This window comes from Halostella salina (assembly GCF_003675855.1).
Lineage (GTDB): Archaea > Halobacteriota > Halobacteria > Halobacteriales > Natronoarchaeaceae > Halostella > Halostella salina.
This window is the reverse complement of record NZ_RCIH01000007.1, coordinates 1-55,556: the sequence shown is the minus strand read 5'-3', so window position 1 is coordinate 55,556 and position 55,556 is coordinate 1. Positions and strand designations below refer to the sequence as shown.

The following is a 55,556-nucleotide window of genomic DNA, read 5'->3' as shown; positions in this document are numbered from 1 at the left end:
GAGCCTCGTGATGTACAGCCGCTTCGACGGGTCGGGCAACGCCCTGCTTGAGGGCGGAACGCTGGCCTTCGAGAACACGGCCGAGTGGATCACGCTCGGCTCGTACTCGCTGAACTGGCACGTCGGGCTGGACGGCATCAGCATGCCGCTGGTCGTCCTGACGACGGTGCTGACGACGCTTGCCATCGTCTCCGCGTGGACGCCCATCGACGAACGCCAGTCGCAGTTCTACGGCCTCGTGCTGTTCATGGAGGCGGGCCTGCTCGGCGTGTTCGCCGCGCTGGACTTCTTCGTCTGGTTCGTCTTCTGGGAGGCCGTGCTGGTCCCGCTGTACCTGCTCATCGGCGTCTGGGGCGGCCCGCGCCGCAAGTACGCGGCGATCAAGGTGTTCGTCTACACCAACGTCGCCAGCCTGGCGATGTTCATCGGCTTCGTCGCCCTCGTCTTCAACCTGCCAGTCGACACGTTCGACCTGCCGACGGTCGCCCAGTCGCTCAACGCGGGCGAGCTGACCGCACCGGCCTGGACGAGCGTGAGCACGCTCAAGAACGCCGCGTTCCTCGTGATGTTCGCCGGGTTCGCGGTGAAGGTGCCCGTCGTCCCGTTCCACACGTGGCTGCCGGACGCCCACGTCGAAGCCCCGACGCCGGTGTCGGTGCTGCTCGCCGGCGTCCTGCTGAAGATGGGGACGTACGCGCTGCTCCGGTTCAACTTCACGATGCTGTCCGACGTGGCCTCGGCCAACGCCGAACTCATCGCCATCTTCGCCGTCGTGAGCGTCATCTACGGCGCGCTACTGGCGCTGGCCCAGCAGGACCTCAAACGCATCGTCGCGTACTCCTCCGTCTCCTCGATGGGGTACGTGCTGCTGGGACTGGTCGCGTACACGACGTACGGCGTCGGCGGCGCGACGTTCCAGATGATCTCCCACGGGCTCATCTCCGGGCTGATGTTCATGGCGGTCGGCGTCATCTACAACACGACCCACACCCGGATGGTGACGGACATGTCCGGGCTGGCCGACCGGATGCCGGTGACGGTCGGCATCCTCATCGGCGGCGCGTTCGGCTACATGGGCCTGCCGCTGATGTCCGGTTTCGCCGCCGAGTTCTTCGTGTTCCTCGGCGCGTTCCGCTCGGAGACGCTGTCCGGCGCGCCGGTGTTCACCGCGGTGGCGATGTTCGGCATCGTCATCGTCGCCGGCTACCTGCTGTTCGCGATGCAGCGGACGCTGTTCGGGCCGTTCCGGCTCGACACCGACTACGAAGTGACGCGTGCGCCGCTGCACGACGTTGCGCCGCTGTTCGCCCTGCTCCTGCTGGTCATCGCGCTCGGCGTCGCGCCGGATCTCTTCTTCGAGATGATCCGGGACGCCGTCAATGAGATGCCCCTCGTCGAAGCGGGCATCGGAGGTGGTAACTGATGGCTGCGTACGAACTCCCAACGTGGGCCGCGCTCGCGCCGGCGCTGATCCTGGCCGCGACGTCGCTGGTCCTGCTCGTCGTCGACAGCATCGACCCCGACTCGTCGAACCGCCCCCTGCTCGCCGGCACCGCGACCGCCGGCAGCCTGCTCGCGCTCGCTGTCACGGGCTGGTATCTCGTCGCCGGCGTCGGCGACCCCAGCGGTCGCGGCGTCATCGAACTGTTCGGCGGCCAGCTGGTCGTCGACCGGATGAGCCTGCTGTTCACGTTCATCTTCACGAGCGTCACGTCGATGGTCACCGTCGCGAGCTACGACTACCTGCGTGACCACAGCTACCAGGCCGAGTACTACTCGCTGATCATGCTCGCGGCGACCGGCATGGCGACCATGGCCAGCGCCGCGAGCCTGGCGACGGTGTTCGTCAGCTTCGAGCTGCTCTCGCTGTCGTCGTACGCGCTGGTCGCGTTCCTGAAGGAGAACCGCGGCAGCGTCGAGGCGGGCCTGAAGTACTTCCTCATCGGCGCGCTCTCCTCGGCGGTGTTCGTGTACGGCATCAGCCTCGTGTACGCCGCCACCGGCTCGCTCGAACTGACCGCCGTCGCCGAGGCCGCCGCCGGCACCGAACTCGTCGGCGTGCTCGGGCTGGGCGTCCTGATGGTGCTCGCCGGGGTCGCGTTCAAGACCGCCAGCGTGCCGTTCCACTTCTGGGCACCCGAGGCGTACGAGGGCGCGCCCGCGCCGATCAGCGCGTTCCTCTCCTCGGCGTCGAAGGCGGCCGGCTTCGTCGTCGCGTTCCGCGTGTTCATCGTCGCGTTCCCCGTCGAGTCGTTCCTCAGCCTGGGCGTCGACTGGGTGTTCGCGGTCCAGATCCTCGCGGTCGTCACGATGACGCTCGGTAACTTCGCGGCGGCGACCCAGGACGAGGTCAAGCGCATGCTCGCGTACTCCTCGGTCGGGCACGCCGGCTACGCGCTCATCGGGCTGGCGGCGATCACCGGGCCGAACAGCGAACTCGTGCTCGGAGCCGGGATGATGCATCTGGTCGTCTACGGCTTCATGAACACCGGCGCGTTCCTGTTCGTGGCGCTGGCCGAGTACTGGGACGTGGGCCGCACGTTCGAGGACTACAACGGCCTGGCCTCCCGCGCGCCCGTCGCCTCGCTGGCGATGACGGTGTTCATGTTCAGCCTCGCCGGCCTGCCGCCCTTCGGCGGCTTCGCCAGCAAGTACATCCTGTTCATGGGCGCGGTCAACGCCGGCTTCTGGTGGCTGGCGGCGGTCGGCGCGATAAACAGCGCGCTGTCGCTGTACTACTACTCGCGGGTCGTCAAGGCGCTCTGGATCGAGGACCCCGGCGACGACGTGGCGAGCATCGGGCTGCGGAGCCAGCCGGTCGGCCTGTACGCGGCCATCGTGGTCGCGGCGGTCATGACGTTCGCGCTGCTGCCGGCGTTCGGTCCGGTCTCCTCGACCGCGGTCGACGCGGCGACGATCCTGCTGCCCTGAGACGGCCGCAGTTTCTTTTCCCGGCGTGTCGCCGGCGGAACTCCGACGTTCGAACTCGTGGTGACAACCCGTCCGTAGCGCTACGGTTTTACCGCCGGAGCCGAGAATGGGCGTATGGTATCCCGGCTACTGCTGGGGTGTGGGACCGTCGGCCGGCGGATCGTCGAGGCGACGGCGGACCGCGGGGACGACCTGACCGTCGTCTGTGCCGACCGTGACCGCGTCCGGGCGCTCCGGGAGGAGGGCGTCCCGGCGTATCACGCGGAGCCGACCGACGGAGCGGCCGTCTTGGAGGCCGTTTCCGAGGCGGACACCGTCGTGATCGCCGGCAAGGACCCACAGGCGAACGCCGAAGCGGCCGAACTGGCGAAGGAACAGTACCCCGACGCGTTCCGGCTGGCGTACGTCGGCGTCGACGCGACGGATGCCCAGCGGGAACGGATCGAGGCGGCCGTCGACTCCGTCGTCGACCCGGGTGCGGTGACGGCCGACCACGTCGTCGACCTCGTCGCCAGCGAGGCGGGGGTCCAGTCGCGTCGGCTCCGGCGAACGCTCCGGCGGATCGACGGCACGCTCGCGGTCGTCATGCACGACAACCCGGACCCGGACGCGATCGCAAGCGCGGTCGCGCTGTCGCGCATCGCGGCCGCGGTCGGCGTCGAGACGGTGGTCTGTTACTACGGCGAGATCAGCCATCAGGAGAACCGGGCGCTGGTGAACCTGCTGGAACTCGACCTCCGACAGCTTGGTCCCGGCGACGACATCAGCGTGTTCGGCGGCGTCGCGCTGGTCGACCACTCCCGGCCCGGCGTCAACGACCAGCTCCCCGAGGACACGCCGGTCGACGTGGTGATCGACCACCACCCGCCGCGGGCACCGGTCGAGGCGAAGTTCGTCGACCTGCGGAGCGACGTGGGCGCGACGAGCACGCTGCTGACCGGCTACCTCCGGCAGTTCGGGGTGGAGATCGACCGGACGGTCGCGACGGCGCTCTTGTACGGGATCCGGATCGACACGGCGGATTTCAGCAGGGAGGTGTCGTCCGCGGACTTCGAGGCCGCGGCGTCGCTGACCCCCCACGCCGACGCGGGCGTGCTGGAACGGGTCGAGTCGCCGAGCGTCGGGTCGGAGACGTTCGAGACGGTCGCCGCCGCGATCCGGAACCGGGAGGTCGAGGAGGGGGTGCTCTGCTCCTGCGTCGGCGAGGTAGCCGAGCGGGACGCGCTCGCGCAGGCGGCCGACAGGCTGCTCGACATGACCGGCATCCACACCACCGTCGTCTACGGCTACCTCGACGGCGTCATCTACCTCTCGGCCCGCGCTCGCGGCTCGGAGATGGACCTCGGGGCGACGCTGCGGTCGGCGTTCGACCGGATCGGGAGCGCCGGCGGCCACGCAGACATGGCCGGCGCGCAGATCCCGCTCGGGGTCATCGGCGAGGTAGAGGGCGACGAGCGACTGGACGCGGTCGTCCGCGACGTGGTCACCGACCGCTTTTTCGACGCGGTGCGCGAACGCCGGCTCGACCGGGAGAGTCCGTTCGGTGCCGGCGTCGACACCGAGTTCACCTTCTCCCGCGACGGCGGCACGGGCGCGTCCGACGACCAGGTCCGCTGACGCGGCGGGCCACACGAGAGCGCGACTCAGGGGGTTTTTCAGCCGTGCCGGCCTGTACACGGCCATGAGCGACACCGAGGGAAAGGCCCGGGTTCGGGAGTACATGACCCGCGACGTGGCGACCGTCTCGCCGGACGACACCGTCGGGACCGTCTCCGAGCGGATCGCGGCGAGCGAGGAGCACTCCGGGTTCCCGGTGACGGACCGCCGGCGCGTCGAGGGGTTCATCACCGCCCGTGACCTCCTGCTGGCGGGCGACGACGAGCCGATATTCACGGTGATGACGGACGACCTCATCGTGGCCCACCCGGAGATGAAGGTGACCGACGCCGCCCGCGTCATCCTGCGGTCGGGGATCCAGAAGCTCCCGGTCGTCGACGACGCCGGCAACCTCGTCGGCATCATCAGCAACGCCGACGTGATCCGCAGCCACATCGAGCGGGCGACCCCGGAGAAGGTCGGGAAGCTCCGGCGGACGCTGGAGAACATCCACGATATCGAGCTCCACGAGGAGCGCGACGAGGTTCCGCTGGCCGACCTCGTCCCGACGCAGGGGCGGGTGTACGCCGACGAACTGGAGGGCCGGCGGTACGAACTGGAGCGCGGGCTGGCCGAACCCCTCGTCGTCATCGACAACGCCGGGACGCTGCTGCTGGCCGACGGCCACCACCGCGTGCTGGCGGCCGACCGGCTCGACATCGACGAGATGGACGCCTACGTCATCGTCGTCGAGGACGACGTGACGCTGGGGATGGAACGCACCGCCGACGAGGAGGGCCTGGAGACGCTGTCGGACGTGGAAGTCGTCGACTACGCCCGGCACCCGCTCGTGGAGACGACCGAGCGCCTGCAGTGAGACGCAAGCGCTGTCAGGGCTCGTCGACCGAGACGACTGCTGTCGACTCGTCGAGGAGGACCGTCAGCCGGTCGCCGTCCAGTTCCACGTCGACCCGGACGCGGACGGGGTCCTCGCTCACGACCTCGCCGTTCTCACCCGTCAGGAACCCCATGTCGAGGTAGCTCTGGTCGCGGATGTCGACGCCCCGCTCGTAGTGGAACGAGACGACTGCCGGGTGGTCGACCACGCAGGCCGCGGCCGGGACCCGGAACACCATCCCGCAGTCCTCGCACGCCAGCCGAGCGAGGACCTGTTCCGACTCCTCACCGTCGGGTGGTTCGGCCGGCATCGTCGCCGTCACGGTCCCCCAGCAGTGGACGCAGGCACCGCGTCGTGCCCGCTCGGTGTCGCGTCGCGCCTTCATGTCGGCCAGGGCCAGCAGTTCCGTCGGCTCGCGGTCCGCCACCGCGCCGCCGGGGAGGCTGTTGCCGAAGATCACGCCGTGTTCGGGACAGGTCAGCAGGAGCGTTCCGTGGCGGTACGCAACCTCGATCTCGGCTCCACAGCCGGGACACGACCGGTCGGTGCTCGTCCGAAAGCGCCGCCGTTCGGTGTACGTCCCCGCCCGGATCGCGCCCGCAACCTCCATGCCGGCGGTCGTCAGCACGTACTCGCCGTCGTCGTCCACCACGAAGGTGTCGAGAAGCTGGTCCAGATGGTAGTTGAACCGACCGGCGTCGCGCACGCCGACCGCTTTCCGGAGTTCACTGAACGACAGCCCGGACCACGCCCAGTTCTCCCGGCGATGGGCGGCGAGCGTCTCGACGATGGCAAGCCGTGTCCCGTCGCCGAGCGCGTCGAACGCGTCGGCCGGGTCGATCCTGGTCGATGCGTCCGTCGGCGGGTCGGTCTCGACGGCGTCGTCCTCCGGGTTCGGTCCGTCTGTCGCGTCGTCCGCCATGCTGGCGTGGTCGGTCGCCCCGCACATTTCGGTTCCGGCCACAGTTGTCAGAACAGTAACTGAATGACCGTTCTGGAAACGGTTAATTGCCTCCCCGAACCAGTGGGAGCCATGCCGAGCGAAGCTCTCCAGGGAACCGACAACCGCGCCGCCGACAGCGACGGCGCGGATAGCTACGCGGACGAGTCGACGGACGCCGCCCTCTCGGTGCGGGACCTGACGAAGGTGTACGGCGACGGCGACGCCGCCGTGCGGGCCGTTGACGGGATCAGTTTCGATGTGGAACCGGGCACCGCCGTCGGTATCCTCGGGCCGAACGGCGCGGGGAAGACGACGGCGATCAAGTCGATGCTCGGGCTGATCGAGCCGACCGACGGCACCGTTCAGCTCTCGGGCCACGACGTGGGGTCGAACCGCCGGGCCGCGTACCGCACCGCCGGCGCGATGCTGGAGGGCGCGCGCAACGTGTACTGGCGGCTCACCGTCCGGGAGAACCTCCGGTTTTTCGCCGCGCTCGGCGGCCGTGAGCCGGCCGCACTCGCGGAGCGCCACGACGCCCTGCTGGAGCAGTTCGGGCTCGCGGACAAGGCCGACGAGCCGGTTCGGGACCTCTCGCGCGGGATGAAACAGAAGACGTCGCTCGCGGCCACGCTCGCCCGGGGCGGCGACGTGGTGTTTCTCGACGAGCCGACGCTCGGGCTGGACGTGGAGAGTTCGGTCGAGCTCCGGCGGGAGCTGCGCCGGCTGGTCGACCGCGAGGGGACGACGGTCGTCCTCTCCAGCCACGACATGGACGTGGTGCAGGCGGTCTGTGACCGCGTGATCATCATGAACGAGGGCGGGATCGTCGCGGACGACACCGTCGAGAACCTGCTCGACCTCTTCCGGACGCGCGCCTACGAGGTCACCGTCGCGGAGCCGCTCTCGGAGGCGCTCCGGACGGAACTGCGCGACCGCTACGGCGGCGAGGCGTTCGAGCGCGTGGGCGAGCGCGAGCGGTTCTCCGCCCAGGTGACCGGCGACGAGTTCTACGCGCTCGTCGACACGCTCCGTGACGCCGGCCACACCGTCGCGTCGTGGGACGCGGTCGAGCCGGATCTGGAGGACGTGTTCCTGCGCGTCACCGGCGACGACGGGGCCGCCGCGAACGGAGGTGACGGCTCGTGAGCACACCGTCGGTGAGCGGTCCGACCGCGGGCCGGCTTACGCTCCTCCGTGCCGTCCTCGTCAAGAAGGCGCTCCTGCTCGTGCGTTACCCGGTGAACACGCTCTCGCAGATCGTTTCGGTGTACCTCTTCTTCGCGGTCATCTTCTTCGGCGGGCGCGCAGCGGCGTCCAGCGTCGGCGGCGTCGGGAGCCTGTCGTCGACGCTGGACGGGCTCGTCGTCGGCTGGTTCCTCTGGACGATGTCGCTGACGGCGTACTTCGGGCTGGCGATGAACGTGACGCGGGAGTCCCAGTGGGGGACGCTCGAACAGCTGTACATGTCGCCGTACGGCTTCGGAACGGTGATGGGTGCGAAGGTGGTCGCGAACGTCCTCGAGAGCCTCGTCTGGGGCGGGATCGTGCTCGCGCTGATGCTGCTGACGACGGACCGGACGCTCGCGGTCGACCTGCTGACCGTCGTGCCGATCAGCGTGTTCGCCGTCGCCTCCGTCGTCGGCATCGGCTTCGTCTTCGCCGGGCTGGCGATGGTGTACAAACGGGTCGAGAACGTCACCCAGCTGATGCAGTTCGTGCTGATCGCCCTCATCGCCGCACCGGTCTCCGAGGTCGGCGCGGTTCGCTTCCTGCCGCTGTCCCAGGGGAGCGCGATGCTCCAGTCGGCGATGCGGGACGGCGTTCACATCTGGGAGTTCTCGGCGACGAACCTCGCCGTCCTCGTCGGGACGGGCGTCGGCTACGCCGCGATCGGCTACGCCGTCTTCGCGTACTGCACGGGGGTCGCCCGCCGCCGCGGCGTGATGGGGGATTACTGATAGTGTTTGCTCTCGCCAAGTACCGGTGGTCGCCCGCGGGTGCCGGCGACCACGGTGAGCAGTGAGAGCAAACACTATGAGGTCGCGCCGTTCGGCCGCCGAACCCGGATCATTAATGGGCACGCCGGCAATATTTTCGTTCATGTACGACGATGACGATCTCGCGGCCATCCGGGAGGGCAAGGAGCGGTGGGAGGCGGAGACGCTCGACCCGACGCTGGAGCGCCACGGCGAGCGCAGCGACCGCTTCGCGACGGTGTCGAACATGGAGGTCGACCGCCTCTACACGCCCGACGACGTGGCTGACATCGACTACGAGGAGGATATCGGCTTCCCCGGCGAGCCGCCGTTTACCCGCGGTCCCTACCCGACGATGTACCGCGGCCGGACGTGGACGATGCGGCAGTTCGCCGGCTTCGGCACCGCCGAGGAGACCAACGAGCGGTTCCACTACCTCACCGACGAGGGCCAGACCGGGCTCTCGACGGCGTTCGACATGCCGACGCTGATGGGAAAGGACTCGGACGACCCCCTCTCGGACGGCGAGGTCGGCAAGGAGGGCGTCGCCGTCGACACGCTCCGGGACATGGAGATCCTGTTCGACGGGATCGACCTGGGCGAGGTGTCGACCTCCTTCACGATCAACCCCTCCGCGCCCGTCATCTACGCGATGTACGTCGCGCTGGCCGACCAGCAGGGCGTCCCCCGCGAGAAGATACGGGGCACCCTCCAGAACGACATGCTGAAGGAGTTCATCGCACAGAAGGAGTGGGTGATCCCGCCGGAGCCGAGCCTCGACATCGTCACCGACACCATCGAGTTCGCCGTCGAGGAGACGCCGAAGTTCAAGCCGATCTCCGTCTCGGGCTACCACATCCGCGAGGCCGGGTCGACCGCCGTCCAGGAACTCGCCTTTACCCTCGCCGACGGCTTCGCGTACGTCGAGGACTGTCTGGACCGCGGGCTGGACGTCGACGAATTCGCCCCACAGCTGTCCTTCTTCTTCAACTCGCACAACTCCCTCTTCGAGGAGGTGGCGAAGTTCCGCGCCGCCCGGCGCATCTACGCCCGCGTCATGAAGGAGTGGTACGGCGCGGAGGCCGACGCCTCCCGACAGCTCAAGTTCCACACCCAGACCGCCGGCCAGTCGCTGACGGCCCAGCAGCCGCTGAACAACGTCGTCCGCGTCACCATTCAGGCGCTGGCCGGCGTGCTCGGCGGGACCCAGAGCCTCCACACCAACAGCTTCGACGAGGCGCTCGCCCTCCCCAGCGAGGAGGCCGTCCGCGTCGCCCTGCGCACCCAGCAGATCATCGCCGAGGAGAGCGGCGCGGCCGACATCGTCGACCCCCTGGGCGGGAGCTTCGCCGTCGAGAGCCTCACCGACGACGTGGAGGAGGAGGCGATGGCGTACATCGAGGAGATCAGGGAGATGGGCGACGGCTCCGTCCGCGACGGCGTGCTGGAGGGGATCTCCTCGGGCTACTTCCACCGGGAGATCCAGGACGCCTCCTACGAGTACCAGGAGCGCGTCGAGGCCGGCGAGGAGACCGTCGTCGGCGTCAACGAGTACGAGATCGAGGAGGACACCCGCCCCGACATCCTCAAGGTCGACGAGGAGGTTCAGGAGCGCCAGCGCGAGCGCCTCGCCGACGTGAAGGCGGAGCGCGACGACGAGGCCGTTGAGGCCGCGCTCGCCGCCATCGACGACGCCATCGCCGCCGGCGAGAACGTGATGCCGCCGATGGTCCGGGCGGTGAAGGCGTACGCGACGATGGGGGAGATCATGGACGTGTTCGAGGCCCGCCACGGCTCCTACCGGGAGACCGTCGGAATGGCCTGACGGGACAGCTACTCCCACGCGCTCAGGACGCCGGGAGTCGCGGCGCGCCGGTCCCACGGGGTGCGGGTGGCGTGTCACCCGAGTTCCCAGTCCCCGGGAACGTCAATAACTTCTATTATGGTTTCGCCCGTCGTGCGAACCGCCATGGAAAAGCCACTGCTGGTTACGGACTTCCTCGACCGCGCGCGCCGCCACTACGGGGAACAGGACGCCGTCGTCGCGACGACCGGGGAGCGGTACAGCTACGACGAACTGGGCGAGCGAGCCGACGGGTTCGCCGCCTTCCTGCAGGACCGGGGCGTCGAGAAGGGCGACCGCGTGGCGGTGCTGGACCCGAACACGCACTACCACCTCGAAGCCGCCTTCGGGAGCATGCAGGTCGGTGCGGTCCACACGCCGCTGAACTACCGGCTGGTGCCGGACGACTTCGAGTACATCCTCACGGACGCGGGCGTCGACGTCGTCTACGCCGACCACGAGTACGCCGACCGGATCGAGGCCGTCCGGGACGACGTACCCACGGAGACGTTCGTCACCAACGACGCGGACGCCGTCGACGGCGACTGGGCGGCGTTCGACGACGTGGTCGAGTCGGCCGGCACCGACTACGACCGCCCGGCGATGAGCGAGGACGACGACATCACCATCAACTACACCTCCGGGACGACCGGTGATCCGAAAGGCGTCGTCCGGACCCACCGGACCGAGACGCTGCACGCCTACCTCGTGAGCGTCCATCAGGAGCTCAGGGACGACGACGTCTACCTCTGGACCCTGCCGATGTTCCACGTCAACGGCTGGGGACACATCTACGCCGTCACCGGGATGGGTGCGACGCACGTCTGCACCCGCGGCGTCGACGCCGGGGAGATATTCGACACCGTCGTCGCCGAGGACGTGTCCTACCTCTGTGGCGCGCCGACCGTGCTGAACATGCTCTGTGACTACTACGACCAGCGGGACGGCGACGTCGCGACCACCGGCGACTGCGACGTCCGGATCGCGACCGCCGGCAGCGCCCCGCCGGAGGCGACCATCCGCACGGTCGAGGACGAGTTCGGCTGGCGGCTGAAACACGTCTACGGCGCGACCGAGACCGGGCCGCTCATCACCACCTCCGACGCCCGCCGGCTGTTCGACGCGGACAGCGACGCCCGGTTCAAGGTGAAAAAGCGGCAGGGGCTGGGCTATCTCGGCACGGATGTCCGCGTCGTCGACGAGGACGGCGATGACGTTCCCCGGGACGACGCGACCATCGGCGAGGTCGTCGTGCGTGGCAATCAGGTGATGGACCGCTACTGGAACAAGCCCGAGGCGACCGAGGAAGCGTTCACGGACCGGATCGAGGGGTACTACCACACCGGCGACCTGGCGACCGTCGACGACAACGGCATGGTGGCCATCAAGGACCGGAAGAAGGACATCATCATCTCGGGCGGGGAGAACATCTCCAGCATCGAACTCGAGGACACCCTCTACGACCACGACGCGGTGCAGCAGGTCGCGGTCATCCCCGCCCCCAGCGAGCAGTGGGGCGAGACGCCCAAGGCGTTCGTCGTCCCGTCGAACGACGACCCCGACGACCCGCCGGTCTCGCCGGACGAACTCAGGGAGTTCTGCGAGTCACGGCTCGCGGGGTACAAGGTCGTCCGCCGGTTCGAGTTCGTCGAGGAACTCCCGACGACCGCGACCGGAAAGGTCCAGAAGTACGAACTCCGGGAGTCGGAGTGGGACGACGAGGACGGGATGGTCGGGCAGGGTTAGGCGTCGGGATACCGGTTCGAGACGGCCGACATCAGGAGGATGAGCGCGCCGAGGACGAGCGCGATGTTTATCGCCCCGTACAGCGCGAAGTTCAGCGGGTTGATCTCGAAGACGAACGGACCGAACCCGGCGGTCTCGGGGGCGTTTGCCTTTGCCGGCAGCACCAGCCCAACCATCGCGCCGAAGACGGCGGCGAGCGCGACGATGGCGGTGTAGATGCCGATCACCATCCGCTTTCCGCCGATCCGCTCATCCAGCAGCGTCGACATGGTCCCGGCTAGGGGCGGGAACGGTTAGGCTTTTGCGCTCTCCGGTCCTACCGCGAGTATGAGCGAGAAGGAACTGCTGGGGCTCGTCCTCGGGGGTATCGTCGTGTTGATGTTCGTGATGGGCATCGTCCTCGTGATGGGGTGAGGACGGAAGCCGTCCCGCGACGTCGTATCGACCGAACGAAAAGCGCCGTCGAACTGACCGCCTACGTCTCGTCGTCCGCGGTACGGCCGTCGTCGACCGACTCCGTCCCGCCGTCCGGCAGCGCCTCCTCCTCGTCGCCGCCGTCCGTGAGGGCGGTGTCGAGCTGGCGGTCGAACCAGGTCCACTCGCGGGTGTGGACGCCGCTCTCCTTGAGGTTCCACGGGTCACCGTCCTCGACTTTCGGCCCGTCGATCCACGAGCTCACCATGTTCCAGACGAAGATGATCTGCCCGATGAGCAGGATGAACGCGCCGACGGTGGCGAGCTGGTGCAGGATGGTGATCATCTCGATGGGGCCGACCGTGATCCCGGAGTAGGTGGCGTACCGGCGCGTGAAGCCGGCGTAGCCCAGCAGGATCATGGCGAAGAACGTCAGGTTGGTGCCGATCATCGAGAGCCAGAAGTGCCACTTGCCGAGCGTGCGCTGGTACATCCGGCCGGTGTACATCGGGTACCAGTAGTAGAGGCCGGCGAAGCCGGCGAAGGAGATGGCACCCATCACGATGTAGTGGAAGTGCCCGACGACGTAGTACGTGTCGTGGAGCACCAGGTCGACCGGGATGGCCGCGAGGAACACCCCGGTGACGCCGCCGATGATGAAGTTCGAGATGAAGCCGATACAGAACAGCATCGGCGTGGTCAGCTTGATGCTGCCGTTCCACATCGTCGTGATCCAGTTGAACGTCTTGACCGCGCTCGGGATGGCGATGGCCAGCGACACCGCCATGAAGCTAGCCCGCAGCCGCGGGTCGATGCCCGTCGTGAACATGTGGTGCGCCCAGACGCCGAAGGAGAGCACCCCGATGGCGAGCGTGGAGTAGACGACGAACTTGAAGCCGAACAGCTTCCGGCCCGCGAAGCGCGGGAGGACGTAGCTGACGATGCCCATCGGCGGGAGGACGAGGATGTACACCTCCGGATGGCCGAAGAACCAGAACAGGTGTTGCCAGAGGATCGTCCCACCACCTTCCACGGCGAAGAACATCGTGTCGAAGTTCCGGTCGAGCAGGAGCATCACGATGGCGCTGCCCAGGAGGGGGAACGCGAAGAGGATGAGGCCGGACTGGGTGAGGATCGTCCACGAGAAGATGTCGAGGTTCGACCAGCCGACCTCCTCGCCGCGCTCGGTGAAGATGGTCGCGATGAAGTTGATCGCGCCCATCGTCGCCGAGACGCCCGTCAGGTGGAGACCGAGCAGCATCAGGTCGACGGTGGGGTTGGTCTGCTCGACCGACAGCGGCGGATACATCGTCCAGGAGGTCGCGGCGGCGTTCGACACCGCGTCGGTGAACGGCGCGATGAAGAAGCCGCCCCAGATGAGCAGTGCGCCGGGCGGGAGCAGCCAGAACGCGATGGCGTTGATCCGCGGGAACGCCATGTCGTCCGCGTCGATGAGCAGCGGCACGAGGTAGTTCGCGAAGGCCGCGATGATCGGCGTCCCGAACAGGAACAGCATCGTGATCCCGTGGCTCGTCAGCAGGGCGTTGTACACCTGCGTGTTGCCCAACAGGGCGATGCTCTCCGTCGACAGTTCGGCCCGCATGAGGACGGCGGCGAGCCCGCCCCAGACGAACGCGATCAGCGCGTACGTTCCGTACAGGATGCCGATGTCCTTGTGGTCGACCGTCGTAAGCCAGCGGATGAGCCCGCCGGGTTTCTCGTGATGTCCGTATCCCGTCTCCTCGCCGACGGCACCGCCGCCCGCGAGCGGCGTGTACGAGCGCCAGTTCTCGAGGCGCGTGATCCAGACGGCGACCCCCAGAAGCAAGGCCCCCATCAGCACCGTCAGCGCTAACTGCCCTTCGATTGCCATAGGCGTTGCTCGGGATTGCAGGATAAAGAAAGGTTCGGGTCGACTTTCGGTGGGCGATTCACACCCTTCCTAAACGGCGTTTGCCCCGTACGTGTTCGGGCGGGATCGCCGGTCGGTCCCGGCCGGTCGCTCACTCCGCGTTCGCGTCCTCGGCCGCGTCCTCGCGGGCCATCTCGTCCTCGGAGATGAGCTTGCCGGACCAGTACGTCAGCAGCGTGAGCAACACCATCATCGACCCGACGATGGCGAACTGCAGCGTCGAGTAGACCACGTCCCAGCCGAAGGGGTTCGCGAAGGTGAACGCCCCGATGAAAAACAGCATGATCCCGAGGGGGATCACGTTCACCGTGAGGTCGAGCAGGGTCTCCCGGTCGAAAACCTTCTCTGACATGTTGGCGGCTAGTTCGTGGCCGGACGGAAATAGGTTGTCGGTTCGCCCCCGGTCCGGGGCGGGTCGGTCGGCGTTACACCCGCGGTTCGGCGTTCGCCGTCGTCCAGTACTTGCCGAGGACGGCACCGGCGAGCGCCAGCACGCCGGCCACGGCGATCGCGAGGCCGCGCAGGCCGATGCTCCCCGGCGTGCGCATGCTCTCCGTCACGCTGTTGACGGCGATCGCGCCGCCGCTGTACAGGAACAGCCCGACGCCGATGGCGACGAGCGCGACCGCGAACCCGGACAGGAGCGGCCACGGGCTCTCGACGTAGCCCGCCTCCCGGAGGATGCCGACGACGCTCCCGACGAACATGAGCAGGCCGCCGACCGCGAGCGGAACCAGCGGCCAGACGATCCCGACCTCCGCGATGGCGAGGCCGAAGGCGATGAGCACCGGCCACGGGCTGGACATCCGATACTGGTCGCTGAGACCCGGCTCCTCGTCCATGTCCTCGCCTAGGGACGGACCGTATAGAAACCCAACGGAACCGCCCGCGGCCCGATCCCTTTAGCCCGTCGGTCGCCTACCTCGTGGTATGACAGGCGTACGCGTGGCCGGCGTCGGGCTGACCGAGTTCGGGGAGTCGCCGGAGCGAACGGGCCGGGAGCTGTTCGGGACTGCGGCCGACAGGGCGTTCGGGGACGCGGGCGTCCCCCGCGACGACGTCGAGTCGCTCCGGTACGGCAACTTCATGGGCGAACTCTCCGAGCGGCAGGGCCACCAGGGACCGCTGATGGCGGAGACCGCGGGCGTCCGCGCCCCGGCGACCCGGTACGAGAGCGCCTGCGCGTCCTCCGCTGCTGCGCTCCGCTCGGCGGTCCGGGACGTGCGACACGGCGAGGAGGACGTGGTCCTCGTCGGCGGGGCCGAGCGGATGACCAACCTCGGGACGGCCGGCGCGACGGAGGCGCTGGCCATCGCCGCCGACGAGCTGTGGGAGGTCCGGGCCGGGATGACGTTCCCGGGGGCGTACGCGCTGATGGCGCAGGCGTACTTCGCGGCGTACGGCGGCGACCGCGAGGACCTGGCCGCTATCGCGGTGAAGAACCACGAGCACGCGCTCGACAACGAGCTCGCGCAGTACCAGCGGTCGATCACGGTCGACGACGTGCTCGACGCGCCGCCGGTCGCCGAGCCGCTCGGCCTGTACGACTCCTGCCCGATCAGCGACGGCGCGAGCGCGCTGGTGCTGGTCAGCGAGGAGTACGCCGCCGAGCACGGCGTGGACGCGCCGGTCGCAGTCACCGGCTCGGGACAGGGCGGCGACGGGATGGCGCTGCAGGACCGCGAACATCTCGCACGGACGCCCGCCGCCGACGAGGCGGCCGCGGCGGCGTACGACGACGCCGGCGTCGGGCCGGACGACGTCGACTTCGCGGAGGTCCACGACTGCTTCACCATCGCCGAGGCGCTGGCCCTGGAGTCGCTCGACCTCTACGAGGTGGGCGAGGCGATCGGTGCGGCCCGGCGCGGCGAGACGACCCGCGACGGCGACCTGCCGGTCAACCTCTCCGGCGGGCTGAAGGCGAAGGGCCACCCCGTCGGCGCGACGGGCGTCTCGCAGGTCGCCGAGGCGACCCAGCTGCTCCGCGGCGACCACGTCAACAGCGACGCCGTCGCGGACGCCGAGGTCGGCGTCGCGCACAACGCCGGCGGGACGGTCGCGAGCTGTATCGTCCACATTTTGGAGGTCGCAGCATGACCGACAATCCGACCGGCGCGCGGGACGCGGGCTACGACGACTTCCTCGACGCGGTCGAGACCGGGGAGCCCTACTACCTGGCGTGCCCGGAGGGCCACGGCTGGCTCCCGCCGCGGACGGTGTGTCCCGACTGCGGGAGCGCCGACCTCTCGGAGGAGTCGCTGCCCGGGGCCGGCGAGGTGGAGACGTACACCGTCGCCCACGTCGCGGCACCGTCGTTCGCCGACGACGCCCCGTACGTCACTGCGATCACGCGCTTCGGGCCGGTCCGGGTGACCGGCCTGCTCCGCGGCGTCGCCCCCGACGACGTGGAGCGGGGGCTGGCCGTCGAACTCGCGGTCGGGGCGTCGGAGACGACGGGGCGGCGGCTACTCGCCCTCGACCCGCGGTAGGTCGGGCGCGACGGCGTCGACGAACTCGTCGGGGTGTTCGGCGTGGGGGAGCAGGCGGGCGTAGTCGACGACGACCAGCCGCGCGTCCGCCTCGTCGGCGAGGGCGCGGCCGTCGGACAGCGGCGTGATGTCGCTCTCGCGGCCCCAGACGAGCGTGACCGGAACGTCGAGGTCGGCGATCGCTTCGTCGAGGTCCAGGTCGGGGTCGAGGAAGCCGCTGATGAAGGAGGCCGGGGCGTACCGCGCACCGGGCTGGTGGGCGCTCTGCCACTGGTAGTCGGCCTTCTCGGGGTCCCGGTTGTCGGTGTCGTAGTAGCCGTGGTCGGCGCTGAAGTACTGGATGGAGGGCCGGCTGGCGATCAGGTTGAACAGCGCGGTGCCGACCAGCGGCGACCGCAGGAGGGTCCGCAGCCACACCCGGCGGCCGGGCATCGACGAGTCGGACGGGCAGATCAGCACGAGCCGCTCGAAGCCGACCGTCTCGGCGGCCGCGACGGCGTACGACCCCGTCAGCGACGAGGCGACGCAGACCGCGTCGTCGGTCAGGTCCCGCGCGAAATCGGTCACGAACGACTCGTACAGCGACGCCGAGTACAGCAGCGGCGGCCGGTCCGACCGCCCGAAGCCGGGCAGATCCGGCGCGATGACGTGGTACGACTCCGCGAGCCGTTCGAACACCGGCGCGAACTCCATGCTCGTGCCGGCGGCGTTGACGCCGTGGAGGAGCAGCAGGTCGGGGTCCTCGGGGTCGCCCGCCTCCGTGTAGGCGACGTCTAGCCCCCGCCAGCGGTAGGTTCCCTCGTCGCCGGGGAGCGGCGGGTCGAGCGGCTCGGCACGCCGCGCGAGCGCCCTGTTCGCCAGCGCCGTCGCGCCGAGGCCGCCCACCGCGGCGGCCGCGGCCTTCCGAAGTTTCATACGCCGGACTACGGCGGCCAGTAACTTAAGCCGACCCGTCGCGGTCGTCCAGATACGCCTCGAACGGCTCGATCACGTCGTCGGCGATGGCGTACGGGTCCGTCTCGCCCGCGCGGACGGCCGCGACGAGCGACTCGACCCCGCCGCGTCGGTCGAGTTCGCGCTCGACAAGCCGGCTCGCGTCCTCCCGGAGGAGCAGCCGGATCTCCTCGGCGATTCGGCTGCGGGCTTTCTCGTCCAGCCGGCCGCTCTCGACCATGTGGCTGCGGTGGGCCGCGAGCGCGTCGATCAGCTCGTCGACCCCCTCGCCGCTCGTGGCGACCGTTTCGACGACGGTGGGCGTCCAGTCGTCAGCCTCCCCCTGGTCGGCTGCCTTCGCTTCGGCCGCCCCGCCACCGCCGTCGCCGAGGGCGTGCTCGTCGGGACCGTGGTGGCCGACCGCGGCCGGGCCGGCGTCGCCGGCGAGCTGGATCATCTCCTTCAGCTCCTGTACGGTGCGGTCCGCGCCGTCCATGTCTGCCTTGTTGACGACGAACACGTCGCCGATCTCCAGGATGCCGGCCTTCAGCGTCTGGACCTCGTCGCCGCTGCCCGGCGGGACGAGCACGGCGACGGTGTCGGCGGTGCGGACGATGTCGATCTCGTTCTGTCCGGCCCCGACCGTCTCGACGATGATCCGGTCCTTGCCGAACGCGTCGAGCGCCTTCACCGCGTCCGCGGTGGCGGTGGAGATGCCCCCGAGGTTTCCCCGGGCGCTCATCGACCGGAAGAACACGTCCATGTCGCCGACGTTCGAGGCCATGCGGATGCGGTCGCCCAGCACGGCCCCGCCGGTGTACGGCGACGACGGGTCGACCGCGATGACGCCGACGGTGTCGCCACGCTCCCGGTAGGTCTCGGTCAGTTTGTCGACCAGCGTCGACTTGCCCGCGCCGGGGCTGCCGGTGACGCCGATCACCTCGGCGTCGCCGGTGTGCTCGTACAGCGCGGAGACGAGTTCGCGGTACCCCGGCTCGCGGTTCTCGATGGTCGTGATCGTCCGGGCGAGCGCGCGCTGTTTGCCCGCCAGTAGCCCGTCGACGAGCGACGCAACGTCCGCGCTCATCGCTCGCGGGCGTTCTCGCGGACGAACTCGATGGTCTCCTCCATCTTGGTGCCGGGGCCGAACACCTCGGCGACCCCGAGCTCCTTCAGGTGGTCCTCGTCCTCGTCGGGGATCACGCCGCCGACGAGCACCAGCGTGTCCTCGAACGCGTCGTACTCCTTCAGCCCGTCTATCACCTTCGGGACCAGCGTGTTGTGTGCGCCCGACAGGATCGAGATGCCGAGCACGTCGACGTCTTCCTGCACGGCGGCCTGTACGATCTCGTCAGGAGCCTTGTGCAGTCCCGAGTAGATCACCTCGAAGCCGGCGTCCCTGAACGCCCGTGCGATGACGTGTGCGCCGCGGTCGTGTCCGTCCAGCCCGACCTTGGCGACGAGACATCGGATGGACCGCTGGGTCTGGCTCATGCCTCATGGTTCGACGGCCGATAGTTTGACTCTAACGGAAGTTCCTGAGGGACGGCGCTGCCGTTCGTCCCCTGTCGGACCGGTCGGCAGGTTAGTTTCACCGCTAGAACCGGTGGTATTCACTGGTTTTCGAACCGTGTTAACAACTAACGTTAATATCGATCGAACTGTCTTTCGACGCGAAGGCGAAACGAACGTCGAACTATCAGGTGTCACGAACCACGGAGGAATAGTTCTCATGCAAGAAGCTGGAGACCCCAGGCACACGACGGCAGTCGTACGCGACCTGCAGCGGTCCGAAGACGGCTCGGCCACCGAGGACCGCGACGCGCTGTTCGACGCGCTCTCGCACCGGTACCGCCGGTTCGCGATCGACGCGCTCGATTCGTGTGACGGGTCGCTGGCGCTCGCCGACCTCGCGGCCGAAGTCGCCGAGCGCGACGCGGAGAGCGACGCGAGCGTACCCGACCACGTCCGCCGGGTCGAGGTCGAACTGTACCACGTTCACGTCCCGAAGCTCGCGGCTATCGGGGTCGTCCGGTTCGACCGCGACCGGAACGTCGTCGGGCTGACAGGCCGGTCCCAGTAACCCGGCCCAGGTCGGTCAGTCGGTTCGGGGGATCGCGGCCGCGCCGACGGCGAAGGCGACGACGGCGAGCGCCGCAAGCACCGCCACGTCCACGACCGGCGAGGTTCCGGCGTACGTCACGGCCCGGACGCCTCGTGAGAAGTACGTCAGCGGCAGGAGGTCGACCAGCGGCAGGACGAATTCGGGCAGCAGGTCGTCGGTGACGAACGTCTCCGCGAGGAACAGCATCGGCAGGGCGATGGTGTTGCTCGCGGCGATCACGCCGTCCTGCGAGTCGGCGACCCGGCCGAGCGCCGCGCCGATCCCGCAGAACAGCGTCACGCCGAGCGCGACCAGCGGGACGAGCCACGGCGACGGCGTGACCGCCGCGTCGGTGACGGCGACGATGATCCCGAGCAGGAGCAGGCTCGCCGCGCCGATGATCGCGACGTTGACGGCCGTGTGGGCCGCCAGCCACTCCGCCCGCGTCAGCGGCGTCGTGGCGAGCTTCTCGAACCGGTTCCCCTCGCGGTGCCGGGCGACCGTGCTGCCGACCCGCGACAGCGGCGTGAACAGGACGACGACCGCGAGGTAGCCCGGCACGTAGTAGCCCGGCGGCTCGGTGAACAGCCCAGTCCCGGTCGGGTCGGTCCGCACCAGCGCGCCGAAGATCAGGATCAGGATCACCGGGAAGAAGAAGGTGAAAAACACCGCCGTCCGCCGCCGGACGAACGACCGCCACGCGGCACCCGCCTCGGCTCGCACACGGGCGACCCGGCTCATCGAGCATCACCTCCCGCGACGGGGCTAGCCGGCGGGCGCACGGCCTCGCGGTCGCCGGTCAGTTCGAGGTACACGTCTTCCAGGTCCGGCTGGGTCCACGTCAGTTCGCCGTAGTCCACGCCGGCGGCCGAAAGCGCGTCGACGACGCCGCCGATCGCCTCCGCTTCGACGCCGTGGACGACCAGTTCGCCGTCGCGTGCCGTCGTCGGTGCGTCGAGGTCCACCGCGTCCGGGTCGGCGTCGGTCCGCACGACCAGCCGGCGCTCGCCGCCGTGTTCGGCCACGAGGTCGTCGGGCGTGCCGACCGCGACGAGGTCGCCGTCCGCGAGGAAGCCGACGCGGTCCGCGACGCGCTCGGCCTCCGCCATGTCGTGCGTCGTGAGGAAGACGGTCGCGCCGCCCGCCGCGAGGTCGGCGATCCGCGACTGGACCGTCCGCCGGCCGGCCGGGTCGATCCCGGTCGTCGGCTCGTCGAGAAAGAGGGCGTCGGGGTCGTTGACGAGCGCGATGCCGAGGCAGGTCCGCCGCTGCTGGCCGCCCGAGAGGTTCTCGTAGCGCACGTCCGCCGAGTCAGCGACGCCGACCGTCGCGAGCACGTCGTCGGGGTCGCGGGCGTCGTCGTATAGGCCGGCGTAGTACGCGACCAGTTCCCGGGCCGAGAGGCGGGCCGGCGGGGAGAAGGACTGGGGCAACACACCCAGACGCGACCTGTTGACCGCCGCGGGGCGCTCGCCGAGCACTCTCGCCTCCCCGCCGGTCGGCTCCGTCGTCCCGGTCAGCGCCCGGACGAGGGTGGTCTTCCCCGCGCCGTTCGGCCCGACGAGCGCGAACACTTCCCCCTCCGCGACCGACAGCGAGACGCCGTCCAGAGCGACGGTCTCGCCGTACCGCTTCTCCAGGCCGTCGGCGACGAGCACGTCCATATCGGGAGCAATGACGGCCCGGAGGTAAGCGGTTCGATCGCCGCCGCGGCGCGGACCGTGCGGTCGCCGTGGGGGGCCCCGGCTCGGTACACGTATACCCGATCAACGATAGACATATTTCCGGTACGTTCGGGTAGGTATTCTGGTCGATCAGGGTCGAACGTTCGCAAATATCGGAGATACAGTACGCGCAATAGAAACCTCAGAGCCATCGATTTTGGCAGTAGAAAATCCTCGTAGTACTATTTCAACCAGAATTTTTAAGTTAGGTCATGAAGATCCGTTGGGTATGTCAACCCCGAACAAGGGAGACGGGACTGACAGTTCGACGAACAGACGGCGCGTCCTGCAGGGGCTCGGCGCGGCCGGCATCGCGGGGCTTGCCGGCTGCGGTGGCCAGGAGGCGTCCGACAACACGGAACGGACGACGCCGGACATCGGCGGCAGCCAGACCTCCGTGGAGAGCCAGGAGGCTCAGAACGTCGTGCAGGAGCTGGCCTGGCTCACGAACCAGACGCTGCCGGTGCTGCCGATCCAGGAGAAGCTGGCACAGACGTTCCTCACGACCGACGACTGGGACGTGCCGCCGACCGACTCCGAGGACATCCAGGTGTACTGGCCGACCGAGTGGCTGCCCCGCGAGGGCAAGTGGCAGGCAACAGGCGACGACGACCGGCTGACCGTCGCGCAGTGGGCGGTCCCGTCGGACTCGCAGTACAACCCGTGGAACGGCCGCAACTACGCCGAGCCGCGGCGGATGCTGTTCGACCGCTTCATGAAGTACAACCTCGCGAACGCTGAGTTCTCGGGGTACGCCATCTCCGACTGGGAGTTCGGCGACCAGTCGCTCACGCTGACCGTTCGCGACGGCCTCACCTGGCACGACGGCGACGCGGTCACGGCGACCGACGTGGTCACCCAGCTGAAACTGGACATGTACACCGGCGGCGCGCTCGCCACCTACGTCAACGGCAACGACGACGACGGCGAGTTCGGCCCCGACGACGTGTCAGCGATCGCCGACGGGATCTCCGCGCCGGACGACTCGACGGTCGAGATCCAGTTCGCACAGCAGGTCAACAACCAGATCGTCCTCTCCTATCTCCAGCCCAAGCGCCTCGTCGGCAAGGAGAGCGAGTACGGCAGCTACGTCGAGGAGTTCGAGAGCGCCGGGAGCGTCGACGAGATCACCGATGTCACGGGGAACCTCTCCTCAGCCAGCGTGAGCGAGCCGGTCGGCTGTGGCCCGTTCCAGTTCGAGGACGCCGACTCCAGCCGCACCCTGCTGACGAAGTTCGAGGACCACCCCGACGCGGGCAACATCAACTTCCCCGAGTCGGAGTACCTGTTCCAGCCCAACAACAACGGCCGCTGGAGCGCGCTCATCAACGGCGACACCGACGGCTCGGCGACGCTGTTCATGCCGAGCAACCGGCTGAACCAGCTGCCGGACCACGTCAAGGTCGGCCTCATCCCGCGCCACTGGGGGATGGGCCTGCTCTTCAACCACGGGCACGACCACGTCAGCAAGGTCAACGTGCGGAAGGCCATCGCCCACGTCATCGAGCGCGAGAGCGTCGCCACGAACTCCGGCGCTGGGACCAACTCGAAGGTCGGCGTTAGCATCCCCTGTGGTCTGACCGGCAACTTCAGCGGTCAGGTCGAGGACATCTGGCTGGATGGCGTCGCCGGCGAGTTCAACAAGTACGAGACCGACCACGACGCTGCCGCCGCGCTCCTGGAGGAGGAAGGCTACAGCAAGGAGGACGGCACCTGGATGACGCCGGACGGCGAGCCGCTTGAGATCCCGCTGAAATGTCCCGCCGGCTTCTCCGACTGGGTGGCCGGGGCCGAGACGCTCGTCGACCACCTCGACGAGTTCGGCTTCGAGACCCAGCTCATCACGAAGGACAACGGCACGTACTGGGGGACCGACCTGGCAAACAGCGACTTCGTGCTGGCGCTCGACGGCTGGGCGAACTACAACCACTCCTACCCGTACTTCCACTTCGACCGCATCTACCGGAGCAACGCGGCGACCAACCAGTGGCAGGTCCCCTCGGAGTGGGAGGCACCGCCGCTGAGCGACCCCGAGGGCGAGGCACAGACGTGGAACCCCGCCGACATGCTCGCTGAACTCTCACAGCAGAGCCAGATCTAGGGGCCGGCTCCGACCGCTCTCACAGCTATGAACTACGTTTTCAAACGACTCGCACAGGCGGTGTTTACCCTGTACGCGGTCGTCACGCTGTCGTTCGGCCTGATCCAGATGCTTCCGGGTGGGCCGGCCGACTACCTGCGGGCACAGATGCGCCAGCAGGGCGGCACCCGGATGTCCGCCGAGGAGCTGAACCGCCGCATCGAAGCACAGTACGACGTGAACGAGCCGATCCACCAGCAGTACATCGATTACATGGCCTCGGTACTGCAGGGGGACCTCGGCGAGTCCGTCCGTCACGGCGACGTGGCGGACGTGCTCGCGCAGGCGATCCCGTGGACGGTGTTCCTGCTCGCCACCTCCCTGTTCCTGATGTTCACGATCGGCGTCGTGCTCGGCGCGTTCATGGCCTACCGCGAGGGGAGCCGGTTCGACCTCGGGTCGACCGGCCTCTCGCTGGTGCTGAACTCGACGCCGTACTACGTGGTGGCGCTACTGTTGCTCACCTTCCTGGCCTACCGGACGGGCCTGTTCCCGACCGGCGGCCACCACGCGTCGAAACTGGAACCCGGGCTGTATCCGGGGTTCGTGCTCAGCGTCCTGCACCACGCCGCGCTCCCGATCGCGTCGCTCGTCGTCACCGGATTCGGCGGCTGGGCGCTCAACATGCGGGGCAACAGCATCCGGGTACTCGGCGAGGACTACCTCCGGGTCGCCCGGCTTCGCGGCCTCTCGGAGTCCCGGATCGCCATTCGGTACGTCGGCCGGAACGCGATCTTACCGATGTACACCAACCTGATGATCGCGATCGGCGGCGTGTTCGGCGGCGCGATCATCCTGGAACAGATATTCAGATACCCCGGCGTCGGCTGGTATCTGATCAACGCGATCGGCCAGCGCGACTACCCGATGATGATGGGGACGTTCATCATCATCACGGTCGCCGTGCTTCTCGGGGTCGTTATCGCGGACCTGACCTACGGCTGGATCGACCCGCGCGCCAAAGGAGGTGCCTCGCGTGAGTCCTACTGACGAGCCGCGGACCGACGGCGGCGTCTCCGACTTCGAGACCGTCGCCGAGTCGGAACTCACCAGTCGCGAGCGCTACCGGGAGGCGCTCGATGCGATGGTGCTCGCTCCGGCGCGTATCGTCTGGAGCGACTGGCGGGCGCGTATCTCCGTCGTCATCCTGGCCGGCTACGTGCTGATGGGCACGGTCGGCGTCATGGTCGTGACCGAACCCTCGACGAACCAGGGTCCCAGGCTGACCGGCGCGTTCCGGACGATGGAACATCCGCTCGGCACCACGTCGCTCGGGCAGGACATCATGTCGCAGATCGTCCACGCGACGCCGTTCATGCTGAAGATGATCACCGCCGGCGCGGTGTTCACTGTCGGCGTGGCCACGGTCGTCGGTACCCTCGCGGGCTACAAGGGTGGTCGGACGGACAGCCTGCTGATGACGTTTACCGACATCATGCTCACGATCCCGGGGCTCCCGCTGGTTATCGTGCTGGCGGGGGTGCTGGACCTGCAGGGTGACCCGTACATCATCGGGGTTCTGCTGTCGGTCAACGCCTGGGCCGGCCTCGCGCGGTCGCTCCGGTCGCAGGTACTGACCCTGCGCGACCTGGAGTACGTCGAAGCCTCCCGGCTCATGGGCATCTCGACGCCCAGGATCGTGAGCCAGGACATCGTCCCGAACCTGATGCCGTACATCACGATGAACTTCGTGCAGAACGCCCGGCGGGTCATCTTCGGCTCCGTCGCGCTGTACTTCCTCGGTATCCTGCCGTACAACAGCGTCAACTGGGGCGTGATGATGAACAAGGCCCACTACAACGCCGGGGCGGCGGCCTCGCCAGCGGCCTTCCACTGGCTGCTGATGCCGATGCTCGCGGTGATCATCCTCGGGCTGGCGCTGACGCTGTTCGCGCAGGCGGCCGACCGGCTGTTCAATCCACGCGTTCGCGCACGACACACGAAGACCGTCAGCGACGCTGACGGCGACGAGGGCGACGGCGACGAGACGCAACCCACTGGGGTGATCAACTGATGGCACTCACACACGACACGCGAAGCGACGAGGACGTCATCCTCGAACTGCGGGACGCACGGGTCACGTTCGACATGGACCGGGGCGAGTCCCGCGTCCTGAACGACGTGAGCCTGGACGTCCGCCGCGAGGAGATCCTCGGCGTCGTCGGGGAGAGCGGGAGCGGCAAGTCGATGCTCGCCTCCGCGATGTTGGACGCCGTCGAGGAGCCCGGCGAACTGAGCGGCGAGATCATCTACCACCCGGAGGACGGCGACCCGGTCGACGTACTGAACCTCTCGAAGTCGGAGCTAAAGCGGCTCCGCTGGGAGGAGATATCGATGGTGTTCCAGGGGGCGCTCTCCTCGTTCAACCCGACGATGACGATCCGAGGGCACTTCGAGGAGACCCTGGACGCCCACGACGCCGACCGCGAGGCCGGGATGGATCGGGCACGCGAACTGCTCTCGGACCTGTATCTCGACCCCGAGCGCGTCCTCGACTCCTACCCGCACGAACTCTCGGGCGGCATGAGCCAGCGCGCGCTCATCGCGCTGTCGCTGATCCTCGAACCGAACGTCCTCGTGATGGACGAGCCGACGGCGGCGCTCGACCTGCTGATGCAGCGGTCGATCCTGAGCCTGCTGTCGGAACTGCAGGAGAAGTACGACCTGACGGTCGTGTTCATCACCCACGACCTGCCGCTCGTCGCGGGGCTCGCCGACCGGCTGGCGGTGCTGTACGCCTTCGAGATCGCCGAGCGCGGCCCGGCAGACGAGGTGATCGACAACGCGGCCCATCCGTACACCCGGGCGCTGCTGCGCGCGGTGCCGAACCTCGACGCGCCGCTGTCGACGATGCAGCCGATCGAGGGCTCCGCGCCCGACCCGGTGAACATCCCCGCGGGCTGTTCGTACGCCTCGCGGTGCCCGCTGGCCGACGAGCAGTGTCGCCGGGACGACCCCGCGCTGGCGGGCGAGGTGCAGCCGTTCCAGGAGGTGTCCGAGGACCACGCCGTGGCCTGCTTCCATTGGGAGGAGTCGGCCGAGGCGATCCCGTTCGAGAGCGAACGCACGGAGGAGCAGATACAATGAGCCGCGCGAACGACGTCGTCACGCTCGACGACGTGGCGGTCCACTTCGAGAAGGAACAGGGGCTGATCGAGTCGTTCCGGTCCGACCCGGACCGCGTCAGGGCGGTCGACGGCGTCTCGCTGTCGATCCCCGAGAACGACGTGGTCGCGCTGGTCGGCGAGAGCGGCTGCGGTAAGACGACGCTCGGGAAGGCCGCCATCGGGGCCGAGCGCCCGACCGACGGCAGCGTGCAGTACCGCGGGCAGGACATCTGGGAGGCCCGGGACGGCGAGGGCGACGTGCCGTTCGAGGAGATCCGCCGCTCGCTCCAGATCATCCACCAGGACCCCGGCTCGTCGCTCAACCCCAACCGCACCGTGATGAACAGCCTCGCAGCGCCGCTGAAGCGCTGGGAGGAGGACATGGAGACCGAGGACCGCCGCGCCCGGATCCTCCGGATGCTCGAACGGGTCGGCATGGAACCGCCGGGCGACTACGCCCAGCGGTACCCACACCAGCTCTCGGGCGGCGAGCAACAGCGCGTCGCGCTCGTCCGGGCGCTGCTGATGAACCCGGACCTCATCCTCGCCGACGAGGCCGTCAGCGCGCTGGACGTGTCGCTCCGCGTCGAGATCATGGACCTGATGCTCGAACTGCAGGCGCAGTTCGACACCTCCTTCCTCTTCATCTCGCACAACCTCTCGAACGCCCGCTACCTCGCGGAGAACGCGGGCGGCCGGGTCGGCATCATGTACCTCGGCGAACTCGTCGAGATCGGGCCGGCCGACGACGTGCTACAGGACCCCAAACACCCATACACGAAGGTGCTCCGGTGGGCGACCGCGGACCTGGACACCGGCGGGGAGGTCGACGAACCGCCGATCCGGAACATCGACATTCCGGACCCGGTGAACCCGCCGAGCGGCTGCCGGTTCCACACCCGGTGTCCGGAGGCCCGCGAGGTGTGCAAGGAACGGACCCCGAGCGTTGACGACGACACGGACCGTGGCCACAGTGCGGCCTGCTTCCGCACCGATCCGGACCACGACTACTGGGACAGCCCGCCGGTCGAAGGGACCGAACCGACATCTATAGAAGGCAACGTGCAGGGGTAACGAGTGGCTACAATGGACGATTCGACGCTCCGGACCCACCTCGAGGAGTTCGGGCTCTCGGAGAAGGAGGTCGACACGTACTTCGCCTGCCTCGAACGGGGCGAGGCAAAGACGAGCACGATCGCGGAGGACTCGGGCGTCTCGCAGCGGTACGTGTACAACATCGTCGAGAATCTCGCGGACCGGGGCCTCGTCCGCGTCCACGACCACGTCGTCCCGACGAAGATAGAGGCCCGCCCCCCGGAGGATGCGATCGCGTCGCTGGTCGATCGGCTGGAGACGATCGAGTCCGGGCTGGCCGAGCGGTACAACGCCCAGGAGACGGAGACGGCGACGTTCGAACTCATCAAGTCGCGCCAGACCGCCATCAAGCGGATCCGGACGACCCTGGCGGAGGCCGAGGAGGAGGCGTTCATCGCGCTCCCCGCCGACGTGATCCCGGAGGTCGAGCCGGCGCTCGCCGACGCCCGCGACCGCGGGGTGATGGTCCTGCTGCTGGCGGGGAACGTCGACGGGGCGTCGACGGACGGCGTGCAGACGCGCTACGCCGGGATGGCGAGCGTGGTCCGCGAGTGGGAGCGGGACATCCCCTTCGCGGTGACGGTCGACGCGGAGGCGGGCATCGTCGGCGAGGCGGCGCTGATAACCGCCCGACACGGCGACGAGCAGGCCGTCGCGCTGACCCAGCAGCAGATCGTCGGCTCGGTGTTCGGCTCCTTCTTCGCCAACTACTGGCCCCGCGGCACCGAGGTGTACACCGACGAGCGCGACGCGCTGCCGCGGACGTACCGTCTGCACCGACCCGCGGTGTTGCAAACCGTGTTGCACGACGCCGCGGGCGATACGGTCGTCGCCACAGTCGAGGGGACCGACCTCGACACCGGCGACCCGGTGACCACCACCGGTGCGGTGGTCGACGTGCGGCAGGGGCTGGTCGAACCGTTCTCGAACTCCTTCATCGTCGAGAACAGCTTCGTGATCGAGACGGATGAAGGGGAACTGAGCGTCGGCGGCCACGGCGCGTTCGTCGAGGACGTACAGGCCGACGAGGTCACGCTCGAACTCGCATGACCTCCCTCTGGAAGGCGCTGTTCGTCGCCAACGCGATCCTGCTCTCGCTGCTCGCGCTGTCCTATCCGGCGCTGGAACCCGGGACGGCGTCGTACGTCGTCGCCCAGCTGAGCCTCGGATTCATCGTCGCGTCGATGGTCGGCCTGTATCTGGTGATCCGCGCCGAGTGGCGGCCGTTCCGGTAGGCACTGACCCGCAGTCGGGCCACCTTTCTCACGCGATCCCGGCGTCCCGGAGCAGGTCCGCGACGACGTGGGCGTACACGACGACGGCCGCGAAGACGGCGACCGGGACGGAGACGAGCGCCAGCGCCGCCGTCAGCGCGCCGCCGACCACTGCGTGGGTGAGCAAGCGCTCTAGCTGGATCTGCTGTTCCGGGATCCCCTCGAACACCTCGTCCTGCTCGGTGAAGGCGAACACGGGGTCCCGGACGCAGGCTCGCAGATGTGACCAGTCGCCCGCGTGGCGGCGCGCGACGAGGAAGTGGTCCAGGTCGATGAACACCGACAGCAGGACGCCGCCGGCGAACAGCCCCGCCAGGACGGGGAGCGAAAACGCGTCCCGGAGGGCCGCCACGCCGGCGGTCGACACGACCGCGCCGATGAGGAAGTGTTCCCGCGAGTACATCCTACCGGCCGAACGGTCGCCAGTACAATAACCCGACGGTGACGACGAACACCACGGTCGATATCTCCTGGGGCCAGTTCTGGACGGCGGCCGCGAGGGCGGAGGACCCCCCGAGCACGCTCGTCGCCACCGTCGTCAGGACCGGCCAGGTACAGCTGACACAGGAGAGCAGGCCGAGCACGCCCGAGACGGCCGCGCCGGCGGCGTCCAGCACCGTCGCGTACACGAGATAGGCGAGCGCGAAGTAGCCGACCAGCTTGTACGGCTGGAGCGAGACGGTCACCAGTTCGCCGCCGTACTGGACGGCCGGTCCCCAGCCCGGGATCAGCCAGGCGATCCGGGCACCGGTCGCCGGCAGGTCGGCCGACGCGAACGTGGTGCCGAGGGTCACGAGGCCGCCGACGTACAGCAGGACGGCGAAGTAGCCGGCCGCGACGACGAACGCGGTCCGGCGCTGGTCGGGCGACGCGGGCGCGGGGTCGGTCCGCAGCACCGCCCACGCGCCGACGTTGATCCACACCAGCGCGAGCGCGACGTGCAGCCACCCCTGGGCGGTGAGTCCGGCGATGCCCGGGTGGAGCAGCACGAGCAGGAGTTCCGTGTTGAGAACGAGCGCTCCGTACAGCAGGGTTCGGCCGTTCGGGAGCGACGGGAGCGACTGACGGACGTTCATGGCGGGGGATCAGAGCGCGAGCGAGTCGACGACGACGGCCAGCAGGAGGACGCCGAGATAGGCGTTCGAGGCGTGGAACGAGCGCATCGCCGCCGCCTCGGTTCGCTCGCGGTGCAGGCGGACGACCGCCCAGAGGAACACCGCGCCGAAGACGACGCTCGCCAGCGCGTACAGCAGGCCGAGCTCGCTCACCGCCGACAGGGTCGCCGCGCCGACCAGCGTCGCGGCGAGGTAGAACACGATGTGTTTCCGCGTCGTCGCCTCGCCGCGGACGACCGGCATCATCGGGAAGCCGCCGCGGGCGTAGTCCTCCTTGTACGCCAGCGCGAGGTTGTAGAAGTGCGCCGGCGTCCACAGGAAGATGACGCCGGCCAGCGCCAGCCCGGGGACGCCGACGGAGCCGGTGACGGCCGCCCAGCCGATGATCGCCGGGAGCGCGCCGGCCGCGCCGCCGATGACGGTGTTCTGGACGGTGTTTGGCTTCAGCACGAGCGTGTACACGACGCTGTAAAACAGGATGGCGGTCAGCCCGAGCCCCGCGGCGAGCAGGTTCACCTGCAGGAAGGCGACGAGCGACAGGCCCGTCAGGAGCCCGCCGAACGCCAGCGCGTTCCGGACCGACACCACGTCGGTGGCGATGGGGCGGTCGGCGGTGCGGTTCATCTTCCGGTCGATGTCGCGTTCGAGGACGTGGTTGAACGTCCCGCTCGCGCCGATGGCGAGGACGCCGCCGAGCAGGGTGAGCGTCACCGTTCGGACCGTCAGCGCGGGGCCGGCGGCGAGCGCCATTCCGGCGGCGGCGACGAGACAGAGCAGCCACATCAGCCGGGGCTTCATCAGGCGGACGTAGGCGCTCCCGTACACCTTCGCGCGGGCGAGCGGCGCGTCAGGCAGCGACGGGCGCTCCGGCTCGGGCGCGGCCTCGTCGTCGACGGGGTCCGGCACGTCGACCGGCTCGCGGTCCGTCTCGGTCGCCGTCTGGTCCTCCAGCAGCCAGGCGACGCCGACGACGAGGCTCCCGAAGATCAGCGTCCCGAGCGCGAGGTGGACGGCGGACAGCAGGGCCGTGGTGCCGGCGACGGCAGCGACCGCGCCGATGCCGACCTGCACCGGGTAGGTGAGCGTCGCGACCGTCAGCGCGGCCCGAACGCGCCGCGGCGGCTCGCCGAGCCATGCGGCGACGCCGGTCGCGAGCACGAGCAGGCCGACGAGCAGCGCGGCGACCCGGTGACCCCACGCGATCGCGAGGTCCGTGTTCCCGAAATCGACGAGCCACGCACCGTCGCAGGCCGGCCACGTCGAGCACGCTGTAGCCGCGTCCGTGATAGCTGTCGTCGCCCCGACGATGATGAGCAGGTAGACCCCCATCGCCGTCCCGGCGACGAGTCCGGTGAAGCGGTCGCCGGTGTGGATCGGCTTCGGATACCCCTGCGAGTCCCCGTCCATTCTCTATCTGAACTTCCGGTTCCGCGTACTTAGGCTCGCCGCTTTCCACGGCCGGAGGGACGGCGACTGACCGGTAGCCGGCGGGGCCGCGCGGACGAAAAGTCAGCAGTTATTTAACCGCGAGTTCCTAAGCACCGGCCTGTAATGAAGCACAAGCGGATTGCCGCCATGACGCTTTTCGGGGTGGCGTTGCTGGCGCTGGCCGCCCAGCCCGCAGCGGCCGCGGACTCGACGACGGACGACCTCATCAGCTCCCTGAACCAGGAGCTGCTGTTCGTCGCGGTCCCGATCACGCTGCTGGTGGAGGGCATCCTCATCTACACCGTCGTGCGGTTCAAGGACAACGACGAGGCGAAGCCGACCCGGGAGAACCGCCGACTCGAGATCACCTGGACGATCGCGACGGCGGTCATCCTCCTGTTCGTCGGCGTCGGCGCGTACAACGTGATGGGGTCGGGCGACGTGATCGCGACCCAGGACATCCAGCCCGACGAGAACGACGAAGTGATAAACGTCACCGCCCAGCGGTACGCCTGGACGTTCGAGTACGAACGACACAACGTGACGACCGGAACGCTCGCGGGGCCGGGCGTCTCCGAAGGGCCGTTGGTGATACCGGCAAACGAGAAGGTGTACCTGAACATCGGGACGCGTGACTGGCTCCACGCGTTCCACGTCCCCGAACTGGGACTGAAGCAGGACGCGGTGCCCGGCCAGCAGAACATGATCCGGACCGAGGCGCTCGAACCCGGGAACACCTATCAGGGGTACTGCGCGGAGTACTGCGGACAGGGTCACTCCCAGATGATGTTCGAGGTCGAGGTCGTCACCCAGGAGGAGTACGAGCAACGGATGGACGAACTCTCCTCGGGTAACGAGACCAGCGGCAACGCAACGAGCGGCAACGCATCCGTCGCGGCCTGAACCCGGCTTCTTCCGTTTCTTACAGCGGTTTTCTGCCCCGCCTGTCGGCGGCGACGCAGTTGGATGGATTTTTGGTAGTCCAAACGAAAGCGTCAGAGTATGACAGTAGCGGACGACTCGACGGAGGACCACGGGCACCACCTGCCCGCGGTGGAGGACTGGCCGCGGGGATTCGGCGAGGCCAGCTGGTGGCCATTCATCACCGCCCTCGGCGCAGGGGGGTTCTACGTGGCGGCGTCGCTGTACCTGCTGGGCGGCGACGGGGGGCTCGTGGGACCGGACATCGGCCCGTACGCGTTCGTCGCGAGCACGTTCGTGTTCCTGCTCGGCCTGTACGGCTGGGTGTACCACGCGTTCGTGAAGGCGTTCTGGGACCGCGGCGCGGACCACCAGAGCGAGAGCAAACTGCGGTGGGGGATGATCGCCTTCCTCGGCTCGGAGATAGCGACGTTCGGCGCGGGCTTCGTCTACTACTTCTTCATCCGGGTCGGCGAGTGGCCGCCGGGCGAGGTGCCCGGCCTGACCGGGCTCGTGCTCGCTAACACGATCATCCTGGTGATCAGCAGTATCACGCTCCACTACGGGCACGTCGCGCTCCGGAAGAACAACCGCGGTCGGTTCCTCGGGCTGCTCGGCGTGACGCTCCTGCTCGGCGTGATCTTCATCGGCGGACAGGTGTACGAGTACTACGAGTTCATCATCGTCGAGGGGCACACGCTTACCGGCGGCATCTACTGGAACGCGTTCTACGGCCTGACGGGCCTGCACGGGCTGCACGTCTCGCTGGGCGCGGTGATGCTCGCCGTCGTCTTCGCCCGCGGGCTGACGGGGCAGTACTCCGCGGAACGGCACACCTCCGTCAGCACCGTCTCGATGTACTGGCACTTCGTCGACGCCGTCTGGATCTTCCTCGTCGTCGTCCTGTACGCCGGCGCGGCGGTCTGACGGCAGTTCCTTCATGGACCGTTCCGTCTCACCGAAACTCCGGAGCGTCGCGGCGGCCGTTCTGCTCGCAGCCGTGACGCTCTCCGGCCGTGCGATGGCACACGGCGGCGCGCTCCGCTCGTCCAGCGAGTCGCTCGCGGTGCCGACGTGGCTGTTTCTGGCGACCGGCGGCGGCGTCGTCGGGGCCTCGTTCCTGCTCGCCAGCCTCGTCACCGATCGGCGGCTCATCCGCCGGATCGACGGGTACGGGCTGACGCTGTCGGTCGACCGGTCGCGCGCCGTCGAGGTCGCCGGGTCGCTGTTCGGCCTCGCCGGGCTTGCCGTGGTGCTGTACTTCGGGCTGACCGGCCCGCCCGACCCGTTTCGCAACCTCGCCGTGTTGCTCGTCTGGGTCGCCTGGTGGGCCGGCTACGTGATGTCGGTGTACCTCGTCGGGAACACGTGGCCGGCGATCAACCCGTTCCGGACGCTGGTCGAACTGCTGCCGTCGCTGGACCTGTCGTACCCCGAACGCCTCGGCGCGTGGCCGAGCGTCGCCGGCCTGATCGCCCTGGTCTGGGTCGAGGTCGTCAGTCCGCTGGCGGACAACCCCCGGCTTCTCGCCGGCGTCGTGGCCGCCTACGCCGGCGTCACGGTCGTCGGCGGCGTCGCGTTCGGCGCGGAGCGGTGGTTCTCGACCGTCGACCCCGTCTCGCGGGTGTTCGACTACTACGGCCGCGTCGCCGTCGCCGCCCGAACCGCCGGCGGGGTCGACCTCCGCCTGCCGGGGATGGGGCTGACCGACGCAAGCGGCGTCGACGGCGCGGACGAAGTGGCCTTCGTCGTCGCGCTGCTGTGGGTGACGACGTACGACGGTCTGGTCACCACGCCCGCCTGGGCGGACGCCGCACGGGCCGTCGTCGGCGCGGGCGTCCCGCCGGCGGTAGTGTACGTTGCCGGGATCCTGGCCGGCTTCGCCCTGTTCTACGGCGCGTACGTCGCCGCGTCGCGGGCCTCCCGGGAACTGGCCGAGACGTATCTCACGTCCGGCGCGCTCGCCCGCCGGTTCGCGCCGCCGCTGCTGGCCATCGCGGCGGGCTACCACCTCGCGCATTTCCTCGGGTACTTCATCAGCCTGCTCGCGTCCCTGTCGGCGGTGCTTGCAGCGCCGTTCGCGCCGCCCGCGAACCCTCAGCAGTACGTGCTGCCGTCGTGGTTCGGCGGCGTCGAACTCGGCTTCGTGCTGGTCGGCCACCTGCTCGCGATCTGGGTGGCTCACGCCGCCGCCTACGACCTGTTCCCGAGTCGCCTGCAGGCGATCCGGAGCCAGTACCCGTTCATCCTCGTGATGGTCGCCTACACCGTCGTCAGCATGTGGATCGTCGCCGAACCGAGCCTCACGCCACCGTACCTATGACCGCGAACGCATCCCCACAGCCGGCCGACGACGTGGAACTGCCCGCCGACGAGCAGACGGAGGACTGTCCGTACTGCGGACGACCGTTCGCATACGAGGAGTACCGCACGCTCCACGTCGGACTCGACCATCCCGAGGCGTGTACCGAGGCTGAGGTCGAGGCGTTTCAGGCCGCGTACCGCGAGGAGAGCGAGGACCTGCGGCTGTTCCGCCTGAAGGCGATCGGCGGGATCGTCCTGCTGTACTTCGGGTTCCTGTTCACGTACTCGCTGGTGACGTGACGCGGCAGCCTTCGACTGGCGTATCCCGCCGGCCTACATGCCCATGTCGTCCGCGCCGTCGGGCACCGGCAGAGCCGTCGGCGACACGCCGAGCAGTTCCGCCGCGTGGTCGAGCGCCATGTCGAAGCCGTAGTAGCGCTCCAGTTCGTCGCCGTCGGCGCTCGGGCGGACCTTCAGCATGGCGTACCCCTCGCTGTTCTGGGCGACTGCGGCCGTGTGGCCGTCGCGCTCGAACTCGATCACGCGCTCGGTGTCGGTCTCGTAGTAGCGGGCGGTGACGCCGTTCGCGGTCGCCGTCTCGGTCATACCCGGAGTTGGGGCCGCCGGTAATCGAACCTGTCGGTTTCCGCGGTCGGCCGGGGACCGAAAGCGCCGTCGCCCGACGGCCGAAACGCAACGCCTGTGACGGGGGGCCGCGTTGGCTCCCCCATGAGCAAGTGGCTCCAGAGCGGGACGCGCCGGGACCTGTGTGCGCTGCTGTACGGCGAGGAACTCCGCGGGCAGGAACTGAAGTCAGCCATCGAATCCCACTACGACGGCCGGCTCCGTCCGGATCGGTTCTACGGCGCGATGGAGAAACTGGAGCGGGCCGGCTACGTCGAGGAGCGGACGGAGGGACTGCACGACGTGTACGCGCTCACCGACGCGGGCGAGCGGGCGATGGCGGACCACTTCGAGTGGCTGACCGGACAGGTCGAGGAGTAACGCGCCGGACAGTGGCGGGCCTCAGTCGAGTAGCTGGTCGCCGATGGTGTTCCGGAGCACCTCGCTGGTGCCCTCGTAGATCTCGTTTAGCTTCGCGTCCCGGTAGAACCGCTCGGCGGGGAAGTCCTTCGTGTAGCCGTAGCCGCCGTGGATCTGGATCCCCTCGTTCGCGACCTCACGGCTGACCTCGCTGGCGTACAGCTTGGCCTGCGCGGCCTCCTTGATGAAGTCCTTGCCGCGGATCTTCCGGTCGGCGGCGCGGTGCATCAGCATGCGCGCGGCCTGGAGCTTCGTGTCCATGTCCGCCAGCTTGTGCTTTATCGACTGGAACTCCGAGATGGGCTGGTCGAACTGCTCGCGCTGCTGGGCGTACTCCAGGGCCTCGTCCAGCGCCGCCTGCGCGATGCCGACGCCGCGGGCCGCGATAGTGATCCGCCCGCCGTTCAGCGTCTTGAGCGCGTGGACGAACCCGTCGCCCTCGTCGCCGAGCCGCCGGTCCGCGGGGATCCGGCAGCCGTCGAAGCGCAGTTCGGCGGTCGGACAGCCTTTGTCGCCGAGCTTGTCCTCCGTCCCCTCGACGATGAACCCGTCGTCCTCCTCGGGCCGGACGACGAAGGAGGAGATCCCCTTGCGCCCGGCGTCTGGGTCGGTCTTGGCGAAGACGGTGACCGTGTCCGCGACGGACCCGTTCGAGATCCACAGCTTCCCGCCGTCGATGACGTAGTCGTCGCCGTCGCGCTCGGCGGTCGTCTCCATGGCGGGCACGTCGCTGCCGGCCCCCGGCTCCGAGAGCGCGAACGCGCCGATGTCCTCGCCGGTGTTCAGCGGCGTGAGGTACTTTTCCTTCTGGTCCTCGTCGCCGAAGGCGTACAGCATGTTCCCGGCGAGGCTGGTGTGGGCGGCGACGATCGTCCCGAGGCCGCCGCTGCCGCGGCTGATCTCCTTGAGTCCGATGGCGTAGGAGTGGTAATCGAGGCCCGCACCGCCGTACTCCTCGGGGAACGGCATCCCCATGAGCCCCAGGTCGGCCATCTCGTCGACGAGGTCGGCCGGGAACTCGTCCTCGTGGTCGATCTCGGCGGCACGGGGAACGACCTCCTCGTCGACGAACTCGGCGACCATGTCGCGGATCTGTGTCTGCTCCGCGGAGAGGCTGAAGTCCATGCGTCGATCTGTGACGGTCGTTGCATTAGTTTTCCCGATCCCTCGACCGGCCCGACGCGCTCCCCGGAGGCTTTTATTTCGGGGGTGCCTAAATGGATCGAGTCGAATGCATTCGGGCCGTACCACGCGGACGGTCGACGAGAACCTGAAGTGGTGCCACGACGCCGTACAGGGTGTCTCGCGGACGTTCGCGATCACGATCGACGCGCTGAGAGAGCCGATGTCGTCGCGGATCTGCGTCGGATACCTCCTGTGTCGGATCGCCGACACGGTCGAGGACGCCGGCCACGTCCCGGCCGAGGAGAAAGCCGACCTGCTGCGACGGTACGACCGTGTGCTGGCCCCATCGGACCCGACGACCGTGGAGTCGTTTCGATCGGCGGTCGAGCCGTGGATCCCCGAGGAGCGGACGAACGACTGGGACGTGGTCGCGTCGGTGCCACGCGTCACGAGCACGTACGCGTCGCTGCCGGAGGGCACCCGGACCGCGCTCCGCGGGCCGGTCCGGGAGCTCGTCAGCGGCATGGCGACGTTCGTGGAGCGCCACGCCGACACGGGCGGTCTCCGGATCGAGACGGTCGAGGAACTCGAGGAGTACTGCTGGTACGCCGCCGGCACCGTCGGCGACCTGATCACGAACCTCCTCGTCGAGAACGCCGAGGCCGAGCGCGCGACGACGCTGGAGGAGAACGCCCGCTCCTTTGCGCTGTTGCTCCAGCTCGTCAACGTCGCGAAGGACGTGTCGGTCGACTACGACGAGGAGAACAACGTCTATCTCCCGGCGACGTGGCTCGACGAGGCGGGGATCGACGCCGACGAGGTGGCGGACCCGGCGCGCGCCGACGACGTGGCCCGAGTCGTCGAACGCGTCACCGAGCACGCCGCCGGCTATCTCGACGACGCACAGGCGTATCTCGAAGCGCTCCCTGAGACCGACGGCAACACGCTGTCCGCGTGGGCGATCCCGTACCTGCTCGCCGTGGCCACGATCCGCGAACTGCGCGACCGACCGACCGACGTGGTCACGGAAGGGACGGTGAAGGTGCCCCGAACCGAGGTTCACGCCCTGATACAGCTGTTCGAAACCGGCTCGGTCGGCCGCGACGACATCGGCGACCTGCGCGCCCGGATGGCCGCGCAGCCGCTACACCGGGCGGACGACCTCTCTCAGTCGTACTCGTAGAACCCCGTCCCCGTCTTCTTCCCGAGGTCGCCGGCCTCGACTTTCCGTTTGAGCAGATACGCCGGCTTGTACCGGTCGCCCAGTTCCTCGTGGAGCGTCTCGGTCGCGTGGAGACAGACGTCCAGCCCGATGTGGTCGGCCAGTTCGAGCGGTCCCATCGGAACGTTCGTGCCGAGTTTCATCCCGCGGTCGATGTCCTCCTTCGTCGCGACGCCCTCGTCGTAGGCGCGGATCCCCTCGTTGATCCACGGCATGAGGATCCGGTTGGAGACGAAGCCGGGCTTGTCGTCTGCCTCCCAGGTGGTCTTGTCGAGCGACTCCGAGAACGCGTGGGCGAGCGCGACGGCGTCCTCGCTCGTCTTCTCGCCGACGACGACCTCGACGCCCTCCATGATCGGCACCGGGTTCATGAAGTGGATCCCGACGACGTTCCCGGGGCGCTCGGTGGCGCTCGCGATCGTCGTGACCGACAGCGTCGAGGTGTTCGTCGCGAGCGCGACGTCGTCGTCGGTCACGTCGTCCAGGTCGGCGAAGATATCCCGCTTGATCTCCATCTCCTCGACGGCCGCCTCGACGACGATGTCGCAGTCGGCCAGGTCGTCGAGGTCGGTCGTCCCGTCGATCCGTTCGCGGGCCGCGTCGGCCTCGCTCTCCGAGAGCGCCTCTTTCCCGACGAGGCGGTCGAGGCTGTCGTCGATCGAGTCGAAGCCGCGCTCGACGAACTCCCGCTCGATGTCCCGCATCGTCACGTCGTACCCGCTCGTGGCGGCGACCTGTGCGATGCCGCTCCCCATCGTTCCTGCTCCGACGACGCCGACGCGGTCGATTGACTCCAGTCCGCGAACCATGGAGGCAATTCTTGCGACCCGCACCTAATTCTGTCGGGTTCGGCCGCGAGGCCGTCGACTTCGGTCCCCGGGTCGCTCCCGGAAAATCACGGATAGTTCCCGGAAAGTTTCAAGGGGGCGGGGTGTAAGCTTTCGACAGAGCGGTGACGAACGTGAGCCAGGACGAGACGGGCGACGACGCGGACCGCACCGACCTGCTGTACGTCGGCGAAGCGACCGCCACGGTCATGGCCAAAGCGGGGATCGACGCGGCCGACGTGCGGCGGAAGACGGTGTCGTACCGGGAGCTCGTCGACGCCGGCGTCAACCCCGGCGTGGCGACGAAGATACGCCGGGAGCACTCGCTCCACTGGAGTCTGGACGAGGAGGGCGCGGACCTGGACGACCGCTCCCGGACCGTCCGCGGCCTCCGGGACGGCGAGCGCGACTGGGTCGCGGAAAGCGGGATCGACCTCGACGACGGCTCGGCGGACGACGAGTCGACGGCGGACGGCGACTGGACGCCCTCCGGCGGCGACGGGACGGTGGACGGCGGACCGGCCGACGACGGGCGGTCCTCGCTGACCGACGGCGACTGGACCCCCACCGGTGACGTGACCGAGGAGACCGCCGACCCGGCCGGCGACTGGACGCCGTCGGCGGACGACGGCGGCGGGGCGGCGGAACCGGCCGAAACCGACGGAAGCGGCGGGGCCGAGGCGGCCGAGTCGGCGTGGCGCGAGCGATCCCGCCCGGACCCCCTCACGGAACTGCCGGCGATAGACGAAGCCGACGCCGAACGGCTCGGCGACGCCGGCGTGACCTCGATCCGGCGGCTCGCCACGGCCGACCCCGAACACGTCGCGGACGTGCTGGACATGGACGAGGCGACGGTCGCCGAGTGGCACGACGCGGCCGCCGACCGGATCGGGAAGTGAATTTACTATTTCAGTAGTAAGTCCAAGAGCTGCAGGAAAAGCGCATCTATCGGCGGTAGCGTCTTTGTACTTCGAGATAGACGTGATTCTTCTCTAGAGGCGTCGTACGAAAGCTTTATATCTGAGTTCATTGGAATTCGAAACAGATGATCCCGCTGACCGACGAGGCTATCACCCGGGACGGGAAGGTACTGATCCTCGCGATGGACCACGGGCTGGAGCACGGCCCGACCGACTTCGAGGCGGTGCCGGAGACGCTGGACCCCGAGACGGTGTTCGACATCTCGACCCACGACGCGGTCACGGCGATGGCGGTCCAGAAGGGGGTCGCCGAGACGTACTACCCCTCTTACGAGGACGACGTGAGCCTGCTGGCGAAGCTAAACGGGACGAGCAACCTCTGGATGGGCGAGCCGTACTCCCCGAAGAACTGGACCGTCGAGAACGCGGTCGAACTGGGCGCGGACGCGGTCGGCTACACCGTCTACTCCGGGTCGAACCACGAGCCGGAGATGTACGAGGACTTCCGGGACGTGCAGGAGGCCGCCCACGACCGCGACATGCCGGTCGTCATGTGGTCGTACCCGCGCGGCCAGGGCCTCAAGAACGACACCAAAGACGAGGTGATCGCGTACGGCTCCCGGATCGCGCTCGAACTCGGGGCCGACGTGGCGAAGGTGAAATACCCCGGCAGCAAGGAGTCGATGGAGTGGGCCGTCGACGCCGCGGGCGACGTGAAGGTCGTGATGAGCGGCGGGTCGAAGACCTCCGACTACGAGTTCCTCTCCAGCGTCGAGAGCGTGATGGACGCCGGCGGCGCGGGCCTGGCGGTCGGCCGCAACGTCTGGCAGCGCGACGACCCCGAGGCGATCCTGGACGCGCTCGAACGGGTGATCTACGAGGGCGCGACCGCCGAGGAAGCCCTAGAATGAGCACGATACAGCGCGAATCCGTGGCAGACGAGGTACTTGACGCCGTCGCCGAGGCGGTGCCGCGGGTCCGCGAGGGCCTGCGCGGCCGGCGCGAGACGGTCGGCTCCGAGAACGCCAGCGGCGACGACCAGAAGGCCGCCGACGTGTGGGCCGACAAGCATCTGGCCGACCGGATCACCGAGATTGAGGGCGTCGGGGAGTTCGTCAGCGAGGAGCGCGACGCCGTCGTCGACTGCGGGAGCGGGCTGTCGGTCGCGCTCGACCCGCTCGACGGCTCGTCGAACCTCGAATCGAACAACTTGATGGGCACCATCGTCGCGGTCTACGAGGACGACCTGCCGGCGCGGGGCCGGTCGCTCGTCGGCGCGGCGTACGTGCTGTACGGCCCGATCGCGACGATGGTGTCGGCCGTCGACGGGACAGTGACCGAACACGAGATCGTCGACGGCGAGCGCCGGCCGATCGAGCGCGACATGGCGATCCCGGCGGACCCGACGGTGTACGGCTTCGGCGGCCGCACGCCGGAGTGGAACCCCGAGTTCGCCGAGTACGCCGGCGAGATCGAGTCCGAACTGAAGCTCCGGTACGGCGGTTCGCTCGTCGGCGACGTGAACCAGGTGATCGGGTACGGCGGCGTGTTCTGCTACCCCGCCCTGCAGTCTCGACCCGAGGGGAAACTGCGGCTCCAGTTCGAGGGCAACCCGATGGCGTACATCGTCGAGTCCGCCGGCGGCCGTTCCTCGGACGGCGAGCGGTCGCTGCTGGACGTCGATCCGGAGCGGATCCACCAGCGCGTCCCGCTGCACATCGGCAACGAGGAACTGATCGACCGGCTGGAGTCGAAGGTCGAGCGCTGAGCGGCAGCCTCTTTTCGGCGGAGCGCGGATCGGGGACCATGCTCTCCGAGGGCGGAACCGCACCGGACCTCGCGCTGCCCGGCGTCCACGGACGGGACCCGGCGACGTACGAACTTGTGCGTTCGATCGAGGACGTTGCCGCGACGGTGCTCGCGTTCGTCCCGTCGGCCCACGCGCCGGTCTGCGAGGACGACCTGCGCGCGCTCGGCACGGCGGGGTGGGCCGAGCGCGACGACCTCATCGTGTGGGCGGTCACCGGCGACACCGTGTTCGCCAACGCGGCCGCGGGCGAGCGTCTGGCCCTAGATTTCCCGCTGCTCAGCGACCGCCGCGGCGCGATCGCCGACGCCTACGGCGTTCGGCTGGACGACTGGCACGCCCACCGCGACCTTCCCGGTCGCGCGCTGTTCGTCGTCGACCCGGACTGGACGGTCCGGCACGCCCGGGCGCTCGACCCCTTCGAGACGCCCGCCGAATCGCCGCTGACGGGCGTCGCTTCGGCGCTCGCCGACTGCGGCGTCGCTGTCGAGGCTCCGACAGTCGAGTACCGTGTCGACGGGTGAGCAGGGCGTTGCGACTGCCGTGGAGCTGACAGGGGGCGAACTGGCGACCGCGCCGGCCGCTGGCAAATATTGTAAATGGAAAACGGTTTCAAAAGACCCGTCTCACGAACAAGCATGAAAGTCCGCATCGGCGAGGCGGCGAGCGACGAGGAGGCCTCGGCCATCGCGGCGGCGCTGGCCGAGCACGTCCGCGACGACGTTGAAGTGTACGTCGGCGACGCCGACGAGCCGGCGGCGACGCACGCACTCGACGCCGTCGGCGACGTTCCGCCGGCCGAGGACGGCTTCGGCCCGACCGAGCGCGAAAAGAAGCTCCGCGAGGAGATAGCCGACATCGAGGCCGGCGGCCCCGAGAAGTACCGCGAGCGGCTGGAGGAGCAGGGGAAGCTGTTCGTCCGCGACCGGCTCGACCTCTGGTTCGACGGGGGCGACGGCGACGGGATCGTGTTCGAGGACGGCCGCTTTGCCAACTTCGACAGCTGGCACCCCGACGGGCTGGACGCCGACGCGGACTCGGACGACCGCCTCCCGGCCGACGGCCTGCTGACCGGCGCGGCCGAGTTCGAGGAGCGGGACCTGCATTTCATGGCCAACGACTTCACCGTGAAGGCCGGCAGCATGGCCGAGAAGGGCGTCGAGAAGTTCCTCCGGATGCAACAGCGCGCGCTGAAAAGCGGCCAGCCCGTCCTCTACCTGATGGACTCCTCGGGCGCTCGGATCGACCAGCAGCGCGGCTTCTTCGCCAACCGCGAGGGCATCGGGAAGTACTACTACAACCACTCGATGCTGTCGGGGCGCGTGCCCCAGATCTGCGTCCTCTACGGACCGTGCATCGCCGGCGCGGCGTACACGCCCGTCTTCTCCGACTTCACGGTCATGGTCGAGGGGATCAGCGCGATGGCGATCGCCAGCCCCCGGATGGTCCAGATGGTCACCGGCGAGGAGATCGATATGCAGGACCTGGGCGGTGCCCGGATCCACGCCGAACACTCCGGCAGCGCCGACCTGGTCGCCCGCGACGAGCAACACGCCCGCGACCTCGTCGCACAGCTCATCACCTACCTCCCCGACAGCGCGGACGACGACCCGCCGCGCGCGGAGCCGCAGGCCCCCGCCCAGTCGCCCGCCGGGATCGACTCGGTCGTCCCGGAGAGCCCGAACAAGGGGTACGACATGGAGGACGTGATCGACCGGGTCGTCGACGCCGGCTCGTACTTCCCGCTCCAGCCCGACTACGGCCCGGAGATCATCACCGCCTTCGCCCGCGTCGACGGCCGGTCCGTCGGAATCATCGCCAACCAGCCCGCCCAGCGCGCCGGCGCGATCTTCCCCGACGCCGCGGAGAAGGCGGCGGAGTTCATCTGGAAGTGCGACGCGTACAACATCCCGCTGCTGTACCTCTGTGACACCCCCGGATTCATGGCCGGCTCCGACGTCGAGAAGGAGGGTATCCTCGAACAGGGCAAGAAGTTCATCTACGCCACCTCGTCGGCGACGGTGCCGAAACAGACCGTCGTCGTCCGGAAGGCGTACGGCGCGGGCATCTACGCGATGGGCGGGCCCGCCTACGACCCCGAATCGACCATCGCGCTTCCGAGCGGCGAGATCGCCGTGATGGGGCCGGAAGCCGCCATCAACGCCGTCTACCGCCGGAAGATAGACGAGATCGACGACGAGGAGGAACGCGAGCAGTTCGTCCAGGAGAAACGCGAGGAGTACCGCCGCGACATCGACGTGCATCGCATGGCCAGCGAGGTCGTCATCGACGAGATCGTCCCACCCAGCGAACTGCGTGAGGAACTGGCCGCCCGCTTCGCGTTCTACGAGGACGTGGAGAAGGAGCTTCCGGACAAGAAACACGGGACCGTGCTGTAGCGGAGTCGACCGCCGTCCTCCCCGTCGGGGTCAGTCCGGGCGCAACGAGTCCACCAGCACCGCCCACGCCAGCGCGGCCAGCCCGACATCCCGGACCAGCACGTCCACGAACAGCCCATCGTAGGTCACCGCGACGACAGCCAGATACGCGACTGTCGCCGAAAGGGAGACTGCTGCCACCGCCGACGAGAACGCGGTGTACCGGTCGACGAGGATCGCCGCGCCGAACCCGACTTCGAGAACGCCGTTGACCAGCATGAACGTCACCGGCGTCACGACGAGCCACGGCGCGAGCCAGCTCACGACGTACTGCGCCCACGCCTCGGGCGCGAGCAGCTTGTGCACGCCGGCCAGCAGGATCAGCAGGCCGAGACCGACGCGTGCGATGGTCGCCGGTCCCGGCGCGTGCGCCGCCGCGTCGACCGCGCTGTCCCTGACTGCTGCCAGCACGGTCACTCCGGTTGCTTCTCCGACAGCACGGTGCGGTCGAACTCGCAGACGAGTTCGTCGTCGCGGTTGACCGCGAACGCCTCGACGTGCATCGTGACGACGCCGCGCTCGCCGTCGCTGGTCTCGCGCTTGTCGGTCACCGTCGACTGCGCGCGGATCGTGTCGCCGTGGAACACCGGTGCGGGATGTTCCACCTCGTCGTACGACAGGTTGGCGACGATGGTGCCGTCGGTCGTCTCGGGGATCGACATACCCACCGCGAGGCTCATCGTGTACAGCCCGTTGACGAGGCGCTCGCCGAACTGCGTGTCCTCGGCGAAGTCGGCGTCCAGGTGGAGCGGCTGCTGGTTCATCGTCATGTCGCAGAACGCTTGGTTGTCGCGTTCGGTCACCGTGCGGCGCGTCTCGTGTTCGATCGTCTCGCCGACGGTGAACTCCTCGTAGTAGCGTCCGGACATGGATCCGACCGACGGCGACCGGGGAAAAAAGCGCGTCGGCTCTCGGGGCGACCGGCGGCGGTCAGTCGGCCTCGACGTCGACGTAGTTCACGCTCAGGTGGAGATGCGTGATGTAGGGGACGGCCGTACCTTTCGGGACCGGTTTGACGTTCGTCAGCGCCTCGTCGAAGTGCAGCTCAGCGTTGCTTTCGATTTCGGCGTCACCGCCTCCGACGACGCCGCCGAACACCTCGGCGTTGCTCTCAATGGCGACCCCGTCGCCGTCCGGAATGTACAGGACGCCGGTGAATCTGGTGTTCCCTCCCTCGAACTCGATCTCGGAGTCAGCCATCCCGTACACCCACAGCCGGGTGGACCTGTCCTCCGGGATGTGGACCGTCGCGGCCTCCATGTCGAAGTCCTCCCGAAGGTAGATCCGTGCGGTGTTGTCGCCCCTCACGGTGATGTTCGCGTTCTCCTCCATCTCTATGTCCTCGTTCACCGCGAGCCTGATCTCGCCGTCGGTCGTGTCGAGGATGAGTTTCTCGCCCTCGAGTTCGAGGTCGTCGTTGACGTAGTACTCCCGGCCGCCCGCCGCGCCGTGGAGCGTGGCGACGTCGTCGTCGCCGAACTCGACGCTCGCCTCGTCCTCCTCCACGGAGATGTTCTCCTCCTTGTCGTTGTCGTTGACGTTTGTCGAACTGTTGTTCAATCCGCTGAACGTATTGATGACGTACCCCTCGATCGACGGGGCCGAACGTACCGACGCGTTGGAAGCGTTCCACCCCTTGATATCTGCGTTCTTGTGGATCTCGGTGTCGTCCAGGTTCCCGTACGAAATGTTCCCGTGGATAGTCGTGCTCGCCTGATCGATCTCGATCGAACGGCCGGCGACGAGGTCTCCCCTGATGGTACTCTTCCCGTCGATCTCGACGCTCCCGGCCGTCGTGAGCGTCCCGCTGCCGCCGGTGGTTTCCGCGTAGGACCCATTCGAGGAGTTGTAGCTGTCCGCAAACGCGCCGCTGCCGAACTCGAGATCCGAGTCCGGCCCTGTCTGGAACAGTGCCCCGCTCACCGCCTTCCGCTCCGTGGGCGTGATGAGCGCTATCGACACCGTCTGGTTGGTGTGGTCGTACGCCGGCTCCCCACCGGTCAGGTCTGCGAAGTAGTCGCCCCACGCCAGGTAGTACTCGCTCTGGACGGTGAGGTTGATCCGCGTGTTCGAGGTGACCGGGTTCGTCCGGTTATCGACGCCGCGGACCGGGTAGCGGAGGTCGGTCCCCGCGTCCGAGAGCGTGAGGTCGTTGCCGCGGGCCGCCTCGCCCTCGACGATGGTCAGCGGGATCGTCACCGTGGGCTGGTCGGCGGCGTCGTTGCGGTAGTGGATGTCCGGTCGGGAGAGCATTCGGCTTCCGTTCCCGCTCTTCCGCCAGACGCCGCCACCCTCGAACGCGATCCGCTCGCCGTCGAGTTCGTACGTGATACGGCCGAGGGAGTCGTTGAGAAGTACGTCCTCGGTCGCCCCCGTGGTCTGGTTGACGAGCGTCACGTTGATATCGCCTGCATCCGGGTCGACTCGGGTCGTTCCGGCGTCGCCGTCGCCGACGGTGATCTGTTCGGTGTTGTTCGTCCCGAGGCTGACCCGACTCGCCTTCACGTTGACCTGCGCGAGCGAGTTTTCGGCGCTCTCCAGGTCGGCCTGCTGCTGGCCGGTGTCCAGCGCAGTGGCACCGACGAGCATGACTGCCGCCGCGCCCGCGATGGTAAGCCCGACCAGCAGGACGACCGCGATGACGCTCGACTGTGCGCGCGCCGTGGTCCCGTCTGTTTGCCCGGGGCTCCCGGATCGACGACCCGTATTCGGCGGTTTTGTGTTACTGTCAGTCATGATTGCGAGGGGAAAGTGTCGGTTCTCCGGAGAAGAATGTCACGCGACCGGCTTAAACGTTGTCACGCTCGATGGGCATGAAAAGAACCCCCGACGGTTCCGGGGGGTTTGAAGCCCCCGCTGGCCGGACACTCGGACATGGCTCGCAGAAGCGTCCTGTTCAGCCCCGGCGACCAACCGGACCTCCTTCGGAAGGCACCCGATGCGGGCGCGGACGTGGTGGTGTTCGACCTCGAAGACGCCGTCGCCCCGGCGCGGAAAGCCGAGGCCAGGGAGGCGGTCCGGTCGGTACTGGTCGACCCGGCGTTCGACCCCGCGTCGGAGGTGTGCGTCCGCGTCAATCCGGTCGGCGTCGCTGCCGCGGCGGACGTAGACGCCGTCCTCGGCGACGATGCGGCCGCGGCGACCGTCGACAGCGTCATGCTTCCGAAGGCGGGCGACGCCGACGACGTGCGGACGCTGTGGCGACTCCTCGACGAGCGCGACTGCCCGCGCCCCGTGCTGGCGCTCGTCGAGTCGGCCGCGGGCGTGTTACACGCCGAGGCGATCGCGGCGGCCGAGGCGACGGACGCGCTCGTCTTCGGCGCGGAGGACCTGGCGGCCGACATCGGCGCGTCCCGGACCGACGAGGGGACGGAGGTGCTGTACGCCCGCGAGCACGCCGTCCTCGCGGCGAGCGCCGCCGGCGTCGACGCCGTCGACACCGTGTTCACGGACATCGAGGACATCGAGGGGCTTCGGGACGCGACCCAGTTCGCGGCCGAACTGGGCTACGACGGGAAGATGGCGATCCACCCCGGGCAGGTCGACCCGATCAACGAGGCGTTCACGCCCGACGAGGACCGGATCGAGTGGGCCCGCGAGGTGCTGGCCGCGAAGGAACGCGCCGACGAGGCCGAGCGGGGCGTGTTCCGCGTCGACGGCGAGATGGTCGACGCGCCGCTGGTCGCGCAGGCGGAGCGAGTGATAGAGCGGGCCGAGGCGGCCGACCGGATCTAGGGCCAGAGACCGCGTTTCTCGTGTGACTCGGCGATCCGGGAGAGCGCGACGACGTAGGCGGCGTCGCGCCAGGTCACGTCACGCTCCTCGACTTCCGCCCGCACCGCCGCCCAGGCGTCGAGCATCTCGGACTCCAGTTCCTCGTTCACGCGTTCGAGCGACCAGGAGCGCCGGTTGATGTCCTGCAGCCACTCGAAGTAGGAGACGGTGACGCCGCCGGCGTTCGCCAGGATATCGGGGATGACGGGGACCCCGCGCTCCTCGAGGATCGAGTCGGCGGCGAACGTCGTCGGGCCGTTCGCGCCCTCGACCACGAGGTCAGCCTGCACGTCGCCGGCGTTGTCCTCGGTGATGACGTTCCCGACCGCGGCCGGGATCAGCACGTCGACGTCGAGTTCGAGCAGTTCCTCGTTGGGGATGAGGTCGTCGGCGTACTTCGTCACCGCCTCGGGCTCCTCCTCGTGGGTCGGCACGTCGCGGGTGTCGATACCGTCGGGGTCGTAGACGGCCCCGTTCACGTCGCTGATGGCGACGATGTCGGCCCCCCAGTCGTCGAGCAGGCGCGCGGCGTTGGCCCCGACGCTCCCGAACCCCTGGACGGCGACGGTCACGTCGTCGATCTCCATGTCGTAGTAGTCGATGGCCTCCCGGGTAACGATCGCGACGCTGCGGCCGGGCGCTTCCTCGCGGCCGTAGCTTCCGCCGACGACCGGCGGCTTGCCCGTCACCACGCCGGGGATCGTCTCGCCCTCCTGCATGCTGTAGGCGTCCATGAACCACGACATCGTCTGGGCGTCGGTGCCCATGTCCGGCGCGGGGATGTCGCGCTTCGGGCCGATGACATCGCGGAGTTCCTGTGCGAACCGCCGGGTGAGCCGCTCCTTCTCGCCCTCGCTGAGCGATTTGGGGTCGACGACGACGCCTCCCTTCGCGCCGCCGAACGGCAGGTCCATGACGGCGCATTTCCAGGTCATCCACATCCCGAGGCCGATGCATTCGTCCTCGGTGACGCCCGGGTGGAAGCGGAGGCCGCCCTTGAACGGCCCGCGGACGCTGTCGTGCTGTGCGCGGTAGCCGGTGAACACATCCAGCGAGCCGTCGTCGCGCTCCAGCGGCACCGCGACCCGGTGGACGCCGGCGGGATGTTTCAGTCGCTCGACCACGTTCGAGTCGATGTCGAGGTGTGCGGCGGCCCGGGAGAGCTGTCGTCGCGCCGTCTGCAGGGCGGACTCGGGCTCCTCGTCTTCATCTCGCTCCGGTGTCGTGGTTCCCGTCTCGGCGGTTTCAGAGGACATGCCGATCACGCGGCCTCCTGCCCGGCAGCAGGCTTCGGGGCGCGTTCGGTTCGGTCGGCCGTCGCTGTCGGCGGCCGTCTGCTGTCGTTCGAGTCGACTCGCTCGTCGGCGATAGCGTGCATCGTTCGTGGACAGCCGACTCGTAGGTATAATACTTATTCTATTACGACATATAACCACACTATATTCTGGTCGTCGAGAACAGCTGTTTCAGGCGTTCTACCGACGGTCATGTCGTTCGTTCGCACGGCGATTCCGGGCAGACCGAGCCGATACTGCCCGAACGATCGGTTCTTGCCCGTCGGTCAGCTCCGTCTTCCCCTCACATCCCCACCGTATTATGACACCGGGCTAATTATTACCATCGTTATACGGAAACCAGTACGTTTAACCTGAAACCCGGGCGTTCTCTCAGACATGTCCGAAGGGGTCAACCCGTTCGAGAGCTTGCAACAGCAGGTCGACGAGGCGGCCGAGTACCTCGACATCGACGAGGGGGTGCTGACGCGCCTGAAACGCCCCGAGCGCGTCCTCGAAACGAACCTCTCGGTCGAACTCGACGACGGCTCCGTCGAGGTGTTCAAGGCGTTCCGGTCGCAGTTCAACGGCGACCGCGGGCCGTACAAGGGCGGGATCCGTTACCACCCCGGCGTCAGCCGCGACGAGGTGAAGGCGCTCTCCGGGTGGATGGTGTACAAGTGCGCCACCGCCGGCATCCCGCTTGGCGGCGGGAAGGGCGGTATCGTCGTCGACCCCGCCGAGTACAGCGACGGGGAACTGGAGCGGCTCACACGCTCGTTCGGCAAGGAGCTGACCCCCATCATCGGCGAGGACAAGGACATCCCCGCGCCGGACGTCAACACCGGCCAGCGGGAGATGAACTGGATCAAGGACACCTACGAGACGATCGAGAACACGACCGCGCCCGGCGTCATCACCGGCAAGGACATTTCCAGCGGCGGGAGCGCCGGCCGCGTCGAGGCGACCGGCCGCTCGACGGTGCTGGCCGCCCGCGAGGCGTTCGACTACCTCGACAAGGACTTAGAGGGCGCGACAGTCGCCGTCCAGGGCTACGGCAACGCGGGCTGGATCTCGGCGAAGCTGATCGACGAGATGGGCGCGACGGTCGTCGCCGTCTCCGACTCCAGCGGCGGGATCTACACCGAGGACGGCTTCGACCCCGTCGCCGCGAAGGACCACAAGCGCGAGACCGGCAGCGTCGTCGGCTACGACGGGGCCGACGAGGAGATCACCAACGAGGACCTGCTGACCCTCGACGTCGACCTGCTGATCCCCGCGGCGCTCGAAAACGCCATCGACGAGGCGATCGCCCGGGACGTGTCGGCCGACGTGATCAGCGAGGCCGCGAACGGCCCGATCACCCCGGACGGCGACGACGTGCTGGAGGACAAGGACGTGCTCGTCGTCCCGGACATCCTCGCGAACGCCGGCGGCGTCACCGTCTCCTACTTCGAGTGGGTGCAGAACCGCCAGCGGTTCTACTGGTCCGAGGAGAAGGTCAACGACGAACTCGAACGGCGGATCGTCGACCAGTTCGACACGCTTGTCGACGCCTTCGAGGAACGCGACCTGCCGAGCTTCCGGGTCGCCGCCTACGTCGTCGCCATCCAGCGCGTGCTGGACGCCTACGAGCAGGCCGGCGACTGGCCCTAAAGAAAGCCCTCGCGGCGGACTGGCGTCCGCCGCGTCGCCCTTTCAATGTCCTCCACGACGCGCTCGCGCTGCTCGCGCGTCGGTCCAGGCCCGCCAGTCTGCGCGAACGCCGTGGGACCGAAGGTCCCACGAGCCTTCACTCGCTTCGCTCGTGAAGACGCTGACGGATGTCAGCGCACGCTTCGAGTACCTGCCTTTCCCCGTGCGCTCGGCATGAACGCCGAGCGCGGCCGTGTAACCATGTCCGAATAGTGACGTTCTCGGTGGATCGCTGGCTGGTACAGCAACCGGTGTGGTCACCGTTTCGGTAACCAATCCGGTTGTAACCAAATCGGCCGAAACCAACCCGGATGACTCTTGGCCGTTAGTGTCGTGTCGGTCCGACAATGGCCGCAACGCGTTCAGTACCGTCGTGCACACCCACCGCGAAAGGCGCGATTACCGGTCGATACAGGCCGATTCTGGCGGTAACGGGATGATAACAAAGTGCCCCACCGACACCAACGCCGACATGGCGACCCGCCGGTACGTCCAGCGGACGCGGACGCGGCTGCTCGCCGCGACGATCGGCAGGTACGGTCTCGTCGCAACCGCCACGGGGGTCGAGACGCTCGCGCTCGTCGTCTGGCTGGCGTTCGTCGAGGACGCGGCGCTGTTCTCGCGGGCCGCGGTCGCGGGCGTCGCCGTCCTCGCGCTCGGCCTCCTGCTGACCCACTACCTGCTGGACCTGGCGGTCAACGGGATCGACGGCGCGTCGCTCGGCCTGACCGACGCGGCGGTCAGCGCGTCGGGAACGGCGCTGTGGGTGGCGTGGCTCGCCGCCGTGGCGTGGGTCGGGAGCCTCGCCGGCCTGCTCGGTGCCGGCGTCCTGCTCGCCGTCCTGCTGGTGTCCCAGCACACCGTCGCGGACAGCGCGTTCCGCGGCCGCGCGCTCCCGTCGAACGTGGCCGACCTGCGGACGCTCGGGTTCAGCGTCGTCCAGGCCGGCGGCGCGACGCTGTGGCTGTGCTCCGCCCGGTGGAGCGACCTGGTCGCGCCGTTCCTGGCCGAACTCGGGCTGAGCGCGATCGAACCCGCGGTCGCCGGCGTCGGTGCGCTGGCGGCGGCGCTGCTGGTCGAACATGTCTGTGCCGTCGCCTTCGCGCGGCGGTAGGACGGTAGCGGCGCGCGGCCGACCCGACTACAGGCCGAGTTCGCGGCCGATGACGAGATGCTGGATCTCGCTGGTTCCCTCGCCGATCTCCATCAGCTTCGCGTCGCGGTAGAACCGCTGGGGGGCGAAGTCCGTCGTGTAGCCGTAGCCGCCGAGCGTCTGTACTGCCTCCTCTGCGACCTCGCGGGCGGCCTCGCTGGCGTCTAGCTTGGCGAGCGCGCTCTCCTTCGTCACCGACTCGCCGCGGTCGTACCGGCAGGCGGCCTTGCGGGTGAGCAGGCGGGCGCGCTCGGTCTTGCGCTCCATCTCGACGACCTTGTCGCGGACGGCGTCGAACTTCGAGATGGGCTGGCCGAACTGCTCGCGCTCCGTCGAGTACTCCTTTGCGGCCTCGTAGGCTCCCTGCGCGAGGCCGACGGAGAGCGCCGCGATGGAGATGCGGCCCCCGTCGAGCGTCTTCTTCGTCTGGTCCCAGCCGTCGCCTTCCTCGCCGAGCAGGCGGTCTTCGGGGACCCGGACGTCGTCCAGTTGGATCTCGCAGGTCGGTGAGGCGTTCAGCCCCATCTTGTCCCACACCGTCGTCACCTCGAACCCGTCGTCGTTCCGGGGGTCGACGATGAACGTCGAGATGCCGTCGTAGCCGGCGTCGGGATCGGTGACGGCCTTGACGAGGACGCTCCCGGCCTCGCTCGCGTTCGTGATGAACTGCTTGGTGCCGTTGATGACCCACTCGTCGCCCTCCTTCCGGGCCATCGTGTCCATGTCGCTGGCGTCGCTCCCGCTGTCCGGCTCCGTCAGCGCCCAGCCGCCGACGTACTCGCCCTCGGCGAGCGGCCGGAGCCAGCGCTCCTTCTGTGCCTCGGTGCCGAACAGCTCGATCGGCTTGGTGGCGAGGCTGACGTGGGCCGCGTAGGAGAGGCCGACCGAGCCGGACACCCGGCCCAGTTCCTCGGTGACCAGCGAGTACATCAGCTGGTCGCCACCCAGACCACCGTACTCCTCGGCGACGGGGACGCCCATCATGTCCAGCTCGGCGAGCTGGTCGAACACCTCGGCGGGGAACCTGTGCTCGTCCTCGATCTCCTGTGCGATCGGGGCGATCTCCGACTCGCAGAAGTCCCGGACGCTGTCCCGGATCATCCGGTGCTCGTCGGGCAGGTCGAACTCCATACGCAACACTTGCCGAACCCGGAGATAAAACCATGGGAGATACGCCGGGACAGCGAGCCGACTGCCGCGGAGAGATTTATCAGCGTGGGTCGTCTTCGAACCGACATGGAGGTGCGCGACCTGGTCCGCGGGACGGTCGACTGGGCGGCCACGGAGGCGGTCGCCCGGGAGCTAGCCGACCGGACCGGGCGCGACGAGGTGCGCGTGGAGTTCCTCGACGCCGACAACTGGCTGTCGACCCCCTGCGTCGTCGACGAGGAGTGGTTCGTGAAGATCGTTTCCCGGCAGAACGCGTTCGTCCACGCCGTGTTCACGACCGGCCGCAACCTCGGCGCGGTCACCAGCGGCCGCGAGGGGTTTTTCGACCACGTCGGAAGCCCACTGGAGATGGCCGAGCGCGAACTCGCCGCGACGGTCCGGATGCGTGAGATCGGTGTCAACGCCCCCGAACCGGTCGAGGCGTTCGAGGTCGACGGGCACGGCGTGCTCGTGCTGGAGTATCTGGACGACTTCCGGACGTTCGACGACGTTGCCGCCGACGAGGCCCGCCGACTCACGCCGGAGCTGTTCGAACACCTGTGGCGGATGCACGACGACGGACTGGCCCACGGCGACCTCCGGGGCGAGAACGTCCTCGTCAAGGGCGGCGAGGTGTACTTCATCGACGCGACGAGCGTCCGCGAGGACGGGATCGCCAACGCACGGGCGTACGACCTGGCCTCCGCGCTGGCGACGCTCGAACCGATGCTCGGCACGCGAACCGTCGTCGAACTCGCGCTGGACGCGTACTCGCCGGGCGACCTGCTCGACGCCCGCGAGTTCCTCGACTTCGTCAACGTCCGCCCGGACCACGACTTCGACGCCGAACGGCTGAAAGGCGAGATCGAGAAGGTCGCCGACGCCAGCGGTTGACGGGGTCGCCGGTCGACCCGGCGGGCCGCCGCCCGGCGACGGACTAGATGATTTTTTAATTGTGGACGATCCAATTTTTGCCACGCATGAGTCAACAGACCGGCCAGGAGACCTACCGCCACTACATCGACGGCGAGTGGACCGACGGCGAGGGAACGGAGACGTTCGAGAGCGAAAATCCGGCGACGGGCGAGACGCTGGGCGAGTTCCGCCGGGGCACCGAGGCGGACATCGACCGCGCGATGGCCGCCGCCGACGAGGCCTTCGAGGAGTGGCGCGAACTCTCCCGGATCGAGCGGGCGGAGTACCTCTGGGATATCTACCACGAACTGCGGGACCGACACCAGGAACTGGGTGAGGTCGTCACCAAGGAGTGCGGCAAGGAGATCAGCGAGGGGAAAGCCGACGTGACCGAAGCGTGGCACATGGTCGAGTGGGCCGCCGGCGACGCCCGCCACCCGAAAGGCGACGTCGTGCCCTCCGAGATCCCCGAGAAAGACGCCTACATGCGCCGCAAACCGCGGGGCGTCGTCGGCTGTATCACGCCGTGGAACTTCCCGGTCGCCATTCCGTTCTGGCACATGGCCGTCTCGCTGGTCGAGGGCAACACCGTCGTCTGGAAGCCCGCCGAGCAGACGCCGTGGTGTGGCCAGATCATCGCCGAGATGTTCGAGGACGCCGGCATCCCCGACGGCGTGTTCAACATGGTGCAGGGCTTCGGCGACGCGGGCAACGCCATCGTCGAGGACGACCGCACCGACACCGTCCTCTTCACCGGTTCGGCGGAGGTCGGCCAGGAGGTCGCCAGCAAGGTCGGCGGCACGCCCGGCAAGCTCGCGGCCTGTGAGATGGGCGGCAAGAACGGCATCGTGATCACCGAGGAGGCCGACCTGGACATCGCCGTCCACTCGGCGGTGATGTCGAGCTTCAAGACGACGGGGCAGCGCTGCGTCTCCTCCGAGCGGCTGATCGTTCATTCGGACGTGTACGACGAGTTCAAGGAGCGGTTCGTCGAGGTCGCCGAGCAGGTCGCCGTCGGCGACCCGCTCGAGGAGGACACGTTCATGGGGCCGGCCATCGAGCCGGGCCACGTCGAGAAGATCCAGCGGTACAACGACCTGGCCGAGCAGGAGGGCGCGAACGTGCTGGTCGACCGGGCGGAACTGGACGCCGAGGAGATCCCGGAGGGCCACGAGGACGGGAACTGGGTCGGGCCGTTCGTCTACGAGGTCGACTACGACGAGGACCTGCGCTGTCTCAAGGAGGAGGTGTTCGGCCCCCACGTCGCGCTGGTGGAGTACGAGGGCGACGTCGACCGCGCCATCGAGATCCACAACGACA

At 68.5% G+C, this 55,556-nt stretch carries 55 protein-coding genes (1 of these 55 running past the window's edge); 34 read left to right on the top strand and 21 right to left on the bottom strand.

The genetic code is table 11. The features are described from left to right. The 4 genes from D8896_RS13955 to D8896_RS13940 all read left to right on the top strand — a co-directional run. Positions 1-1,423, top strand: partial view of a complex I subunit 4 family protein gene (locus D8896_RS13955; protein ID WP_121822725.1) — the 3' portion only. 116 nt of this gene lie to the left of the window's left edge; only the last 1,423 of its 1,539 coding nucleotides appear in the window; its start codon lies beyond the left edge, outside the window; it ends in the stop codon at positions 1,421-1,423. Next, complete coding sequence (locus D8896_RS13950) at positions 1,423-2,931, top strand: NADH-quinone oxidoreductase subunit N (protein WP_121822724.1); 1,509 nt, start codon at positions 1,423-1,425, stop codon at positions 2,929-2,931. Before D8896_RS13955 ends, D8896_RS13950 begins: the two co-directional genes overlap by 1 nt. A gap of 114 nt (positions 2,932-3,045) precedes the next feature. Beyond that, the gene (locus tag D8896_RS13945; protein WP_121822723.1) at positions 3,046-4,548 is read left to right on the top strand and encodes a DHH family phosphoesterase; all 1,503 of its coding nucleotides are present in this window, start codon (positions 3,046-3,048) and stop codon (positions 4,546-4,548) included. Positions 4,549-4,612: 64 nt separating this feature from the next. Next, on the top strand, positions 4,613-5,404 hold the full coding sequence (locus D8896_RS13940; RefSeq protein ID WP_121822722.1) for a CBS domain-containing protein: 792 nt from the start codon (positions 4,613-4,615) through the stop codon (positions 5,402-5,404). A gap of 13 nt (positions 5,405-5,417) precedes the next feature. Here D8896_RS13940 and D8896_RS13935 read toward each other — a convergent pair whose 3' ends face one another. Then, positions 5,418-6,347 (bottom strand): winged helix-turn-helix domain-containing protein, encoded by a 930-nt coding sequence (locus D8896_RS13935; RefSeq protein ID WP_162991571.1) that lies wholly within the window; start codon positions 6,345-6,347, stop codon positions 5,418-5,420. Positions 6,348-6,458: 111 nt separating this feature from the next. Between D8896_RS13935 and D8896_RS13930 the strand changes: the two genes are divergently transcribed. From D8896_RS13930 to D8896_RS13915, 4 genes are all read left to right on the top strand, one after another. Further along, positions 6,459-7,514, top strand: a complete 1,056-nt coding sequence (locus D8896_RS13930; protein WP_121822720.1) for an ABC transporter ATP-binding protein — start codon at positions 6,459-6,461, stop codon at positions 7,512-7,514. After that, positions 7,511-8,326 (top strand): ABC transporter permease, encoded by an 816-nt coding sequence (locus D8896_RS13925; RefSeq protein WP_121822719.1) that lies wholly within the window; start codon positions 7,511-7,513, stop codon positions 8,324-8,326. Before D8896_RS13930 ends, D8896_RS13925 begins: the two co-directional genes overlap by 4 nt. Positions 8,327-8,468: 142 nt before the next feature. Next, positions 8,469-10,169: a methylmalonyl-CoA mutase family protein gene (locus tag D8896_RS13920; RefSeq protein ID WP_121822718.1), complete on the top strand. Its 1,701-nt coding sequence runs from the start codon at positions 8,469-8,471 to the stop codon at positions 10,167-10,169. A gap of 144 nt (positions 10,170-10,313) precedes the next feature. Next, complete coding sequence (locus D8896_RS13915; protein WP_121822717.1) at positions 10,314-11,933, top strand: long-chain-fatty-acid--CoA ligase; 1,620 nt, start codon at positions 10,314-10,316, stop codon at positions 11,931-11,933. Here D8896_RS13915 and D8896_RS13910 read toward each other — a convergent pair. From D8896_RS13910 to D8896_RS13895, 4 genes are all read right to left on the bottom strand, one after another. Beyond that, complete coding sequence (locus tag D8896_RS13910; RefSeq protein WP_121822716.1) at positions 11,930-12,202, bottom strand: DUF7520 family protein; 273 nt, start codon at positions 12,200-12,202, stop codon at positions 11,930-11,932. The two genes, D8896_RS13915 and D8896_RS13910, sit on opposite strands and share 4 nt — an antisense overlap. 206 nt (positions 12,203-12,408) lie before the next feature. Beyond that, positions 12,409-14,220: a cbb3-type cytochrome c oxidase subunit I gene (locus D8896_RS13905; RefSeq protein ID WP_121822715.1), complete on the bottom strand. Its 1,812-nt coding sequence runs from the start codon at positions 14,218-14,220 to the stop codon at positions 12,409-12,411. Between the two features lie 130 nt (positions 14,221-14,350). After that, entirely contained in the window at positions 14,351-14,611 is a 261-nt protein-coding gene (locus D8896_RS13900; RefSeq protein ID WP_121822714.1) for a DUF6684 family protein, read from the bottom strand. 73 nt (positions 14,612-14,684) lie between these two features. After that, the gene (locus D8896_RS13895) at positions 14,685-15,101 is read right to left on the bottom strand and encodes a DUF7541 family protein (RefSeq protein ID WP_121822713.1); all 417 of its coding nucleotides are present in this window, start codon (positions 15,099-15,101) and stop codon (positions 14,685-14,687) included. An 88-nt stretch (positions 15,102-15,189) separates the two neighbouring features. Here D8896_RS13895 and D8896_RS13890 point away from each other — a divergent pair, with 88 nt between their 5' ends. Both D8896_RS13890 and D8896_RS13885 read left to right on the top strand, forming a co-directional pair. Beyond that, positions 15,190-16,356: a thiolase C-terminal domain-containing protein gene (locus D8896_RS13890; RefSeq protein ID WP_121822712.1), complete on the top strand. Its 1,167-nt coding sequence runs from the start codon at positions 15,190-15,192 to the stop codon at positions 16,354-16,356. Beyond that, the gene (locus tag D8896_RS13885; protein ID WP_121822711.1) at positions 16,353-16,748 is read left to right on the top strand and encodes a Zn-ribbon domain-containing OB-fold protein; all 396 of its coding nucleotides are present in this window, start codon (positions 16,353-16,355) and stop codon (positions 16,746-16,748) included. The genes D8896_RS13890 and D8896_RS13885 overlap by 4 nt, the downstream gene beginning before the upstream one ends. On the opposite strand, the gene D8896_RS13880 is transcribed toward D8896_RS13885, so the two are convergent. From D8896_RS13880 to D8896_RS13870, 3 genes are read right to left on the bottom strand one after another with little or no spacing between them, the layout of a single operon-like run. After that, positions 16,725-17,663 carry an alpha/beta fold hydrolase gene (locus tag D8896_RS13880; RefSeq protein WP_121822710.1) on the bottom strand — a complete coding sequence of 313 codons (939 nt, stop codon included), beginning with the start codon at positions 17,661-17,663 and terminating at the stop codon, positions 16,725-16,727. The two genes, D8896_RS13885 and D8896_RS13880, sit on opposite strands and share 24 nt — an antisense overlap. A gap of 25 nt (positions 17,664-17,688) precedes the next feature. Then, positions 17,689-18,768 carry a methylmalonyl Co-A mutase-associated GTPase MeaB gene (gene meaB, locus D8896_RS13875; RefSeq protein WP_121822709.1) on the bottom strand — a complete coding sequence of 360 codons (1,080 nt, stop codon included), beginning with the start codon at positions 18,766-18,768 and terminating at the stop codon, positions 17,689-17,691. Then, complete coding sequence (locus D8896_RS13870) at positions 18,765-19,175, bottom strand: cobalamin B12-binding domain-containing protein (RefSeq protein ID WP_121822708.1); 411 nt, start codon at positions 19,173-19,175, stop codon at positions 18,765-18,767. The genes meaB and D8896_RS13870 overlap by 4 nt, the downstream gene beginning before the upstream one ends. Before the next feature lie 238 nt (positions 19,176-19,413). On the opposite strand from D8896_RS13870, the gene D8896_RS13865 reads away from it, so the two are divergent. Then, entirely contained in the window at positions 19,414-19,764 is a 351-nt protein-coding gene (locus D8896_RS13865; RefSeq protein ID WP_121822707.1) for a DUF7344 domain-containing protein, read from the top strand. A gap of 15 nt (positions 19,765-19,779) precedes the next feature. On the opposite strand, the gene D8896_RS13860 is transcribed toward D8896_RS13865, so the two are convergent. Together D8896_RS13860 and D8896_RS13855 are read right to left on the bottom strand one after the other, a co-directional pair. After that, entirely contained in the window at positions 19,780-20,526 is a 747-nt protein-coding gene (locus D8896_RS13860) for an ABC transporter permease (protein WP_121822706.1), read from the bottom strand. Continuing rightward, on the bottom strand, positions 20,523-21,449 hold the full coding sequence (locus D8896_RS13855; RefSeq protein ID WP_121822705.1) for an ABC transporter ATP-binding protein: 927 nt from the start codon (positions 21,447-21,449) through the stop codon (positions 20,523-20,525). Before D8896_RS13855 ends, D8896_RS13860 begins: the two co-directional genes overlap by 4 nt. 289 nt (positions 21,450-21,738) lie before the next feature. On the opposite strand from D8896_RS13855, the gene D8896_RS13850 reads away from it, so the two are divergent. The 7 genes from D8896_RS13850 to D8896_RS13825 are packed head-to-tail and all read left to right on the top strand — an operon-like array spanning position 21,739 to position 29,086. Beyond that, positions 21,739-23,610, top strand: coding sequence for an ABC transporter substrate-binding protein (locus D8896_RS13850; protein WP_121822704.1), 1,872 nt, complete (start codon positions 21,739-21,741; stop codon positions 23,608-23,610). Between the two features lie 27 nt (positions 23,611-23,637). Then, positions 23,638-24,639: an ABC transporter permease gene (locus D8896_RS13845; RefSeq protein ID WP_121822703.1), complete on the top strand. Its 1,002-nt coding sequence runs from the start codon at positions 23,638-23,640 to the stop codon at positions 24,637-24,639. Beyond that, the gene (locus tag D8896_RS13840) at positions 24,626-25,663 is read left to right on the top strand and encodes an ABC transporter permease (RefSeq protein WP_240452033.1); all 1,038 of its coding nucleotides are present in this window, start codon (positions 24,626-24,628) and stop codon (positions 25,661-25,663) included. The genes D8896_RS13845 and D8896_RS13840 overlap by 14 nt, the downstream gene beginning before the upstream one ends. Continuing rightward, positions 25,663-26,736 carry an ABC transporter ATP-binding protein gene (locus D8896_RS19480; protein WP_162991570.1) on the top strand — a complete coding sequence of 358 codons (1,074 nt, stop codon included), beginning with the start codon at positions 25,663-25,665 and terminating at the stop codon, positions 26,734-26,736. Before D8896_RS13840 ends, D8896_RS19480 begins: the two co-directional genes overlap by 1 nt. Further along, on the top strand, positions 26,733-27,830 hold the full coding sequence (locus tag D8896_RS19475) for an ABC transporter ATP-binding protein (protein ID WP_162991569.1): 1,098 nt from the start codon (positions 26,733-26,735) through the stop codon (positions 27,828-27,830). The genes D8896_RS19480 and D8896_RS19475 overlap by 4 nt, the downstream gene beginning before the upstream one ends. 12 nt (positions 27,831-27,842) lie before the next feature. Continuing rightward, positions 27,843-28,901 (top strand): TrmB family transcriptional regulator, encoded by a 1,059-nt coding sequence (locus D8896_RS13830; protein ID WP_121822702.1) that lies wholly within the window; start codon positions 27,843-27,845, stop codon positions 28,899-28,901. Next, complete coding sequence (locus tag D8896_RS13825) at positions 28,898-29,086, top strand: hypothetical protein (protein WP_121822701.1); 189 nt, start codon at positions 28,898-28,900, stop codon at positions 29,084-29,086. The genes D8896_RS13830 and D8896_RS13825 overlap by 4 nt, the downstream gene beginning before the upstream one ends. Before the next feature lie 28 nt (positions 29,087-29,114). On the opposite strand, the gene D8896_RS13820 is transcribed toward D8896_RS13825, so the two are convergent. The 3 genes from D8896_RS13820 to D8896_RS13810 are packed head-to-tail and all read right to left on the bottom strand — an operon-like array spanning position 29,115 to position 31,647. Beyond that, the gene (locus D8896_RS13820) at positions 29,115-29,528 is read right to left on the bottom strand and encodes a hypothetical protein (protein ID WP_121822700.1); all 414 of its coding nucleotides are present in this window, start codon (positions 29,526-29,528) and stop codon (positions 29,115-29,117) included. A gap of 1 nt (position 29,529) precedes the next feature. Continuing rightward, complete coding sequence (locus D8896_RS13815; RefSeq protein WP_121822699.1) at positions 29,530-30,201, bottom strand: DUF7546 family protein; 672 nt, start codon at positions 30,199-30,201, stop codon at positions 29,530-29,532. 9 nt (positions 30,202-30,210) lie between these two features. Then, positions 30,211-31,647: a heme o synthase gene (locus tag D8896_RS13810; protein ID WP_121822698.1), complete on the bottom strand. Its 1,437-nt coding sequence runs from the start codon at positions 31,645-31,647 to the stop codon at positions 30,211-30,213. 144 nt (positions 31,648-31,791) lie between these two features. Here D8896_RS13810 and coxB point away from each other — a divergent pair, with 144 nt between their 5' ends. The 4 genes from coxB to D8896_RS13790 all read left to right on the top strand — a co-directional run bounded on the left by coxB (position 31,792) and on the right by D8896_RS13790 (position 35,193). Next, complete coding sequence (coxB, locus tag D8896_RS13805; RefSeq protein ID WP_121822697.1) at positions 31,792-32,571, top strand: cytochrome c oxidase subunit II; 780 nt, start codon at positions 31,792-31,794, stop codon at positions 32,569-32,571. Between the two features lie 99 nt (positions 32,572-32,670). Further along, complete coding sequence (locus D8896_RS13800; RefSeq protein WP_121822696.1) at positions 32,671-33,516, top strand: cytochrome c oxidase subunit 3; 846 nt, start codon at positions 32,671-32,673, stop codon at positions 33,514-33,516. Positions 33,517-33,529: 13 nt separating this feature from the next. Then, entirely contained in the window at positions 33,530-34,912 is a 1,383-nt protein-coding gene (locus D8896_RS13795) for a hypothetical protein (protein ID WP_121822695.1), read from the top strand. Continuing rightward, positions 34,909-35,193 carry a DUF7410 domain-containing protein gene (locus D8896_RS13790; protein WP_240452031.1) on the top strand — a complete coding sequence of 95 codons (285 nt, stop codon included), beginning with the start codon at positions 34,909-34,911 and terminating at the stop codon, positions 35,191-35,193. Before D8896_RS13795 ends, D8896_RS13790 begins: the two co-directional genes overlap by 4 nt. Positions 35,194-35,226: 33 nt before the next feature. Here the strand turns inward: D8896_RS13790 and D8896_RS13785 are convergent, their stop codons facing one another. Then, the gene (locus tag D8896_RS13785; RefSeq protein ID WP_121822694.1) at positions 35,227-35,499 is read right to left on the bottom strand and encodes a DUF7111 family protein; all 273 of its coding nucleotides are present in this window, start codon (positions 35,497-35,499) and stop codon (positions 35,227-35,229) included. 123 nt (positions 35,500-35,622) lie between these two features. Here D8896_RS13785 and D8896_RS13780 point away from each other — a divergent pair, with 123 nt between their 5' ends. Continuing rightward, positions 35,623-35,898: a PadR family transcriptional regulator gene (locus D8896_RS13780; RefSeq protein ID WP_121822693.1), complete on the top strand. Its 276-nt coding sequence runs from the start codon at positions 35,623-35,625 to the stop codon at positions 35,896-35,898. Between the two features lie 21 nt (positions 35,899-35,919). Here the strand turns inward: D8896_RS13780 and D8896_RS13775 are convergent, their stop codons facing one another. After that, on the bottom strand, positions 35,920-37,062 hold the full coding sequence (locus D8896_RS13775; RefSeq protein ID WP_121822692.1) for an acyl-CoA dehydrogenase: 1,143 nt from the start codon (positions 37,060-37,062) through the stop codon (positions 35,920-35,922). 106 nt (positions 37,063-37,168) lie between these two features. Between D8896_RS13775 and D8896_RS13770 the strand changes: the two genes are divergently transcribed. Beyond that, on the top strand, positions 37,169-38,245 hold the full coding sequence (locus tag D8896_RS13770) for a phytoene/squalene synthase family protein (protein WP_121822691.1): 1,077 nt from the start codon (positions 37,169-37,171) through the stop codon (positions 38,243-38,245). Here D8896_RS13770 and D8896_RS13765 read toward each other — a convergent pair. After that, positions 38,230-39,093, bottom strand: coding sequence for a 3-hydroxyacyl-CoA dehydrogenase family protein (locus tag D8896_RS13765; RefSeq protein ID WP_121822690.1), 864 nt, complete (start codon positions 39,091-39,093; stop codon positions 38,230-38,232). The genes D8896_RS13770 and D8896_RS13765 overlap by 16 nt on opposite strands. 152 nt (positions 39,094-39,245) lie before the next feature. Between D8896_RS13765 and D8896_RS13760 the strand changes: the two genes are divergently transcribed. From D8896_RS13760 to D8896_RS13740, 5 genes are all read left to right on the top strand, one after another. Further along, a complete protein-coding gene (locus D8896_RS13760) occupies positions 39,246-40,010 on the top strand; it encodes a DUF7409 domain-containing protein (protein WP_162991568.1) in 765 nt (254 codons plus the stop codon). Positions 40,011-40,156: 146 nt separating this feature from the next. Next, positions 40,157-40,942: a class I fructose-bisphosphate aldolase gene (locus tag D8896_RS13755; RefSeq protein ID WP_121822688.1), complete on the top strand. Its 786-nt coding sequence runs from the start codon at positions 40,157-40,159 to the stop codon at positions 40,940-40,942. Then, entirely contained in the window at positions 40,939-41,799 is an 861-nt protein-coding gene (locus tag D8896_RS13750; RefSeq protein WP_121822687.1) for a class 1 fructose-bisphosphatase, read from the top strand. Before D8896_RS13755 ends, D8896_RS13750 begins: the two co-directional genes overlap by 4 nt. 38 nt (positions 41,800-41,837) lie before the next feature. Beyond that, positions 41,838-42,362, top strand: coding sequence for a redoxin domain-containing protein (locus D8896_RS13745; RefSeq protein ID WP_121822686.1), 525 nt, complete (start codon positions 41,838-41,840; stop codon positions 42,360-42,362). 114 nt (positions 42,363-42,476) lie between these two features. Beyond that, a complete protein-coding gene (locus tag D8896_RS13740) occupies positions 42,477-44,237 on the top strand; it encodes an acyl-CoA carboxylase subunit beta (protein ID WP_121822685.1) in 1,761 nt (586 codons plus the stop codon). Positions 44,238-44,267: 30 nt separating this feature from the next. On the opposite strand, the gene D8896_RS13735 is transcribed toward D8896_RS13740, so the two are convergent. The 3 genes from D8896_RS13735 to D8896_RS13725 all read right to left on the bottom strand — a co-directional run bounded on the left by D8896_RS13735 (position 44,268) and on the right by D8896_RS13725 (position 47,012). Further along, complete coding sequence (locus D8896_RS13735; RefSeq protein ID WP_375137065.1) at positions 44,268-44,684, bottom strand: DoxX family membrane protein; 417 nt, start codon at positions 44,682-44,684, stop codon at positions 44,268-44,270. 5 nt (positions 44,685-44,689) lie between these two features. Then, positions 44,690-45,145, bottom strand: a complete 456-nt coding sequence (locus D8896_RS13730) for a MaoC family dehydratase (protein ID WP_121822683.1) — start codon at positions 45,143-45,145, stop codon at positions 44,690-44,692. 61 nt (positions 45,146-45,206) lie between these two features. Continuing rightward, positions 45,207-47,012 (bottom strand): DUF7289 family protein, encoded by a 1,806-nt coding sequence (locus tag D8896_RS13725; protein ID WP_162991567.1) that lies wholly within the window; start codon positions 47,010-47,012, stop codon positions 45,207-45,209. Between the two features lie 138 nt (positions 47,013-47,150). On the opposite strand from D8896_RS13725, the gene D8896_RS13720 reads away from it, so the two are divergent. Beyond that, positions 47,151-48,011 (top strand): HpcH/HpaI aldolase/citrate lyase family protein, encoded by an 861-nt coding sequence (locus D8896_RS13720; protein WP_121822681.1) that lies wholly within the window; start codon positions 47,151-47,153, stop codon positions 48,009-48,011. Here the strand turns inward: D8896_RS13720 and gdhB are convergent. Continuing rightward, positions 48,008-49,306, bottom strand: a complete 1,299-nt coding sequence (gene gdhB / locus D8896_RS13715; RefSeq protein WP_121822944.1) for a glutamate dehydrogenase GdhB — start codon at positions 49,304-49,306, stop codon at positions 48,008-48,010. The genes D8896_RS13720 and gdhB overlap by 4 nt on opposite strands. 417 nt (positions 49,307-49,723) lie before the next feature. On the opposite strand from gdhB, the gene D8896_RS13710 reads away from it, so the two are divergent. Continuing rightward, the gene (locus tag D8896_RS13710; RefSeq protein WP_121822680.1) at positions 49,724-50,980 is read left to right on the top strand and encodes a Glu/Leu/Phe/Val family dehydrogenase; all 1,257 of its coding nucleotides are present in this window, start codon (positions 49,724-49,726) and stop codon (positions 50,978-50,980) included. A 475-nt stretch (positions 50,981-51,455) separates the two neighbouring features. Continuing rightward, a complete protein-coding gene (locus tag D8896_RS13705; protein WP_121822679.1) occupies positions 51,456-52,133 on the top strand; it encodes a hypothetical protein in 678 nt (225 codons plus the stop codon). 27 nt (positions 52,134-52,160) lie between these two features. Here D8896_RS13705 and D8896_RS13700 read toward each other — a convergent pair whose 3' ends face one another. Next, a complete protein-coding gene (locus D8896_RS13700; protein WP_121822678.1) occupies positions 52,161-53,303 on the bottom strand; it encodes an acyl-CoA dehydrogenase family protein in 1,143 nt (380 codons plus the stop codon). 105 nt (positions 53,304-53,408) lie between these two features. Between D8896_RS13700 and D8896_RS13695 the strand changes: the two genes are divergently transcribed. Continuing rightward, positions 53,409-54,215: an RIO1 family regulatory kinase/ATPase domain-containing protein gene (locus tag D8896_RS13695; protein ID WP_121822677.1), complete on the top strand. Its 807-nt coding sequence runs from the start codon at positions 53,409-53,411 to the stop codon at positions 54,213-54,215. An 86-nt stretch (positions 54,216-54,301) separates the two neighbouring features. After that, positions 54,302-55,556, top strand: a 1,255-nt coding sequence (locus tag D8896_RS13690) for an aldehyde dehydrogenase family protein (RefSeq protein ID WP_121822676.1), incomplete at its 3' end; no start/stop codon positions are given.

Bases quoted from the DNA above. Each gene is read 5' to 3' on its own strand.
- D8896_RS13785 (WP_121822694.1), bottom strand. From the start codon at position 35,499: ATGACCGAGACGGCGACCGCGAACGGCGTCACCGCCCGCTACTACGAG.
- D8896_RS13930 (WP_121822720.1), top strand. From the start codon at position 6,459: ATGCCGAGCGAAGCTCTCCAGGGAACCGACAACCGCGCCGCCGACAGC.
- D8896_RS13945 (WP_121822723.1), top strand. From the start codon at position 3,046: ATGGTATCCCGGCTACTGCTGGGGTGTGGGACCGTCGGCCGGCGGATC.
- D8896_RS13745 (WP_121822686.1), top strand. From the start codon at position 41,838: ATGCTCTCCGAGGGCGGAACCGCACCGGACCTCGCGCTGCCCGGCGTC.
- D8896_RS13795 (WP_121822695.1), top strand. From the start codon at position 33,530: ATGGACCGTTCCGTCTCACCGAAACTCCGGAGCGTCGCGGCGGCCGTT.
- D8896_RS13855 (WP_121822705.1), bottom strand. From the start codon at position 21,449: ATGGACGTGCTCGTCGCCGACGGCCTGGAGAAGCGGTACGGCGAGACC.
- D8896_RS13910 (WP_121822716.1), bottom strand. From the start codon at position 12,202: ATGTCGACGCTGCTGGATGAGCGGATCGGCGGAAAGCGGATGGTGATC.
- D8896_RS13775 (WP_121822692.1), bottom strand. From the start codon at position 37,062: ATGGACTTCAGCCTCTCCGCGGAGCAGACACAGATCCGCGACATGGTC.
- D8896_RS13895 (WP_121822713.1), bottom strand. From the start codon at position 15,101: ATGGACGAGGAGCCGGGTCTCAGCGACCAGTATCGGATGTCCAGCCCG.
- coxB (WP_121822697.1), top strand. From the start codon at position 31,792: ATGAAGCACAAGCGGATTGCCGCCATGACGCTTTTCGGGGTGGCGTTG.
- D8896_RS13880 (WP_121822710.1), bottom strand. From the start codon at position 17,663: ATGAAACTTCGGAAGGCCGCGGCCGCCGCGGTGGGCGGCCTCGGCGCG.
- gdhB (WP_121822944.1), bottom strand. From the start codon at position 49,306: ATGTCCTCTGAAACCGCCGAGACGGGAACCACGACACCGGAGCGAGAT.
- D8896_RS13845 (WP_121822703.1), top strand. From the start codon at position 23,638: ATGAACTACGTTTTCAAACGACTCGCACAGGCGGTGTTTACCCTGTAC.
- D8896_RS13755 (WP_121822688.1), top strand. From the start codon at position 40,157: ATGATCCCGCTGACCGACGAGGCTATCACCCGGGACGGGAAGGTACTG.
- D8896_RS13850 (WP_121822704.1), top strand. From the start codon at position 21,739: ATGTCAACCCCGAACAAGGGAGACGGGACTGACAGTTCGACGAACAGA.
- D8896_RS13710 (WP_121822680.1), top strand. From the start codon at position 49,724: ATGTCCGAAGGGGTCAACCCGTTCGAGAGCTTGCAACAGCAGGTCGAC.
- D8896_RS19475 (WP_162991569.1), top strand. From the start codon at position 26,733: ATGAGCCGCGCGAACGACGTCGTCACGCTCGACGACGTGGCGGTCCAC.
- D8896_RS13860 (WP_121822706.1), bottom strand. From the start codon at position 20,526: ATGAGCCGGGTCGCCCGTGTGCGAGCCGAGGCGGGTGCCGCGTGGCGG.
- D8896_RS13815 (WP_121822699.1), bottom strand. From the start codon at position 30,201: ATGAACGTCCGTCAGTCGCTCCCGTCGCTCCCGAACGGCCGAACCCTG.
- D8896_RS13770 (WP_121822691.1), top strand. From the start codon at position 37,169: ATGCATTCGGGCCGTACCACGCGGACGGTCGACGAGAACCTGAAGTGG.
- D8896_RS13720 (WP_121822681.1), top strand. From the start codon at position 47,151: ATGGCTCGCAGAAGCGTCCTGTTCAGCCCCGGCGACCAACCGGACCTC.
- D8896_RS13915 (WP_121822717.1), top strand. From the start codon at position 10,314: ATGGAAAAGCCACTGCTGGTTACGGACTTCCTCGACCGCGCGCGCCGC.
- D8896_RS13940 (WP_121822722.1), top strand. From the start codon at position 4,613: ATGAGCGACACCGAGGGAAAGGCCCGGGTTCGGGAGTACATGACCCGC.
- D8896_RS13820 (WP_121822700.1), bottom strand. From the start codon at position 29,528: ATGTACTCGCGGGAACACTTCCTCATCGGCGCGGTCGTGTCGACCGCC.
- D8896_RS13730 (WP_121822683.1), bottom strand. From the start codon at position 45,145: ATGTCCGGACGCTACTACGAGGAGTTCACCGTCGGCGAGACGATCGAA.
- D8896_RS13780 (WP_121822693.1), top strand. From the start codon at position 35,623: ATGAGCAAGTGGCTCCAGAGCGGGACGCGCCGGGACCTGTGTGCGCTG.
- D8896_RS13695 (WP_121822677.1), top strand. From the start codon at position 53,409: ATGGAGGTGCGCGACCTGGTCCGCGGGACGGTCGACTGGGCGGCCACG.
- D8896_RS13885 (WP_121822711.1), top strand. From the start codon at position 16,353: ATGACCGACAATCCGACCGGCGCGCGGGACGCGGGCTACGACGACTTC.
- D8896_RS13935 (WP_162991571.1), bottom strand. From the start codon at position 6,347: ATGGCGGACGACGCGACAGACGGACCGAACCCGGAGGACGACGCCGTC.
- D8896_RS13865 (WP_121822707.1), top strand. From the start codon at position 19,414: ATGCAAGAAGCTGGAGACCCCAGGCACACGACGGCAGTCGTACGCGAC.
- meaB (WP_121822709.1), bottom strand. From the start codon at position 18,768: ATGAGCGCGGACGTTGCGTCGCTCGTCGACGGGCTACTGGCGGGCAAA.
- D8896_RS13905 (WP_121822715.1), bottom strand. From the start codon at position 14,220: ATGGCAATCGAAGGGCAGTTAGCGCTGACGGTGCTGATGGGGGCCTTG.
- D8896_RS13705 (WP_121822679.1), top strand. From the start codon at position 51,456: ATGATAACAAAGTGCCCCACCGACACCAACGCCGACATGGCGACCCGC.
- D8896_RS13790 (WP_240452031.1), top strand. From the start codon at position 34,909: ATGACCGCGAACGCATCCCCACAGCCGGCCGACGACGTGGAACTGCCC.
- D8896_RS13830 (WP_121822702.1), top strand. From the start codon at position 27,843: ATGGACGATTCGACGCTCCGGACCCACCTCGAGGAGTTCGGGCTCTCG.
- D8896_RS13810 (WP_121822698.1), bottom strand. From the start codon at position 31,647: ATGGACGGGGACTCGCAGGGGTATCCGAAGCCGATCCACACCGGCGAC.
- D8896_RS13900 (WP_121822714.1), bottom strand. From the start codon at position 14,611: ATGTCAGAGAAGGTTTTCGACCGGGAGACCCTGCTCGACCTCACGGTG.
- D8896_RS13870 (WP_121822708.1), bottom strand. From the start codon at position 19,175: ATGAGCCAGACCCAGCGGTCCATCCGATGTCTCGTCGCCAAGGTCGGG.
- D8896_RS19480 (WP_162991570.1), top strand. From the start codon at position 25,663: ATGGCACTCACACACGACACGCGAAGCGACGAGGACGTCATCCTCGAA.
- D8896_RS13725 (WP_162991567.1), bottom strand. From the start codon at position 47,012: ATGACTGACAGTAACACAAAACCGCCGAATACGGGTCGTCGATCCGGG.
- D8896_RS13950 (WP_121822724.1), top strand. From the start codon at position 1,423: ATGGCTGCGTACGAACTCCCAACGTGGGCCGCGCTCGCGCCGGCGCTG.
- D8896_RS13825 (WP_121822701.1), top strand. From the start codon at position 28,898: ATGACCTCCCTCTGGAAGGCGCTGTTCGTCGCCAACGCGATCCTGCTC.
- D8896_RS13920 (WP_121822718.1), top strand. From the start codon at position 8,469: ATGTACGACGATGACGATCTCGCGGCCATCCGGGAGGGCAAGGAGCGG.
- D8896_RS13750 (WP_121822687.1), top strand. From the start codon at position 40,939: ATGAGCACGATACAGCGCGAATCCGTGGCAGACGAGGTACTTGACGCC.
- D8896_RS13890 (WP_121822712.1), top strand. From the start codon at position 15,190: ATGACAGGCGTACGCGTGGCCGGCGTCGGGCTGACCGAGTTCGGGGAG.
- D8896_RS13740 (WP_121822685.1), top strand. From the start codon at position 42,477: ATGAAAGTCCGCATCGGCGAGGCGGCGAGCGACGAGGAGGCCTCGGCC.
- D8896_RS13700 (WP_121822678.1), bottom strand. From the start codon at position 53,303: ATGGAGTTCGACCTGCCCGACGAGCACCGGATGATCCGGGACAGCGTC.
- D8896_RS13800 (WP_121822696.1), top strand. From the start codon at position 32,671: ATGACAGTAGCGGACGACTCGACGGAGGACCACGGGCACCACCTGCCC.
- D8896_RS13765 (WP_121822690.1), bottom strand. From the start codon at position 39,093: ATGGTTCGCGGACTGGAGTCAATCGACCGCGTCGGCGTCGTCGGAGCA.